This is a genomic window from Cellulomonas fimi (assembly GCF_028527925.1).
In the GTDB taxonomy this organism is placed as follows: domain Bacteria; phylum Actinomycetota; class Actinomycetes; order Actinomycetales; family Cellulomonadaceae; genus Cellulomonas; species Cellulomonas fimi_C.
Window position 1 is genome coordinate 1 of record NZ_JAPESW010000026.1, and the last position, 51,839, is coordinate 51,839.

The window sequence follows — 51,839 nt, forward strand, 5'->3', positions numbered from 1 at the left end:
CACGCGCCGGGCGGCGGCGAGAACCCGCTGGCAGCCAGCGCGCGCCACCGTCCTGCGACGCCGGAGTAGGGGACGCGGGGAAGAGTTGGGTGGTGCGGGCTGACGACGGCGGCGCGATGTGGCGGGCTCCGGGGTGAGCGGTGGGGGAGGGCAGCGGCATGATCGGGGCATGACGCAGCGGACGGTCGTGGTCGTGGGAGGGACGGGGCTCGCGGGCCGGGCCGTCGTCGAGGAGGCGCTGCGGAGGGGTCACCGCGTGCGGTCCGTGTCGCGCCACGTCCCGCCGGCGTCCCGTCAGGTCGTGGGGGCCGAGTACGCCGCCGCCGACGCCGTCGCCGCCGACGCGCCCGAGCGCCTCGGCGCCGCGTTCGACGGGGCCGACGTCGTCGTGGACACCGTCAACGGCGAGACGCCCTCCGCCGCGAAGGTCCTGACGGCCGGCGCCGCGTCGATCGCGCTCGCGGCCCGGGACGCAGGCGTCGGCCTGGCCGTGGTCCTCTCGATCGTCAACGTCGACCGCGGCACGGCCATCGGGTACTACCGCACCAAGCTGGCCCAGGAGCGCGTCTACCAGGCGAGCGCGGTCCCGACGACGCTCCTGCGCGCCGCGCAGTTCCACGACTTCTTCGACCGGTTCTTCGGCCGCCCGACGCTCGCCGGCGCGCTCAGCCGCGCGGGGACGGTCCCGTACCTGCGCGGCGCGCGGCTCCAGCCGATCGACGTCGCCGACGTCGCGCGGGCGGTCGTCGACGTGTCCGCGGGCCTCGACGCGCCGCTCGACGGGGAGGCGCGCGACGAGGGCGAGCCGGGTCGCCGCACGGTCACCGTCGCAGGCCCGGAGGAGCTCGACGGCGCCGACCTCGCCCGCCGCTGGGCCGCGGCGCACCACACCCGGCGCGTGCCCGTCGGGGTCCCCCTGCCTGGCTGGGGCGCGTTCTTCGCGTCCGGCGACGCGACCGCACCCGACGGACGCTACGGGCGCGTGACGTACGACGAGTGGCTCGCCCGGACGGCCCGGGCATGAGCCGCGGCCCGCGCGACCCTCTCCACGACGCGCCCCTCGGCGACGGACGCGCCCCGGCCGCGCAGGGCGCCTCCGCTCGCGGCGATGACCCCGTCGCACCGCACGGCGCGGTCCCGGGCGACGGGCGCGACACCGTCGCGCTCCGCGACGCCGTCCCCGACGACGCGGTGCGGCTGGCGCAGATCTGGTCGACGGGGTGGCACGACGCCCACGACGGGCACGTGCCCGACGAGCTGACCCGGCACCGCACCCCGCAGTCGTTCGTCGACCGCGCGCCCGGTCTCGTGCCCGACACCCGGGTCGCTGTCCTGCGCGGGGACGTCGTGGGGTTCGCCACGACGGTCGGCGACCAGGTCGACCAGGTCTACGTCGACGCGAGCGCGCGGGGGACCGGCGTCGCCGCGGCGCTCCTCGCCGACGCCGCCCGCGTCGCGGCCGAGGCGGGTCACGCGCACCCCTGGCTCGCGGTCGCGCCCGGCAACGCCCGCGCCCGCCGCTTCTACGAGCGCCACGGCTGGTCCGACGAGGGGCCCTTCGACCACCGCGTCGAGGTGGCGCCCGGCGTGACCGTCGACGTGCCGTGCCGCCGGTACCGCCTGACCGGCGACGGCACGGTCGACGCGTGACGCCCGGTGACGAGCCGACCGGCGAGCGCGGCGCGGACGCACCCGCCGACGTCGGCGTCGGGCCCTGGCCCGGTGGTCCGGACGCGTGGCCGCGCGACCCGGCGACGGGCGGGCTCGACCCCCGCTACGACCCTGACCTGCTCGCGCACGGCGACCGGCGCAACGTCGTCGACCGGTACCGCTACTGGACGGTGGAGGCCGTCGTCGCGGACCTCGACACCCGGCGCCACCCGTTCCACGTGGCGATCGAGAACTGGCAGCACGACCTCAACATCGGCTCGGTGGTCCGCACCGCGAACGCGTTCCTCGCGGCCGAGGTGCACGTCGTCGGCCGACGCCGCTGGAACCGTCGCGGCGCGATGGTGACCGACCGCTACCAGCACGTCCGGCACCACCCGACGGTCGACGACCTGCTCGCCTGGGCCGCGACCGCGGGGACGGGCGGCAGCCCGCTGCCCGTGCTCGGCGTCGACAACCTCCCCGGTTCCGTCCCGCTCGAGGGCTACCCGCTGCCGCGCGCCTGCGTGCTGCTGTTCGGGCAGGAGTCCGTCGGCCTGTCCGGCGCCGCGCGTGCGGCCGCGCAGGACGTCCTGCACATCGCCCAGTTCGGCTCGACCCGCTCGATCAACGCGGGCGCCGCGGCCGCGATCGCGATGCACGCCTGGGTCGCGCAGCACGCGGGACCGCCCCCGGCGGCGTAGCCAGGGCCGTCGCTACCGGCCGCCGCGCGGGTGTCCGTGGGCAGGACGTCCCGACCGGCCCTTTGCCGAACGGTGGCAAACTGTGGGCGACACCGTCCTACGAACGCAGGAGTGCTGCAGATGGCCATCGCCACCCCCGAGGTCTACGCCGAGATGATCGACCGGGCGAAGGCGGGCAAGTTCGCCTACCCGGCCGTGAACGTCACGTCGTCCCAGACCGTCACCGCCGCGCTGCAGGGCTTCGCGGAGGCCGAGTCGGACGGCATCCTCCAGGTCTCCGTCGGCGGCGCGGAGTACGCGTCCGGCTCGACCGTGAAGGACCGCGTCGCCGGCTCGATCGCGCTCGCCGCGTACGCGACCGAGGTCGCCAAGGGCTACGGCATCACCGTCGCCCTCCACACCGACCACTGCGTCAAGAAGAACCTCGACTCGTGGGTCCGCCCGCTGATCGCCCTGGAGGCCGAGCAGGTCAAGCGCGGCGAGAACCCGACGTTCCAGTCGCACATGTTCGACGGCTCGGACATCCCGCTCGACGAGAACCTCGTCATCGCGGCGGAGCTCCTCGAGCTCTCGCAGGCGGCCCGCACGATCCTCGAGATCGAGGTCGGCGTCGTCGGCGGCGAGGAGGACGGCCACGAGGCCGAGATCAACGAGAAGCTCTACACGACGGCGGAGGACGGTCTCGCGACGGTCCGCGCGCTCGGCGTCGGCGAGAAGGGTCGCTACCTGACGGCCCTCACGTTCGGCAACGTGCACGGCGTCTACAAGCCGGGTGCGGTCAAGCTGCGCCCGTCGATCCTCGCGGACATCCAGAAGGCCGTCGGCGCCGAGGTCGGCAAGGACTCGCCCTTCGACCTGGTGTTCCACGGTGGCTCGGGCTCGACGGCCGAGGAGATCGCCGAGGCGGTCGACAACGGCGTCATCAAGATGAACATCGACACGGACACGCAGTACGCGTTCAGCCGTCCGGTCGCCGACCACTTCTTCAAGAACTACGACGGCGTCCTGAAGGTCGACGGCGAGGTCGGCAACAAGAAGGCGTACGACCCCCGCGCGTGGGGCAAGCTCGCCGAGGCGGGCATGGCGCAGCGCATCGTCGAGGCGGCGCAGCAGCTCCGCTCGGCCGGTCACAAGCTCTGACGCACTGACGACGACGGGCCCCGACCACCAGGTGGTCGGGGCCCGTCGTCACGTCCGAGGCGTCGTCGGCGGTCGCTGCCGATGACGTGCCGGAGGGGCGTCAGGGGGTCGTCGGACCGTTCGTCGCCGGGGCGTCGCCGACCGGCTGGAACGCCGCGTCGTCCGCGTCCTCGACGACGTCGAGGAGCTCACCGATCCGCGTGACCTCGAGCAGGAACCGCACGGTCGGCGGGACGCGCAGGAGGCGCACGCGGTGCTGGCTGCGGATCGACAGGCGCGCGAGGAACGCGACGCCCGACGAGTCCATGAACGTCACGTGGTGGGCGTCGACCTCGATCGGCAGACCGACCTGCTCGGCCTCGGCGGTCGCCTCCTGCAGCTCGGGACCGAGGTCGGCGTCGACCTCGCCCGAGAGCACGATGCGCGTGCGGTCGGTGCCGACGATCACATGGACCGCACCGGGTTCACCCACGACGCGACCGGCCACGTCGTCGGCGGTCGCCGACTCGTCCGGGTTGCTGCTGTTACCGTCGCGCACAGTGCTCCTTCTGGTGCCGGCCTCGAAGGCGTACGTCGACTTCCTCGACGGTTCGCCCAGTTCGGCACGCTAGACGATCGGAGGTGGTGGTGGTCAACTCCCACGCGGATCCGATGTCGGGTGGTCTGCCCGCCCCGACGTCGTCCGTGGCCCTCGACCTGCACGCGCGCGCTCTCGCGGCGACGGCCGTGCCGATGGGGCTGTTCGAGGCGCGGGACGCGGTGCTGACCGCCGTCTGGGTCAACGACGCGTTCGAGCGGGCCGTCGGGTACGGGTTGGACGGTGCGCACGAGCGCGAGCCCGCGATCCGCGCCGAGCTCGCGCGCGACACGGTCCGGGCGACGCAGCTGGCGCAGGCCTTGCTCGCGCGCCAGCCGTTCTCGCCCACGTTCGAGCTCGACCGCGGCGACGGCACGCGCTTCGTGTGCCAGGTGCACCTCGCGCCCGTGCCGACCGCGCTCGACGAGCCGGAGTACTGGGTCGCCGCGTTCCAGGACATGACCGAGCGCCTGTCGCACGACGCCGAGCAGGCGGCGCTGGTCGAGGCCGAGCGTCGCGAGCGCCGCAGCCTCGGCCTCATCGCGCAGGTGTCGGACCTCCTGATGGACGTCGACGACCCGCACGCGCTGCGCGAGATCGCGATGGTCCTGCGGCACGCGGTCGTCGGCTGGGCGGGCTTCTTCCTCAACGACCGCGGGCTGCGCGCCGCGGACGGCATCGACGGCGGCCCCGGCCGCGGGCACCGCGGGGACGCCTTCCGCACGCCGTCGCGCGGCCCGCGTCCCGACGCGCCCGACGTGGTGCAGATGCTGCTCGACGGCGAGCGTGACCGGCCCGTCGACCTCGCGCTCGACGCCGTCTACGCGTGCGGCAGCGCGTCGGAGTGGCTCGCGCAGCACGTGCGGACGGAGGTGCTGCACCCGACCGACGGGCGACCGGCGGCCGCGGGTGGTCGCGCCGTCGTGTTCCCCGTGCCGGGCCGCCGGCGCGTGCTCGGGCTCATGGCGGTCGTCCCGCGTGACGACGGCGGGCTGCGGGCGATCGAGACGTCGGCGATGACGATCCTCGAGCTGACCGCGCGCCGCGTCGGGCTGGTGCTCGACAACGCGCGCCTGTACGACCGCGAGCACCGCCTCGCCGAGACCCTGCAGCGCGCGATGCTGCCGGAGCAGGCCGAGGTCGACGGGCTCGACGTGTGGACGTACTACGCGCCGAACTCGGAGAACGTCCAGGTCGGCGGCGACTGGTACGACGTCCTGCAGATCGCGCCCGACGTCGCGGGCGTCGTCATCGGGGACGTCGTCGGGCACGACGTCGAGGCGGCCGCCGCGATGGGCCAGCTCCGCTCGATCGTGCGCTCCTACACGTTCGACATCACGACGCCGGGACCGGTGCTCGAGCGCGTCGACCAGCTCGTCACCGGCATGCGGATCCCGCGCTCCGCGGGTCTGGTCCTGTCGACGCTCACGCGCCGTGACGAGGGCTGGCGGCTGGAGTGGTCGCGCGCCGGACACCTGCCCGTGCTGCACGTGCGGGACGGGGTCGCGACCGAGCTGCGCGACGCGGGCGGTGCGCTCATCGGCTTCGGCGACGGCGTCCGGACGACGAGCAGCCTCGACCTCGTCGAGGGCGACGTGCTCGTCTACTACACCGACGGGCTCATCGAGCGGCGCGACCGCGGGCTGCGCGAGGGCCTCGCCGCGCTCGCGGGCGTGGCGTCGAGGATCACGGCCCGGGACGCGGCGGGCATCGGCGAGGAGCTGCTGTCGCGGCTCGCGGACCACCCCGAGGACGACGTGGCCGTCGTCGTCGTGCGCGTCCCTGACCCGCGCGACCACCTCGAACGTGCGCGCAGCCCGCGCCGGCGGCGCTGGTCGCTCCCCAACGAGCCCGCGTCGATCGGCCGTGCCCGGCACGCGGTCGTCCGCACCTGCCAGGCGTGGGAGATCCCCGACGCCGCCAACGCCGAGCTGGTCGTGTCCGAGCTCGTCGCGAACGCCGTGCTGCACGGGTTCGGCCACGTGTCGCTGCAGCTCTACGACACGGGCGACGGGCTGCGCATCGAGGTCGAGGACGGCAACCCCGCACCGCCCGTGTCCACCGACGGCCACCCCGGGCGCGTCGGCGGGTTCGGCATGCAGATCGTCGAGCGGCTCGCGGACTGGGGCTGGCGGCAGTCGCGCGGCGGCAAGCTCGTGTGGGCGAAGGTCCGCCCGGGGGCGCTGCCGCCGACGGGTCGCTGACGCGTCAGAGCGCGGGGGCCCCGTCCGGCTGCACGACGTCCTGCTCGGTGCCGTGCGCGCACCGGTGGTCGGCGTCGATGCGGAACAGCTCCGTCGCGCCGCAGATCTCGATGACGAACAGGTCGCGCGAGTCCGCGCCGCGCAGGACCGTCGCCCCGCCGCGCTTGCGGCTGGCGTCGGCGAGCGAGATGAGGAACGCGGCCCCCGTCGAGTCCATGAAGGTGACGCCGCACATGTCGATCACGAGCAGCTGACGACGCAGCCCGACGACGCGGGCCGCCGCCTCGGGGAACTGGTCGCGTTCCGCGAGGTCGAGGTCGCCGGTGATGACGAGCGTGGTCGTCGTCGACGACGTGGAGATCTCGATCATGGACATCCACCGGGTTCGAGGGGCCACCCAGCTCCTGCGGGGCGCCGGGAGGGGCTCCGGCGGATCGACTGTAGTTGCGCTCCCACACCTGCGCATCCGGTGCACCTGGACACGCACCCGGATCGCCCCGTCGCGACCCCGAAGTCCCCCGGACGGAGCACGTCCGGCGCGCCGTGGGGACAGACTGGGCCCATGAGCCACGAGAACCTCCTCGACGGACCCGCCCCGACCCGTCTGCCCGCCGACGGGCCCGACGCCGACGCGCGCGCGGCGCTCGCCGCCGGCTCGTCGCCGCGCGACGTCGTCGTGATCGCGCCGTCGTCGTCGCTCGTGTGGGCGCTGCTCGCGGAGCGTGCTCTCGCCGACGAGGGCGACCCCGTCGCCGCCTACGCGTACGCCCGCACCGGCTACCACCGTGGCCTCGACGGGCTGCGCCGCGCCGGCTGGCGCGGACGCGGGCCGGTCCCCGTCGACCACGCGCCCAACCAGGGCTTCCTGCGGGCCTTGCTGGCGCTCGCGGAGGCCGCGGAGGCGATCGGCGAGACCGACGAGTCGCAGCGGTGCGAGCAGTTCCTCGTCGACTCGGGGACGTCGGCCGAGGAGGTCGCCGGGCTGCGCTGACGCGCGTCGCCGGACCCGCCCGACGGCGCGCGCGCCGCGTCCGCGGGCGGGACCGGCCATGACCGTTCCTTGACCGTCCGGTAGCCTCTCGGAGGTACCGGGTCACTGCCGCCCGTGCCCGGGTCCACGTGCAAGCGCCGCCCTCGTCGGTCGGTCTCCGCCGTGCGTCCCCGCATCGCAGGCAGGTAGGAGTGGTGACAGATGCCTGCAGTGGTGGTGCTCGGCGCCCAGTGGGGCGACGAGGGCAAGGGCAAGGCGACCGACCAGCTCGGCTCGCGCATCGACTACGTGGTGAAGTTCAACGGTGGCAACAACGCCGGCCACACGGTCGTCGTCGGTGGCGAGAAGTACGCGCTGCACCTGCTGCCCTCCGGCATCCTGTCGCCCGGCGTCGTCCCCGTCATCGGCAACGGCGTCGTCATCGACCTCGAGGTCCTGTTCCAGGAGATCGAGGCCCTCGAGGCCCGCGGCGTCGACACCTCGCGACTGCTCGTCTCGTCGGCCGCGCACGTCATCGCGCCGTACAACCGCACGCTCGACAAGGTCACCGAGCGCTTCCTCGGCTCGCGCCGCATCGGCACCACCGGCCGCGGCATCGGCCCGACGTACGCGGACAAGATCAACCGCGTCGGCGTCCGCGTGCAGGACCTGTTCGACGAGAAGATCCTCCGGCAGAAGGTCGAGGGCGCCCTCGACCAGAAGAACCACCTGCTCGTGAAGGTCTACAACCGCCGCGCGATCACCGTCGACGAGACCGTCGAGGACCTGCTGCGCTTCGCCGACCGCGTGCGCCCGTTCGTCGCTGACACGCCGCTCGTGCTCAACCAGGCGCTCGACGCCGGCAAGACGCTCGTGTTCGAGGCCGGCCAGGCCACGATGCTCGACATCGACCACGGCACCTACCCGTTCGTGACGTCGTCCTCGGCGACCGCGGGCGGCGCGTGCACCGGCTCGGGCGTCGGCCCGACCCGCATCGACCGCGTCGTCGCCGTCGCGAAGGCCTACACGACGCGCGTCGGCGAGGGCCCCTTCCCGACCGAGCTGCTCGACGACGACGGCGAGTGGCTGCGCCGGACCGGCGGCGAGTTCGGCACCACGACGGGCCGCCCGCGGCGCACCGGCTGGTACGACGCGGTCGTCGTCCGGTACGCGGCGCGCGTCAACGGGCTCACCGACCTGGTGCTCACCAAGCTCGACGTGCTCACCGGCAAGGACCGCATCCCCGTCGCCGTCGCGTACGACGTGGACGGCACCCGCCACGACGAGATGCCCGCCGACCAGTCGGACTTCCACCACGCGAAGCCCGTCTACGAGTACCTCGACGGCTGGACCGAGGACATCACCGGCGCGCGCGAGTTCGACGACCTGCCAGTCGCGGCGCAGCGTTACGTCGAGCGGCTGGAGGAGATCAGCGGCACCCGCATCTCGTCCATCGGCGTCGGCCCGGGCCGCGAGGCGACGATCATCCGCCACGACCTCCTCGCCTGAGCTGCGCGGCGGCCGTGCTCGTGCCCGCGACGCCGGTGCGGGCTCACGAGCGCGTCGGTGATCGTCCGTGAGCGCGCCATGACCGCACCCGAGGGCGAGGCCGCTCTCGAGATCCGGCACGGCCGGCGCAACCGTCGGTCGGGCACCTCCCGGGTGGCGGGACGGCTGACCGTCACCGACGGCGTCCTCCGGTACGAGGACGTGGACGACGGTCGCCGGTCGTTCGCCGTGCCGATCGGCGACGGCCCGCGCGACGCGGATGCGCTCGTGCACGTGCACTCCGCGCTCCTGCTGTCGACGGGGTCAGCGCCCGACCCCGAGTGGGAGTGCCTGCTCGTGCTCGACCACGCGAGCGCGGTCGTCGGGCAGGTCGGGGGATGGTCGACGCGCACCGCGAGCCCGCTCGAGGTCGACCTGGCGGCCCTTCGTCGCCTGACGGAGGTCGCAGGGCTGGAGCTCCGGTACGACCGCGACCCGGCCGCGGTGCTGCGGGCGCGTTACCCCGGTGCCCGGTTCGGCGGACTGCGTCCGCTGGAGGCGTTCGCGACGGCCGTCGGCCTCCTCGTCGTCGCCGCGGGCGCCGTGCTCGTGACCGTGGCTGCGCAGGAGCCGTCGTGGTTCGGCCTCGTTCTCGCTGCCGTCGGCGTCGTCTCGGCCGGGTGCGGTGTCGTGGTCGTGCCGGCGGTGCAGCGGACAGCCCAGCGGCTGCGCGGACGTCGTCCAGGGCGTCGTGCCCGCGGTTCTCGCGTCGGCTGACGCCCGGGTGCGCACGCCGACGGCACCCGCCCCTTCCCGTGGCCGGGTGCCGTCGGTGCCCTCGCCGGTCAGGCGGTGGCCTCCGCGAGGGAGCGCGTGACGGGCCGGACGTCCGTGGGGGCGGGCTCGTCCGTCGTGCGCACCGGGGTGACGGTCTCGTCGTGCGCGGCGGTGGGTCGACCGTCGGCGGCCGTCGTCGCGTGGCTGTCGACGTCGGACGGGGCGTCGACGTCGTCATCGGACGGGGTGTCGTCGTGCCGGTCGTCCTCGGTGCGGGGCGCGGCCGCGAGGACGGCGGCCTCGGCCTCGTCGACCAGGCGCTGGCGGACGACGGCCATCGAGCCGAGCGTCGCGAGGACGGCGAGCGCGGTGCCGCCGACGAACACGGCCTCGAGACCCCAGGTCTCGGCGACGATCCCGGCGAGCAGCGCGCCGACCGGCATGAGGCCGTACCCGAGGGTGCGTCCGGCGCCGCCGACGCGGCCGAGCATCGTGGCGGGGACGATCCGCTGGCGCATCGACATCGAGATGACGTTGCCGATCGTGTTGGTGAAGCCGAGCAGGAACAGGGTGACGGCGACGGCCCCGACGCTGCGCACGAGGACGGGCACGATCAGCAGCAGGCTGTTCACGAGCCAGCACCCGAGCATGAGGCGCACCTCGCCGACGCGCCGCGTGAGGGCCTCGGCGACGAACGAACCCCCCACGGCGCCGACGGCGAGCGTCGCGGCGAGGAGCGTGTAGTGCTCGGCGCGCATCCCGAGCTGCGACCCCGGCCCGACCGCCCAGAGGACGAAGACCGCGAAGTAGCCGGTGCTGGCCATGTTCATGAGCGAGCCGGAGAGCAGGAGCGGGCCGAGGACGCGGTGCTTCGCGAGGAACGTGACGCCCTCGACGACCTCGCGACCCGCGTGCTTCCGCTCGGTGGGTGCGTGACGGTAGCGGCCGGGGATGCCGCGCCACAGCAGCACGGCGGAGGCGACGGCGAGGGCGGCGGGGACGCCGAAGACCCAGCCGGTGCCGAGCGTGAGGACGGCGCCGGCGATCGGGGCACCGACGAACGAGTTGGTGACGGTCTGGACGGCGAGCGTGCGGCCGTTGGCGGCGCCGAGCCGCGAGCGCGGCACGAGGTCGGGCACGAGTGCCCCGGCGGCGAGGTCGGCGAACACCTCGGTGGCGCCGTAGATGAGGGCGATCACGACGAGCGCCGTCATGGTGAGGCGGTCGGTGGCGATGAGGGCGACGGCGCTGGCGAGCACCGCAGCGCGGACGGTCATGGCGACGATCTGCACGACGCGACGGTCCTGCCGGTCGACGAGCACGCCCGCGACGAGCCCGAGCAGCAGCCAGGGCAGCCACGCGGCCGCGGTGATGAGGGCGATCTGCCCGGGCGAGCGGGTCAGCGTGAGGGCGACGAGCGGGACGCCCATGCCGAGGACGCCGTCGGCGAGGTTGGCAGCGCCCGTGGCGCCGAGGGCGGCGGTGAACCGGCGACCCAACGGCTCGACCGGCGGCTCGACGGGTGCGGCTGCGGCGGGGGAGTGCTGCGTGCTCATCGTGCGCCCCTAGGATTGAAGAGGAAGCTCTGCAAAGGGTTCTTTGCAGAGAAGACTTTGCAAAGGTATCTCTGCACATGGCCGAGCGCAAGACCCCCGACGACGCCGCGCGCACGCCTGCGCCCGCCGCCGACCCTGCAGCGACCGCGTCGCCCGCAGCCGCGTCGCCCGCCCCCGCCGGTGACGCCTCCGACCGGCTCACGCTCTTCGCCGAGCGACCGATCTCGCCCGAGGCGCTCAAGGCGCTCGCGCACCCTCTGCGCATCGCGATGTACAACCTGCTCGGCGAGATCGGCCCGTCGACCGCGAGCCGGCTCGGCCGGCTGCTGGGGGAGAGCAGCGGCCAGACGAGCTACCACCTGCGCCAGCTCGAGCGGTTCGGCTTCGTCGAGGACGACCCCGAGCACACCGGCGGCCGCGAGCGGTGGTGGAAGCCCGTCGGCTTCAGCATCGACGGGCACGCGATGCTCGAGGACCCGGCCACCGCACCGGCCGCGCGCATGATGCTGCAGGCCGTCGTCGCCGACCGTGCCGACGTCCTGACCCGCTGGATGTCCTCCCCGCACGAGCCGGAGTGGGACGACGCGCAGATCAACGACCGCATCACCACCGACTTCACGCCCGCCGAGGCGCACGACGTCATCGCCGCCGTGCAGCGCGTGCTCGAGCAGCACATCGACGCCGCGAAGGCACGCAAGGAGGCGGGCCAGACCGAGGGGCGTCGCCGCTACCGCATCTACCTCGACGGCCTCCCGCTCCCCGCCGACGACCCCGCCCAGCCGACGACCTGACCCGCACCCCCGCCGTCACCGCCCGGCCCGCCGGGCCAGCCGGCTCGCCCCGGTCCAGCGGCCCGTGTTCATACCGACATGGCTGCCGTTCCGGGCGTGCGAACGGCACCCATGTCGGTATCGACCCCGCAGCGCAGTGCAGGAGACGGGGCGGGCGAGACGGGCGTCCAGCCGGGTGGCGCGGGGGCGGCGACCGGTCGTCGGACGGGCGGTCGGGTCGCGGTCGCGGCTCGGTAGGCTCGGCGCCCGTGAAGATCCTCGTCGTCGGCACCGGTGCCCGTGAGCACGCCCTCGTCCGTGCGCTGTCCCTCGACCCGGCCGTCACGGCGCTGCACGCCGCGCCCGGCAACCCGGGCATCGGGACCCTCGCCACGCTGCACGCGGTCGACCAGCTCGACGGGACCGCGGTCGCCGCGCTCGCCACGGAGCTGGGCGCAGACCTCGTCGTCGTCGGCCCGGAGGCCCCGCTCGTCGCGGGCGTCGCCGACGCCGTCCGCGCGGCCGGCATCCCCGTGTTCGGGCCGTCCGCCGAGGCCGCGCGCCTGGAGGGGTCGAAGGCCTTCGCGAAGGACGTCATGGCCGCCGCGGGCGTGCCGACCGCCGAGCCGCGCGTCGCGTCGACGGTCGAGGAGGTCGCCGCGGCGCTCGACGCGTTCGGTGCGCCGTACGTCGTCAAGGAGGACGGGCTCGCCGCCGGCAAGGGCGTCGTCGTCACCGACGACCGCGCGGTCGCGCTCGAGCACGGGCGCGCGTGCGTCGAGAAGGAGGGCGGCCGGGTCGTCGTCGAGGAGTACCTCGACGGGCCCGAGGTGTCGCTGTTCGTGCTGTCCGACGGTGCGACGGTCGTCCCGCTGGTCCCCGCGCAGGACTTCAAGCGCGCGCTCGACGGCGACGCCGGTCCCAACACGGGCGGCATGGGCGCGTACTCGCCGCTGCCGTGGGCGCCCGACGGCCTGGTCGACGAGGTCCTCGACCTCGTCGCGCGCCCCACGGTCGACGAGATGGCCCGCCGCGGTACCCCGTTCGTCGGCGTCCTCTACTGCGGCCTCGCGCTCACGTCGAAGGGCACGCGGGTCGTCGAGTTCAACGCGCGGTTCGGCGACCCGGAGACGCAGGTCGTCCTGCCCCGCCTCGCGACGCCGCTCGCCGGCGTGCTGCTCGCGGCCGCGACGGGCACGCTCGCGGACCTGCCCCCGCTGGAGTGGCGCGACGAGGCCGCCGTGACGGTCGTCGTCGCGTCGCACGGCTACCCGGGCACGGTCCGCGGCGGCGACCCGATCACCGGGATCGAGGACGCCGAGGCGCTCCCGGGCGTGCACGTCCTGCACGCGGGCACCGCGCTGCGCCAGAACGCCGCGGGCGACGACGACGCCCAGGTCGACGGCGCCCACCTCGTGTCGAACGGCGGCCGCGTGCTGTCCGTCGTCGGCGTCGGCGCCGACCTGGCCGCCGCGCGTGCGGCCGCCTACGCGGGCGTCGCGCAGATCGAGCTCGCCGGCTCGCACCACCGCACGGACATCGCCGAGGCCGCAGCCGCGCTCTGACGGCGAGCGCCGACGCGCTCGCCGGTGCTCGTGCCGTACGTCGAGCAGCGCGGCTGCGTGGATCCTGCCGGACCCGCCGGCGTCGACGGCCGACGCGTCCTCGCGCAGTCGACGGCCGGCGGTCAGAACGCGGAGGCCTCCTCCAGGGGCGGGTCGCCCGCGCCGAGCAGCGAGCGCGTGACCCGCTCGGAGTCCTGCAGCATCTCGTCGACGGCCGCGTCGAGGTCCTCGTCGCCGACCGGACGCCCGGCCTCGGCCGCGAGCAGCACGGCCCGTCGGGCGGCCTCCTTGACGAACGATGCGGTCACGCCGGACGTCCGCGCGGTCGCGCGGTCGAGGACGTCGTCGCCGAAGGGCAGCCCGCGCGTGTAGAGCGCGAACAGGCGGCGGCGCGCGTCGTCGTCGGGCAGCGGGATCTCGACGGCCAGGTCGACGCGGCCCGGTCGCTGCGAGAGCGCGCGCTCCAGCAGGTCCGCCCGGTTCGTCGTGAGCAGGAACGTCACGTCGGCGTCCGACGCGAGCCCGTCGAGCGCGTCGAGGACCTCGAACAGCAGCGGTTGCGGTCCGTGGCTGAAGGACCGGTCCTCGGCGACGAGGTCGCAGTCCTCGAGCACCACGATCGCCGGCTGCAGCGCGCGGGCGGTCTCGGCGGCGAGCGACACGAGCGCGAGCGACGGCCCGGCCAGCAGGATCACCGTCGTGCCTTCGGCGGCGCCGACGAGGTGCCGGACGGTGTGGGTCTTGCCGGTGCCGGGCGGGCCGTAGAGCAGGACGCCACGCTTGAGGTGCTGGCCCGCGTCGCGGAGGGTGTCGCGGTGCCGGGCGACCGCGAGGACCTGGCGCTCGACACGGTCGAGGGTCCCGTCCGGCAGGACGACGTCGGCCCGCGGCACGGTTTCCCGCCGCACGAACGTCACGCCGCCCGCACCCGGCTGGTAGGGCGAGCCCTGGAACGTGACGACCTGCCCACGCAGCACCGACCGCTCGGTCATCGCGGTGCGGATCTCGGCGAGCAGCGCGCCCGCGAGGTCGTCGTCGGCGCACAGGACCTCGATCGTGCCCTGGCCCTCGTGCCGTGGGCTGTTGAGGCGCTGGGCGAGGACGACCGGCTCGTCGTCGACCCGGAGCAGGGTGAGCCCGAACGCCACGACGCGCCGCTCGCTGTCCGGGCCGGTCGCGGTGCGCTCGTAGTCGACCGCGCCGACGGGGAAGTGCGCGGCCCACTGGCCGGCGGTGTTGAGGATCTCCGAGAGCGACGAGTGCATGCGCTGCTCGCCGCCGCCGATGCCGATCAGGCGCCCGCCCCCGTGCGCCTCGACGACCGCCGCGACGGCGACGTCCGCGTCGACCCGGCGCAGGAAGGGGACGACCTCCGTCAGCACCGGCAGCCCCCGCGGGTCACGACCGAGGTGCTGGCGCAGGACCGGCACGAGCGGCGTGATCTCGTCCGTCCGCTGCGCCTGCGCGGCCTGGGCGGCGTCCGCGAGGGTGCGGAACGCGCGGAGGAACTCGTCCAGGTGAGCGTCGGGCATCGCGCGGACCTCCTGCCGGGGGGCGGCCATCACGGTGGCCTCGTCTGGTGGACTCGTGCACGGCGCCTGTGCCGCGCACGTCACACTAGGCCGGTGACCACCGCCGTCGTGCCCGAACCGTCCGTCGCGCTCCCCGGCTGGGCGCACACGTACTCCGGCAAGGTGCGAGACCTGTACGTCCCCGACGACTCCGCCGCGGGTGCGGCGATCACCGCGGAGCACGGTGACGTCGTCCTGGTCGTCGCGAGCGACCGGGTCTCGGCCTACGACCACGTGCTGTCCCCGGGGATCCCGGGCAAGGGCGTCGTGCTCACGCAGCTCAGCCTGTGGTGGTTCGAGCAGCTCGCCGACCTCGTGCCCAACCACGTCGTCTCGACGGACGTGCCGGAGGCCGTCGCGGGGCGCGCGATGGTGTGCCGCCGTCTGACGATGTTCCCCGTCGAGTGCGTCGCGCGCGGCTACCTGACGGGCTCGGGGCTGGTCGAGTACCGCGCCTCGGGCGAGGTCACGGGCATCCCGCTGCCGGCCGGGCTCGTCGACGGGTCGCGTCTTCCCGAGCCGATCTTCACGCCCGCGACGAAGGCGGAGCTCGGCGACCACGACGAGAACGTGCCGTTCTCGGCGGTCGTCGCGCAGGTCGGCGAGAAGACCGCGACGACGCTGCGCGACCTCACGCTCGCCGTGTACGCGCGCGCCGAGGCGGTCGCGCGCGAGCGGGGCGTGATCCTCGCGGACACCAAGCTCGAGTTCGGCACCGACCCGACGACGGGTGCGGTGACGCTGGGCGACGAGGTGCTCACGCCGGACTCGTCGCGGTTCTGGCCCGCGGACGCGTGGGAGCCCGGCCGGGCGCAGCCGAGCTTCGACAAGCAGTTCGTCCGGGACTGGCTGACGTCGGCCGCGTCGGGCTGGGACCGCGGGTCGGACGTGCCGCCGCCGAGCCTGCCCGCGGACGTCGTCGAGCGCACGCGCGACCGGTACCTCGAGGCGTTCGAGCGACTGACAGGGGCGCCCCTGCCGCTCTGAGGCGGCGCGCACGCGGGTCCGCCCGCTCCGGGTGCCGCGGCGCAGCCGGTGCGCGGGTGTGAGCAGGACGACATCCGGGTCTCGTCGGAGGCCTTCGAGGCGAGGTTAGGCTTGCCTCATCCGCCGGCCGTCACGGGATGACCGCGTCGGCCCGCCCTCACCGATGGGAGTACCCCCGTGCGCCACCTGCGCCGCTCCGCCGTCGCCGTCGTCGCGACCGCGCTGACCCTCGCGCTCGCCGCGTGCGCCGGCTCGTCCGACGACGACGCCGCCACCCCCGGGCCCGGCAGCACCGAGAGCGACGGCACGACGTTCCCCGTGACCATCGAGTCGGCGCTCGGCGAGGCCGTCATCGAGCGGAAGCCCGAGCGCGTCGTGACGCTCGGCTGGGGTGCGGACGACATCGCGCTCTCGCTCGGCACGGTGCCCGTCGGCATCGAGGCCGACACGTGGGGCGGCGACGCGGACGGCTTCCACCCGTGGTTCCGCGAGGCGGTCGAGGAGCGCGACGCCGACCTGCCCGAGGCGATCGCCGCGTACCCGCTCGACGTCGACGCGATCGTCGCGCTCGAGCCCGACCTGGTCCTCGCGCCGCAGTCCGGCCTGGAGCAGGACGTCTTCGACCAGCTCTCCGAGGTCGTGCCCGTCGTCGCGTACCCGGAGGAGCCGTGGCAGACGACGATCGAGGAGCAGGTCGAGATCATCGCGACCGCGCTCGGCGTCCCCGAGCAGGCCGAGCCGCTGCTGAAGACGCGTCAGGACGCGATCGACGAGGCCGCGCTCGAGAACCCCGAGCTCGCCGGGGTCTCGTTCGCGTACGTCTACGCCGGCACGCCCGGCAGCCTCGACGTGTACCTGCCCGGCGACCCGCGCGTCGACCTGCTCACGGACCTGGGCCTCGAGCTCGCGCCGTCCGTCGCGGACCTCAAGCCGTCGCCCGGCACGTTCACGTCGAGCCTGGGCCTCGAGAACGCGGACCAGCTCGCCGACGTCCAGCTGCTGTTCACGTGGTTCGGGGACGAGGCGGAGAAGGCCGCGACCGAGGCGCAGCCGCTGTTCGCGCAGATCCCGTCCTTCGCGAAGGGCGCGTACGTGCCGATGCTCGACCGCTCGCTCGGCATGGCCGTCACGACCGCCACGCCGCTGTCGCTGCCGTGGGCGCTCGACGCGTACCTGCCGCTCATCGCAGCAGGCGCCGAGAAGGTCTGACCGGAACTGCCCGGCCGGTCGCCACGCGCATCCGGCCGGGCGGATGCGGGCCCTGCCCCGGCGACGCACCGCCGTCGCGCGGGCGACCCGTTCCGTACCGTGCACCCATGAGCACCGTCGCCGCTCCCCGAGCCCCGCACGCGCAGCCGCTGCGCGCGCGGGGCTCGCGCGCGCTCGTGCTCACCGCCGGTCTCGTCGGCGCGCTCGCGCTCCTCGCGCTCGCCGTCGGGCTCAGCCTGGCCGTGGGCGCCAAGTCCGTCCCGCTCGGTGACGTCTGGTCCGCGCTGCTGCACCCCGACGACTCGTACACGTCGAGCGTCGTCGCGTCGCGCGTCGACCGCACGCAGCTCGGCGTGCTCGTCGGCGCGTCGCTCGCGGTCGCGGGCGTCGTCATCCAGGGGCTGACGCGCAACCCCCTCGGTGACCCCGGGCTGCTCGGCGTCAACGCGGGCGCGTCGGCGTCCGTCGTCCTCGGCATCCTCGTGCTCGGCCCCGTGGCCGGACAGTCCGTGTGGACCGCGATCCCCGGCGCTCTGGTCGCGGCGGTCGCCGTCTACCTCATCGGGTCCGGCGGTCGACGCGCGACCCCCGTGCGGCTCGTCCTCGCCGGGGCTGCGGTGTCGGCCGTGCTCGTCGCGCTCGTCGAGGCCGTGTCGCTCACGCAGCCGCTCGTGTTCGACTCCTACCGCGTGTGGGTCGTCGGGTCGCTCGCCGGGCGGCCGCCCGGGCTCGCCGGGCAGGTTCTGCCGTTCGTCGTCGTCGGGCTGGTGCTGTGCGCGCTGCTCGCCCGGCCGCTCAACGCGCTCGCACTCGGCGACGAGTCGGCGACGTCGCTCGGGCTGCACGCCGGACGCACACGCCTGCTCGGCGGGGCCGCCGCGACGCTGCTGTGCGCCGCGGCCGTCGCCGCGGTCGGGCCCATCGCGTTCGTCGGGCTCGCGGTGCCGCACGTCGTCCGCTCGTTCACGGGCTCCGACCACCGCTGGCTGCTGCCGTACTGCGCGCTGCTCGGGCCGGTGCTCCTGCTCGTGTCCGACGTCGTCGGACGGGTCGTGGCGCGGCCGGGCGAGCTCATGGTCGGCGCGGTCACGGCGTTCGTCGGGGCGCCGTTCCTCGTCGCCGCCGTGCGGCGCGGCCGGATGGGGCTGTGATGCTCCAGAGTCGTCCGCCGCGGGTGCTGCGCCTCGGGTCCGGCGAGCGGGGCGTCTCGCTGCGCTGGCGCGTCCGGCCGGTCGTCGTGGGCGTCGCCGCGCTGGTCGCGGCCGTCGTCGGCGCACTCGTGACGGTGAGCGCCGGCAGGCTCGGGATCCCGCTCGCCGAGCTGCCCACGGTGCTCGCGGGCAACGGCTCGCGGATCCAGGAGTGGGCGCTGTTCACCAAGGCGCTCCCGCGGCTCGCCGTCGCCGCGGCCGCCGGTGCCGCGTTCGCCGTCGCCGGTGCGCTGTTCCAGTCCGTCACCCGCAACCCGCTCGGCAGCCCCGACGTCATCGGCCTCGGGTCCGGTGCCGCCGCGGGTGCGGTCGCCGCCGCCCTGGTCTGGCCCGGCGTCGTGCCCGTGCCCGTCGGTGCCGTGCTCGGGGCGGTGGTCGCGGTCGTCGCCGTGTGGCTCGGCACCGGACGCGGGTTCGCCGCACCGCACCGCATGGTCGTCACCGGGATCGCCGTCGGCGCGATGGCGCTCGCGTTCGTGCAGCTCGCGCTCGCGCGCGGCAACCGCGAGGACGCGCAGGAGGTCGCGATCTGGATCAACGGGTCGCTGCTCGCGCGGACCTGGACCGACGCGGCCGTCGTGGGCGGTGCGCTGCTCGTCCTGCTCCCGCTCGCGCTCGTGCTCAGCCGACCGCTGCAGGTCGTCGAGATGGGCGACGAGGCCGCGACCGCGGTCGGCGTCCGGCCGTCGACCGTCCGCACCGCGGCCGTCGTCGTCGGCGTCCTCGCGACCGGTGCCGCCGTCAGCGTGTGCGGGCCCATCGCGTTCGTCGCGCTCACCGCCCCGCAGATCACCCGCCGGCTCACGCGGTCGACCGGGCCCGGGATCGCCGCCGCGGCGTGCACCGGTGCGGCCGTGCTCGTCGTCGCCGACCTGATCGCGCAGTACGCCGTCCCGGGCCAGCAGTTCCCGGTCGGTGTCGTCACCGCCGCCCTCGGCGGCGTCTACCTCGCGTTCCTGCTGGTGCGCGAGTGGAGGAGGAGCGCCGCATGAGCACCGCCCACGCCGCACCGGGATCGCCCGGCGACGGGACCGGCCCGGCCGCCGCGTCCCCGCTGGAAGCGCGCGACCTCACGCTCGCCTACGACCAGCTCGTCGTCGCCCGGGACCTGTCCGTCGCGATCCCGCGCGCGTCGTTCACCGTCATCATCGGCCCCAACGGCTGCGGGAAGTCGACGCTGCTGCGCGCGCTCGCCCGCACCCTCAAGCCGCGCGCGGGCGAGGTGCTGCTCGAGGGGCGGCCCGTCGAGAAGATGCGCGGCAAGGACGTCGCCCGACGGCTCGCGCTGCTCCCGCAGAGCCCCGTCGCGCCCGAGGCGATCACGGTCGGCGACCTCGTCGCGCGCGGCCGCTACCCGCACCAGGGGATCCTGCGGCAGTGGTCGCCCGCCGACGCCCGTGCCGTCGCCGACGCCCTCGACGCGACCGAGGTCGCCGACCTGCGCGACCGCTACGTGTCCGACCTGTCCGGCGGCCAGCGCCAGCGGGTGTGGCTCGCGATGGCCCTCGCGCAGGAGACCGACCTGCTGCTGCTCGACGAGCCGACGACCTACCTCGACATCGCGCACCAGGTCGAGGTCATGGACCTGTGCGCGCGGCTGCACGAGGAGGGCCGCACCCTCGTCGCCGTCCTGCACGACCTCAACCAGGCCGCGCGGTACGCGACGCACCTCGTCGCGATGCGCGACGGGCGCGTCGTCGCGGAGGGACCGCCCGCGGAGGTCGTGACCGCCGAGCGCGTGCGCGAGGTGTTCGGGCTCGCGTGTCGCGTCGTGCCGGACCCCGAGACCGGGACGCCCATGGTCGTGCCGTTGCGCGGGGCCGCCGCGCGCGCCTGAGGACCGGCGCCGGCGCCGGGTCCCGCGTCAGACGACGATGTCCGACGGCTCCGTCAGCGAGACCCACGCCTTCTCGCCGAGCGCGCGCGTCGGCGGCAGCACGTCCGCCTCCACGGCCGGGCCCAGGTCGAGCCCGGTGAGCTTCTCGATCGTCGACACCGGCACCTGGAACGTGCGGAAGGGGCCGAGCGGCGGGGGAGCGTCGACGTCCCGCGCCGCGCGCTGCGCCTCGTCGAGCTCGAGCCCGGCGAGCAGCGGCGACTGGTCCACGAGGAACCCGGCGGACGCGAGCCTGAGCTTCGGCGCCCTGTCGTCGGGGACGCCCGCGGACGGTGCGTCGGGGTCGGGCGTCGCCCACACGGCCACCTTCCAGAAGTGCCGCGGCACGCCGACGCCCCGGTAGACGGGGTCGTCGTCGCGCAGCACGGGACCGGTGAAGACGCTGATCCGCTGCCGCCACGTCTCCGCGTACTCGAGCACGTGGTCCTCGAGGCCGACCCACAGCTGCTTGCCCTGGTTGAAGTCGTCGACCTGCGGCGCGGCGTTCGTGTAGCGGAACGTGTCGACGTTGGCCTGCTGCGCGACGTCCGGCGCGCCCCAGACGGGGTCGGCGCGGCGGACCAGGTGCCCGCGGTCGAGGCGGTTGTTCCGGTAGACGTCGGGTCCCGCCTGCCGGTCGGCCGGCACGCGCGGGTCGAGCTCCCACCTGTCGTTGCGCGGCAGGTCGAGCAGCTGGCCGCCGTCGATGTTGACCGCGGTCGCCGCGGCGAGCTTGTGCTGCGGGTCGAACTGCACGGTGAAGTGCGTCGACGGGAGGTCCTCCGTGGGCCGCGGCGTGACCGGCAGCGGCAACGGAGGGCCGAGGAAGAACGGGTCGTACCCTGCGTGATCCATGCCGCCCCCTACGGTGCTCACATGACGACGGTAGCGGCGGGCTCGGCGCGCAGCACATGACAATCGCGACAAATCACCCTCTGCTGCTGCGTGCCGCGCGGCGTGTCGGGCACGCAGGCCCGGTCGACGTCCTGCTGCGCGACGGGCGCGTCGCCGCGCTCGGTCCGGACCTCCGCGACGCCGCCGGGCCGCGGGTCGAGGTCGTCGAGCTCGACGGTCGCCACGTGCTGCCCGGTCTGTGGGACGCGCACGTGCACCTGACCCAGTGGGCGCTCGCGCGGCAGCGGCTCGACGTGTCGCGCGCGGCGTCGGCGGCGGAGGCGGTCGCGCTCGTGCGGGCGCGGCTCGACGTGGCACCACCCGCACCTGGGTCGCCGCTCGTCGGCTTCGGCTTCCGTGACGGCCTCTGGCCCGACGAGCCCACCACCGTCCTGCTCGACGCCGCCGTCGGTGAGGTGCCCGTCGTCCTCGTCTCCGGCGACCTGCACTGCGCGTGGCTGTCGACGGCCGGGCTGCGGATGCTCGGCGTCGGCGCGCACGACGGCGGTCTGCTGCGCGAGGGCGACTGGATGCCGCTGCAGGGTGCGGTCGACCACGTGACCGACGACGTCGCCGACGCGGCGGTCCACGACGCCGCGCTGGCCGCCGCCGCGCGCGGGGTCGTCGGCGTCGTCGACCTGGAGATCGCCGACAACCTCGACGTGTGGCGCCGCCGGTCGGCCGCCCGGCCCGACGTCCTGCGGGTGCGCGCCGGCGTCTGGGAGGAGTACCTCGACCGCGTCGTGCGCGACGACCTGCACACCGGCGACCGCGTCTCCGGGCTCGTCGAGCAGGGGCCGCTCAAGGTCATCACCGACGGCTCGCTCAACACCAGGACGGCCTACTGCCACGACCCCTACCCCGGCACGTCCGACCGTGGCGTCCTGTCCGTCCCGCCCGAGCACCTCGTGCCGCTCATGGCGTACGCGCGGTCGCACGGCCTGCGGTGCGCGATCCACGCGATCGGCGACGCCGCCAACGCGCTCGCCCTCGACGCGTTCGCCGCCTCGGGTGCGGCCGGGTCCGTCGAGCATGCCCAGCTCCTCGACGACGACGACGTGCGACGGTTCGCCGCGCTCGGCGTCGTCGCGAGCGTCCAACCCGAGCACGCGATGGACGACCGCGACGTCGCGGACCACCACTGGGCCGGTCGCACGCGTCGCGCCTTCCCGCTCGCGGCGCTGCACGCCGCCGGGGTGACGCTGACGCTCGGGTCCGACGCGCCCGTCGCGCCGCTCGACCCGTGGGTCGCGGTCGACGCCGCCGTCTGGCGGGCGCGCGACGGCCGCGACGCGTGGCACCCGGAGCAGCGGCTCGACCTGCTGACGGCGCTCGCGGCCTCGGTCGACGGACGCCCGCTCGGCCTCCAGGTCGGGGACCCGGCCGACCTCGTCCTGCTCGACGACGACCCGGTCGCCCGGGGCGGGACGGCGGGCGCCCTGCGCGACATGCCCGTCGCCGGCACGCTCGTCGCGGGCGGGTGGACCCACCGGATGCTGTGACGGCTCCGGCTGGCGGACACCGGGCCGGGGGGACGCGGGCGGTCGGTAGACTCGCCGCGACCCCCACCGCCGCGAACTCAGGGAGCACCCCCGTGGGACGAGTCGTCGTCGACGTCATGCCGAAGCCCGAGATCCTCGACCCGCAGGGCAAGGCCGTCGCGGGCGCGCTGCCGCGCCTCGGCTTCGCGCAGTTCTCGTCGGTCCGTCAGGGCAAGCGGTTCGAGCTCGAGGTCGACGGGCCGGTGACGGACGAGGTCCTCGCCGCCGCTCGCGCCGCGGGTGAGCAGGTGCTGTCGAACCCGGTGATCGAGGACGTCGTCGCGGTGTACGAGGACACGGACGCCGAGGTCGCGGCCCGATGAGCCGCATCGGCGTCGTCACCTTCCCCGGCACGCTCGACGACCGCGACGCGGCGCGCGCGGTCCGGCTGGCCGGCGGCGAGCCCGTCGCGCTGTGGCACGCCGACGCCGACCTGCACGGGGTCGACGCGGTCGTGCTGCCGGGCGGCTTCTCCTACGGCGACTACCTGCGCGCGGGTGCGATCAGCCGCTTCGCGCCGGTCATGGGTGAGATCGTCGACGCCGCCCACAAGGGGCTGCCGGTCCTGGGCATCTGCAACGGCTTCCAGGTCCTCACCGAGGCGCACCTGCTGCCGGGCTCGATGATCAAGAACGACCACCTGCACTTCGTCTGCCGCGAGCAGGTGCTGTCCGTCGAGCGCACGGACACCGCGTGGACCAGCGACTACGCCCACGGCGAGCACATCACGATCCCGCTCAAGAACCAGGACGGCCAGTACGTCGCGGACGAGCGCACGCTCGACGAGCTCGAGGGTGAGGGCCGGGTCGTCTTCCGGTACGAGGGCTGGAACCCGAACGGGTCGCGCCGCGGGATCGCGGGGATCAGCAACGCGGCGGGCAACGTCGTCGGGCTCATGCCGCACCCGGAGCACGCGGTCGAGGCGGGCTTCGGCCCGGACGGTGCCCAGGGTCCGCGCACGGGCACGGACGGCCTGCGGTTCTTCACGTCGGTGCTCAAGGCGCTCGTCGGCTGATGACGGCGGACGCCCCGGCCGTCACGGTCGACGTCGTCGCCTGGGACCACCCGGACGTGGTGCGGCTGCGCGACGCGCAGCAGGCCGAGCTGCGCGAGCGGTACGGCGAGGACGACATCGGCCACGAGATGTCGGGCGAGGACATCGTCGGCGTCGTGCTGCTGCACGCCGACGGCGCGCCGGTCGCGATCGGCGCGCTGCGCGACGTCGACGCGGTGTACGACGACCTCGAGCCGCAGACCGCCGAGGTCAAGCGCATGTACGTCGTGCCGGAGCACCGCGGCCGCGGCTACTCGCGCCTGATCCTCACGGAGCTCGAGCGGCTCGCGTCGGCGCAGGGCGTGCGGTGCCTGGTCCTGGAGACGGGCCCGCTGCAGCCCGAGGCGATCGGCCTCTACCTGCGGGCCGGCTTCTTCCCGATCGAGAACTACGGCGAGTACGTCGGCGTCGTGGACTCGCGCTGCTTCGCGAAGTACCTCGTCCCGGTGCCGCAGGCCGAGCGCGGTCCGCGCTACGAGGGTCGCGTCACGATCGAGCGGACCGGGTGGGACGACCCGCGCGCGCTCGCGCTGCGGCGGGCGATGCACCGGTTCAACGGCTGGCGCTACCCCGAGCTGCAGCCGATGTGGGACGCCGCGGGCGGCTTCGACGGCGACGACGCGGCGCAGGGCGTCGGCGTCCTCGTCGTGCTGCTCGCGCTGCTCGACGGCGAGCCCGCCGGCCACGTCGCGCTGCGCGGTCCGCGCGACGGCTACCCGGAGGGCTCGGGCGAGGTGAAGAAGCTCTTCGTCGACGACGACGCCCGCGGCGCCGGCCTCGCGCGGACGCTCATGCGCGCGCTCGAGGCCGAGGCCCGCGCGGCCGGCATGACGTCGCTGCTCCTGCAGACCGGCGTCCGCCAGCCCGAGGCGGTCCGCCTCTACGTCGACGAGGGCTACCGGCCGATCGCTCCGTACGGGCCGTACGTCGGCGACCTGCTGTCGCTCTGCTTCGCGAAGACGCTCTGACGGCGTCGCGGGGGCACCGTGACGATCCGCGTCGGGACGTCCGGGTGGTCGTACGACCACTGGGAGGGCGTGCTCTACCCGCCCGGGATGCCGCCGCACGACCGGCTCGCGCGGTACGTGCAGGAGTTCGGCACCGTCGAGCTCAACGCGTCGTTCTACCGCTGGCCGCGCGACGCGACGTTCGCGTCCTGGAACCGCCGCCTCCCCGAGGGCTTCACGATGTCCGTCAAGGCGTCGCGCGGGCTCACGCACGCGAAGCGGCTGTACGCGCCCGAGGTGTGGGCCGACCGGATCGCCCGCTCGTGGCATGCGCTGCGCGACCGGCGCGAGGTGCTGCTCGTGCAGCTGCCGCCCGACCAGCAGCGCGACGACGCGCGCCTCGACTGGTTCCTCGGGTCGCTGCCGTGGTGGGTGCGTGTCGCCGTCGAGCTGCGGCACCCGTCGTGGCAGCACGACGACGTGTTCGCGATCCTCGAGCGGCACGGTGCCGCGTCGTGCGTCATGAGCGGGGCCGGGCTGCCGTGCGTGCTGCGCGCGACCGCACCGTTCGTGTACGTGCGGATGCACGGGCCCGACCACCAGTGGCTCTACGGCGGCTCGTACTCCGACGACGACCTGCGCTGGTGGGCGGACCGCGTCCGCGAGTGGGACGCGCAGGGGCGTGACGTGCTCGTCTACTTCAACAACGACGGCGACGGCAACGCGGTGCGCAACGCCCGGACGCTCCGCTGGGTGCTCGGCGTCTGACCCGACGCGACGGTGGCCTTCTCGCCATGTGAGCGGGTTCCGGACAGGGCTGGTGCGTCGCGACGGGCTGCGGTTAGCCTGCCCGCATGTCCTGGTCCCGGGTGTGTTGTCGCTGAGCTGACGACCTCGCGCGCCCGCGGCCCGACGGCCCTCGCCGCGCACCCCGCACGACCCGAGGACCTCCTCCCGTGACCCAGCTCCTCGCGCGCACCCGCGCGCCGCACCTCCCGACCCCTGTCCGCCACCACCGCGCCGCGGACGCCGTCGCCCCCGTGGACCGCGTCGTCGTCGACCGGTCGGGCCGCGCGACCGCCGAGCGCTCGGCCGTGATCGCGCGTCCGCGCGGCGTCGAGGTCGTCGTCGCGGGTGCCGCGCTCGACGACGTCGCCCTCCTCCGGTCGGCGTCCGCCGCCGACACGGTCCGCGTCCGCTACTCGCCGACGCTGACGACGACCACCGCCGTCGACGCGCTCGTCGCCGTCCTCGAAGGGCACCTGCTCGCCGCCGGTCGCCGCCGCTCCGACGTCCGCGTCGTGCTGGAGGTCGAGACGGTCGTGGCCGACGACGAGGCCGACGCCGCCCGCCGACGCGCGAACCTGTCGTACGCCGAGGCGTTCTCCGGGCTGGCGTGGCGACCGTCGTCGACGTGGCTCGTCGGCACGGCCGAGCGGGTCCGTGCGGACGCCGCCGCGCTCGTCGCAGCGACCGGCGTCGACGAGGTCGTGCTCGTGCTCGTCGGGCGCTCCCACGAGCACGCGCACCGCCTCGGTGTCGGGGTGCCCGACGCCGCCTGACGCCCCTGCCGGGCGGCGCCGGCGGCGACGGTCAGGCGAGCGGCGGCGAGTGCTCCTCCGTGGGCCCCGTCGGTCGGTGCTGGTCGAGCTCGCGCAGCGGTTGCGTGCGGTCGCCGCCCGCGTCCCCCGTGTTGACCGTCCCGACGCGCTCGACCAGGACGGCGCGGACCTCACCGTGGGCGAGCGGGCAGTGCTCCACGCCGCGCCGGACGACGAACACGTCGTCGGGGCCGAGCTCGACGTCGCCGTCGCGGAGCTGGATCGTCAGGCGTCCGGACAGCACGAGGAACAGCTCGTCGGTGTCGGGGTGGGTGTGCCAGACGAACTCGCCGTCGAGCGTCACGACCTTGACGTCGTGGTCGTTGAGCGTGGCGAGGCGGTGCGGCTGGTACGGCGCCGGGAGGGCGTCGAGCGCGGTGCGGACGTTGCGGACCCCGTCGTGCGTCATGGCACGACGCTAGGGCCGGACGGGCGGCGGCCGCGACGCCGCCGGTCGGGTGAGTGCCCGGGTGCGCTCGGACGGGGCGCGACGGCGACGTTCGGGACGTCGGCGGACGACTCGGACGGGGCTGTGGAGCGGCGCCCGGAGAGGCTCGGCGAGCGTGGCATCCTGGCGCGCGTGCCACGCCAGACCGCTCTGCCGTCCCTGCCCGTCCGGGTGCTCGGGACCGGCGCCCACCGTCCCGCGCGCGTCGTCGACTCGTCCGAGCTGGACGCCGCGCACGGGCGCCCCGCGGGCGCGTCGGAGGCGCGGTCCGGGGTCCGCTCGCGATGCTGGGCGGGGCCCGACGAGACGTCGTCGCTCATGGCGGCGGCCGCCGTGCAGCAGGCGCTCGACGCGGCCGGCCTGGACGCGGGCGACCTCGACGCCGTCGTCGTCTCGGCCGTCGCACCCGAGCAGCCGATGCCCACGACCGCGGTCCTGACGACGGCGCACCTGGGCGTCCCGGGCGGGCGGGTCGCGGCGCTCGACGTGAACGCGTCGTGCGTCGGGTTCCTCTCGGCGCTCGACCTCGCGTCGGCGGCCGTCGCCGTCGGGCGGTGGGAACGCGTCGCGGTCGTGGCGACCGAGATCGCGTCGAAGGGGCTCGACCACCGGGAGGTCGAGGGGTCGGCGCTGTTCGGGGACGGGGCCGCGGCGGTCGTGGTGGGTCCGTCCGGGGCGGCCGACGGGTCCGCGGTGCTCGCCAGCGCGTCGCGCGTGTGGCCGGAGGCCCGGTCCGCCTGCCGGATCGACGCCGGCGGGACGCGGTTCAACGTCACGACGCCCCCGGACGACCCGTCGGCCTACCTCTTCCGGATGGACGGCGCGGCCCTGCTGCGACAGGTCGCCCGTCACCTGCCCGGCTTCCTGCGCGACCTTGAGGAGCGGGCGGGCGTGGGCGTCGACGAGGTGGACGTCGTCGTGCCGCACCAGGCGAGCGCGGTCGGGCTGCGCTACCTGCGTGAGCGCGTCGGGGTGCAGCCGGACGCCGTCGTCGACATCCTCGCCGACCACGGCAACCAGGTGTCTGCGTCGGTGCCCACCGCCCTGCACCACGCCGTGACGTCAGGCCGGCTGCGACGCGGCGGGACGGCCCTGCTGCTCGGCACCGGCGCGGGGCTTGCCCTGTCCGCCACGATGCTGCGGTACTGACGCCATGACCGTCGAGCTCACGCTGCTGGAGGCCGGGCACACCACGCACAGCGCGGGCGTCGCGCGACGCGGAGCGGGCCGTGCACCCGTCCGGTTCCCCGCGCTCGTCGGGGTCGTGCGGCACGCCGACGGCGTCGTGCTCGTCGACACGGGCTATGCGCCGCGCGTCGTCGAGGCGCTGTCGCACGGGATCGACCGCGTCTACGGGGGTCTGCTGCCCGTGCACGTCGGGCCGGACGAGTCGGCGGTCGCGCAGCTCGCCGCGCAGGGGATCGACGCGACCGCGGTGACGCACGTCGTCCTCACCCACCTGCACGCCGACCACGTCGGCGGGCTGCGCGACTTCCCGTCCGCACGCGTCGTCGTGGCCCGGCGTGCCGTCGACGAGATCGCGCGCGTCCGGGGGTTCGGCCGCCTCCGCCGCGGACTGGCCCCGGTGCTGCTCCCCGACGACCTGGCCGACCGCCTGCTCGACCCGATGACGCTCCCGCGCGCGGACGGCGCGGACCTCGAGCCGCTGGGCGGCGCGCGGGACCTGCTCGGTGACGGGACGGTCCTTGTCGTGCCGCTGCCCGGGCACGCCACCGGTCACCTCGGTGTCCTCGTGCGGACGCCCACGCGTGACGTGCTACTGATCGGCGACGCCGCGTGGGACCGCCGCGCCGTGACGCACCGCGAGCTGCCCGCGCCCGTCGTCCGGCTGCTGTCCGCCGACTGGCCCCGGTACACGCGGACCATCGACGCGCTGCACCGCCTCACGGAGGGCCGCCCCGACCTGGTCGTCGTGCCCGCGCACGACGCGGTCGCGATCGACGAGGCCCGCGCGGTGCTGTCGTCGTGAGCGCGGCACGCCTGCCGTGGTCCGTCGGCCGTGCGTGGCGGGGGACGTCCGCCCACGGGCGCGTCCTGGTGGTGCAGCCGTGAGCCGGGCGCGCGTCGTCTGGCACTACGCGCGGGCGCGGCGGCGGACGTTCGCCCACCGGGCCGCGCTCGAGGCGTGGCAGGACCGGCACCTGCGGCGGGTGCTGCGGCTCGCGCCGCGCCGGTACGCGTTCTACGCGGGGACGACGCCGCGCACCCTCACCGACCTGCCGGTCGTCGACAAGGCCGACGTGCTCGCGCGGTTCGCCGACCTCAACGTGCGCGGCGTGGGGCTCGACGAGTGCCTCGCGGCGGCACGCTCCGCCGAGCGGGGCCGCGACTTCGGCACGACCCTGCGCGGGCTCTCCGTCGGCCTGTCGTCGGGGACGACCGGGCGGCAGACCGCGTTCCTCACGTCCGCCGCCGAGCGCGACCGGTGGGCGGGGGAGGTGCTGGCCCGCACGCTCCCGGAGGGGCTGCTCGCGGGTGCCCGTGTCACGCTCGTCCTGCGCGCGGGCGGGCCGCTGTACGAGAGCGTCGACGGCGGGCGCGTGAGCTTCCGGTTCGTCGACCTCGCGCTCGACGAGGGCCGTCTGCTCGACGAGATCCGGGCCGCCGACCCGACCGTGCTCGTCGCTCCGCCGTCCGTGCTCGTCGCCGTCGCGCGTGCGGATCTCGGGCTGCGGCCGCAACGTGTGCTGTCGGTCGCCGAGGTGCTCGACCCGCACGACGCGGCCGTCGTCGAGGACGGGCTCGGCGTGCGGGTCGACCAGGTCTACCAGGCGGCCGAGGGGTTCCTCGGGGCGAGCTGCCGGCACGGGCGGCTGCACCTCGCGGAGGACCTCGTCGTCGTCGAGCGGGAGGACGTCGGCGGCGGACGGTTCGTGCCCGTCGTGACCGACCTGTTCCGCAGCAGCCAGGCCGTGCTGCGCCGCAGGGTCGGCGACGTGCTGGTGCCCGACGAGGACCCCTGCCCGTGCGGCTCCCCGATGCTCGCGGTCCGCGAGATCGTCGGCCGGTCCGACGACGTGCTCTGGCTCGCGCGTGCGGGCGCGGCGGGTGCGGTCCCCGGGTCGTTCCACCCCGACTTCGTGCGGGCCGCGGTGCTCGCGGTGCCCGAGGTCGACGACTTCCGCGTCGACCAGACGGCGACCGACGTCCTGCGCCTCGCCGTCGAGCCCGCGACCGCCTTCGACGCCGCCCGCCGCTCGCTCGAGCGCGCGCTCGCCGACTCCGGGCTCACCGTGCCGTCGATCGTGCCGGGGGTCGTCGAGCCGCGGGACCCGCTCGTCAAGCGTCGACGTGTCCGCCGCGACCCGGCCGTCCCCGCAGGGACGCGCTGACCCGAGAGGTGCGGCTCGACCAGCCGTCCCCCGAGACGGTCAGGGAGTGCCTGCGGGTCGGCGGCCGTTCAGCGCGTCGTCGATCGCGTCGGCGACCCCGGCGACCGGGTCGTAGGTGGTGGCCGCGGTGGCGAGCGCGTCGAGCCGTGCCCGGTCGGCGTCGAGCACCGCGCGCACGGCCTCGGCGGCGCGGCGGCCGTCGAGGCGCCGCACGCGCACCCCCGCACCGGCCGCGACGATGCGCGCGGCGAAGTCGAACTGGTCGTAGTCCTGCGGGCAGACGACCGCGGGGACGGCGGCGCGGATCGCGCTGTACGTGATGCCGGCGCCGCCGTGGTGCACGACCGCCGCGCAGCCGGGGAGGACGTCGTCGTAGGGGAGGTGGGCGTAGACGTGCACGCGCCCGTCGACGACGAGCGGGTCGGGGGAGCGCCGGTCCGCGTCTCCCAGGCTCACGACGACCGCGTGCCCGGGCAGACCGTCGGCCAGCGCCCGGGCCCGCTCGACGAGTCGGTCCTTGGCCCACGGGAGGTGCGTGCCGAGCGTGACGAGCACGCGCGGGCCGCGGGGGAGCCGCGGCGCGGGTCCCGCCTCCGGGGTGCCCGTGACCGGGCCGACCATGCGGAACGCCGCGGGCCAGTCGCGGTCGAGCTCGAGCTCGGTCATCCCGAGCCCGAGGATGTGCGTCGGCGAGTACGCGGCCTCCGACCCGTCGGCCCGGTAGACGCCCGTCCCGGCGGCGCGGAACGCGGGCGCGAGGACGCCCTGCATCGCCCGCTTGGTCACGCGGGTCGCCGCCCGGCCGGCGGCGTCGCGGACGCGGTGGCCGGCGTGCCGGGCCGGCCCCCAGCCCCCGCAGTACGACGGCGTGCCCGTCCGCGTCTCCAGCGCGAACGGCGTCGGCATGGTCGTGAGCCACGGCAGGCCGTGGTCGAGCGCGACCATGCCTGCGACCGGTGCCGTGAAGTCGGCGAGCACGGCGTCGGGGCGGTCGCGTCGGACCAGCGCGTCGATCTCGGTCCGGACGCGCGGGAGGAGCCGCAGGTTCGCGGCGAGCTGGCGCGTGAGCAGCAGCGGGTTCGACCGGACCGGGCCGTTCGTGTCGGCGATGCGGTCGAAGACGTGCGGGTCGTCCGGCAGGAGCGCGTCGGCGGCGAACCCGTGCTCGCGCAGCAGGCCGACCTTCGTCGCGCCCGTCGCGAACCGGACGTCGAACCCGCGGTCGCGCAGGCCGCGACCGAGCGCGACGAGCGGGTTGAGGTGCCCGGCGAACGGCGGCGCGACCAGCAGCAGCCGGCCGGTCACGACGCGCTCCGTCGACGGGCGTCGCTCTGGCCAGGCGCGGGGGGGCTCAAGGCGACCGGGATCGCCGACGGCGCAGGTCACGGCGGCGTGCGGGATCGCCCGGTGGACCCCAGGGGTTCCGACGAGGCGCCTCACGGCGGCGGCCGCTGCGGGCGACGTGGGCGCCGCGAGGTGGCCGCCCGGCACGACCGCGTCGACGCGGCCGCGGTAGCCCCACCGGCTGAGCAGGTCGCCGGAGCCGCGCACGGCGTGCACGGTCCACGGCCCGCCCGACGGCGGCAGGGTCCCGACCGGCCCCAGGCCGACGACGTGCACGCGCAGCCCGTCGGGCACGACGACCAGCGGTGCGGCGGCGGCGGCCATCCGGGCACCCGTGCTCCCGCAGAGCAGCAGCAGGTCCCGACGTGTCCCGTCGAGCAGCGACTGCAGGTGCCGCGCGGTCTCGCGCGTGAACCCGGTGCCCGCCCGGGCGGCGACCCACTGGGCGGCGTTCCGGGCCGACGCGAGGGCGAGCGGCTCTGCGCGGTACGGCGCGACGGCGCGGTCGGTCCACGGGAAGCCGACGCGCACGGGAGTCCAGCCGTCGGCGGCGAGCGCGTCGAGGACCGCGTCCTGCGCGGGCGACAGGGCGGAGTGCGTCCACGCGCTCTGCCCGGTGAGCCACGCGACGCGGGCGTCGACGACGTCGCCGACGGGGCGGGCCGACGCGTGCGCGTCCAGCCACCTCACGGCGCCGACCCGATCCCGACGCGCACGCTCCGCCCGCGCCACGTCACCGTGCGGGGACCGACCTGCGCGGCGGCGGCCTGGACCGGCGCGAGCACGGCGGCGACCGGCTCGAGCAGCACGCCGAGCCACCCCGCCCCCACGGTGCGCGCCGAGGACGTCGGCGAGGCCGCAGCGTCGTGTGTGCGGTCCGCGGCCTTGGCCTCCCGGGCTGCCGCACCGGTGGGGTCGTCGAGCGCAGGCCGGGTGCGAGCGGGCGGCACCGCGGGGATCGTCGCGTGGACCAGCGACGTCGCGTCGGGCGGCGGCGGGGCGGTCACGCGTCGGCGCAGCGCGCGCGTGACGAGCGCGGAGGCGGCGAGCGCCACGACCAGCGCGGCGACGACGGCGAGGCGGCCGGAGGCGGCCGCGAGCGCGACCGCGACGAGCGGGAGGGCGGTGGGCAGCAGGACGAGCAGCAGGAGCCGCACCGAGAGGTCGCGGCGGACGACCTCGCCGGCGAACAGGAGCCAGCGCCGCACGATCCGCAGGTACGCGGATGCGCTGGGGACGGTCGTCGCGACGATCGCGGGCTGCGCGGTCTGGACGATCCGCAGGCCGTGCGCGCGGAACAGCCTCGCGAGCGCGTAGTCGTCGCACGTCGCGGTCGCGAGCGCGGCGAACCCGCCGACCGCCTCCAGCCGGTCGCGCCGGAGCGCCACCACCATGCCGTTGATGCTGACGGGAGGCCCGACGCGCGCGAGCGGCAGGTAGGTGACGAGCGCCGAGCCGTTGACGAATGCGGCGAGCAGCCGCGACCAGAGTCCGCCCTGCTCGCGGTAGACCGGCACGCCCGTCGCGAGGTCGGCGTCGGCGAGCGCTCCGACGAGCCGCGCGAGCCCGCCCGCGGGGAGCGCGGTGTCGTCGTCGAGCAGCACGACGGTGCCGGTCCGGACGTCGGCCAGCGCGAGCTTGTGGACCTTGGGGTTGACGCCGGGCGCCGGCGGCGGGCACACGGCCACCTCGACGTGCGCGTGATCCGCGGTGGTCATGGCCTGTCCGGCCGCGGCCGTCGCGGCGGCACGTCCGGCCGCGTCGTCGTCGTCGACCAGCAGCACGACCCGCGCGGGCGCGAGCGTCCGGACCGAGGACGCGAGGACGTCGGGCAGCAGCGGGTCGCCCGAACGGACCGCGACGAGGACGGTGACGTCCGCGAGGTCGTCCGGCGACGCGACGGCGGCGGGCGCGGCGATCGCCGCCGCAGCCATCGACCCGCGCACGGCCGCGGTGACGACGAGCAGGGCCGCGACGACGAGCGCGGCCTCAGCCATGCGCGCGCACGAGCCGGTCGACGCTCTCGTCGACCGACACGGCGGGGGCGCCCAGGTCGCGCAGCGTGCGCGTCATGTCGAACGTCTTGGAACGCGACAGCACGGACACGCCGAACCGGGTGATCGGCGGCTCCCGCCAGCCGAGCAGCGTCGCCGACACCTGCTCGCCGGCGCCCGCGAGCCCACGCACAACCGACGGCGGGACGCGGACGGTCCGCGGCCGGGCGCCGAGCCGCGCGAGGATGCCGAGCAGGAACGGGTAGAGGTCGACGGGTTCGGCGTTCGTCAGGTGGTACAGCCCGGTGGCGCCGCGCGCCACGGCCTCGTTGACGTAGTGCGCGGCGGTGTGGACGTCGGTGAGGTCGGTGCGCACGGGCGGCCCGTCGCGACGCTCGAGCACGGGCAGCACGCCGCCCTGCGCGAGCCGCAGGATCCGGGGGAGCAGGACGGTGTCGCCGACGCCGAACACGGCGCGCGGCCGCACGACGACGTGCGGGCCGGGGTAGCTGGCGACGACGCGCTCGGAGATCCGCTTGGTGCGGGCGTACGCGTTGAGCAGCTCGTCGTCGGGCGGGACGGGGCTGTCCTCGGTGAGGTCGTACTGGTCCTCGTCGCGGTAGAGCACGGACGACGACGAGACGTGCACGAGCGGCGGTGCCCCGTGGTCGGCCGCCCACCGTGCGACGTGGCGCGTCGCGTCGACGTTCGCCGCGACGAACGCGCGCGGCGGCGCCCACGGAGACGCCAGCGCGGCGCAGTGCACGACCGCGTCGACGGGCCCCGGCACGGCGTCGTCCGGCAGCGGGAGCGCGAGGTCGTGCCGGACGTAGCCGTCGACGTCGTTGGTCGCGGTCGCCGACCGCCCGAGGCCGACGACCTCCCAGCCGCGCGCGTGCGCGTCGGCGACGATCCGCGTCCCCAGGAAGCCGTTCGAACCGGTGAGCAGGAGACGCATGCCGTGGAGGATACGGCGGGCGTCGCGCCGCCCGGTGCGTCCTCCACAGGCGTGTTCCGCGCAGCCCGGGTGCGCGCGACCCGCCCGCGCGCGGCAGCGCCGCCCCGCCGGCCGGACGCGTCACGTCGACGCGCCCACCGGCGGGACGGCCCCGGTCACCGCCCGAGACGCGTCCAGCGACGCACGGACAGCACGCCGAACACGGTCACCAGCACGACGGGCCAGAGGACCGCGAGCAGCAGCGCGTGCTCCGACGCCCAGCCCGTGCCCGCGACCGTCGGGTTGCCGAACAGGTCGCGCGTCGCGGCGATCGTGGCGGTGATGGGGTTCCACGCCGACAGCGCCTCGATCCACCCCGGCATCGTCGAGATCGGCACGAACGCGTTCGACAGGAACGCGAACGGCCAGACGAGGATCTGCACGGCGGTCACGCCGCCCTGGCCGCGGAACAGCAGCCCGAGCCAGATGCCGAGCCACAGGAACGCGAATCGCAGCAGGAGCAGCAGCCCGACCGCGAGGAGCGCGCTGCCGGGGCCCTCGTGCCACCGCCACCCGACGGCCAGCCCGCCGAGGAGCAGGACGAGCAGCCCGACGAGCGACGAGAGCATGTCGGCGATCGCGCGGCCGAGCAGCACCGCGGACCGGGACATCGGCAGGGACCGGAACCGGTCGGTCACGCCGCGCTGCACGTCGGTGGAGACGGCCGTCATGGTCGACTCCAGGCCGAAGGCCATGGTCACGGCGAGCATGCCGGGGAACAGGAACTCGATGTACCCGCCCGGGACGTCGATCGCGCCGCCGAGCAGGTAGCCGAACATCAGCAGCAGGAGCAGCGGGAACGCGAGGCCGATCATCAGGTCCCACGGCTGGCGACGCCAGTGGCCGAGGTCGCGCAGGGTGACGGTCCAGGCGTCCCGCAGGGCCCACGACGGGCCGCCCGACGGGACGGCCGTCGCGACGGGAGCGGGCACGGTGGTCGTGGTCATCGGGAGACCTCCTCGGCGGTCGCGCTGGCGGTGGGGTCGGTGGCGGAGCCGTCGGCGGTCGCGGCCGGAGCCCCGGTGAGGTGCAGGAACGCCTCGTCGAGGGTCGGTCGTCGCAGGGCGACGTCGTCGACGGGGACGCGTGCGTCGTCGAGCGTGCGGACCACGTGCGTGAGTGCCGCGACCCGGTCGGTGACCGTGGCGGTGACGCGCCGGGTGGCGACGTCGGTCTCGACGTCGGTGCCGACGGCGTCGAGCGCCGCACGCGCAGCGGGCAGGTCGGTCTCGGCGCGGACGACGACGTCGAGCCGGTCCTGGCCGATGGACGCCTTGAGCTCGTCGGGCGTCCCGCGGGCGACGAGCCGGCCGCGGGCGAGCACGCTCACCTGCGACGCGAGCTGGTCGACCTCCTCGAGGTACTGCGTGGTGAGCAGCACCGCGGTCCCGCCGGCGACGAGCTCGCGCACGGACTGCCAGACCTCGCGCCGCCCGCCCGGGTCGAGTCCCGTCGTCGGCTCGTCGAGCAGCAGCACCTCCGGGTCGAGCACGAGCCCGGCGGCCAGGTCGAGCCGTCGGCGCATGCCGCCGGAGTAGGTGCCGACGGGCCGGTCGGCGGCGTCGAGGAGGGCGAACCGGTCGAGCAGCTCGTCGGCGCGGCGCCGGGCGTCGCGCGTGCCGAGGTGCGAGAGGCGGCCGAACATCACGAGGTTGTCGCGTCCGCCGAGGATCTCGTCGACCGCGGCGTGCTGGCCGACGAGACCGAGGCGGCGGCGCGCCTGCGCGGCGTCGCGGACGACGTCGTACCCGGCGACGTGCGCGGTGCCGCCGTGCGGGTCGAGCAGCGTGGAGACGATCCGGACGGTGGTCGTCTTGCCCGCGCCGTTCGGACCGAGCAGGGCGTGGACGGTGCCGTGCTCGACGTCGAGGTCGAGCCCGTCGAGCACGGTCGTGCCGCCGTAGCGGCGGGTGAGGCCGCGGACCCGGACGGCGGGCGCGGCGGTCGCCGCGGTCGCGGTGCCGGCCGCGCGGGTGGTCGGGGATCCGGTGGACGTGGGCATGGGTGGACCTCCTCGGACGGGAGCGCTTATCGTACAGCGTACGACAAGAACGCGCGGACGCCTCCACCTGTTCCCGGCGGGGAGGATGAGGTCATGACCGAGCACACCGGGACCGGCGACCCCGCCCGCAGCATGGCCCTGCTCTGGCGCACGGCCGAGCCCGCCGCCCCGCGCGGCCGCGGCGCCGCCGCCGGGCTGTCCGTGGACCGCGTCGTCGCGACGGCCGTGGCGCTCGCGGACGCCGAGGGGCTCGCCGCGCTCTCGATGCGCCGCGTGGCGACCGAGCTCGGCGTCGGCGCCATGACCCTCTACACGTGGGTCCCCGGGAAGGGTGAGCTCGTCGACCTCATGGTCGACGCGGTGCTGGGCGAGGTCGTCGACGCCCTCGGCGGCCTGGCCGACGAGGCCCCCGCCGAGCCGGCCGCGCACCCGGCGACGGACTGGCGCGACCGCCTGGAGGCCGTCGCCCGCGCCAACTGGGCCGTCTTCGCGCGCCACCCCTGGCTCCTCCAGGTCGCCACGATGGGCCGCCCGCCGCTCGGCCCGAACGTCATGGCGAAGTACGAGGTCGAGCTCCGCGCGGTCGACGGCACGGGCCTCGACGAGGTCACGATGGACGCGGTCGTGACGCTCGTGAACGGGTTCGTCGGCGGGGCCGCGCGCGGCGTGCTCGACCGTGCGCAGGCCGAGCAGGCGACCGGCATCAGCGAGGAGCAGTGGTGGGAGGCGACCGCCCCCTACGTCGACCAGGTCTTCGACGCCGACGCCTACCCGACGGTCGCCCGCGTCGGACCCGTCGCCGGCGAGGCGAACCAGGCCGCGTACGACCCGCACCGGGCGTTCGAGTTCGGCCTCGCGCGGCTGCTCGACGGCATCGCGGTCCTCGTCGACGCCGCCCGCTGACGTCGGACCGGGCCGCCGCCGTCGGGGAGGATGGGCGCATGAGTGCGACCCTGCAGGCCCGCGCCGTGTCGGCCGCGTTCGGCGACCGCGAGCTGTTCTCCGGCCTGGACCTCGTCGTCGCGCCCGGCGACGTCGTCGGGCTCGTCGGGCCCAACGGCGCGGGCAAGACGACGCTGCTGCGCATCCTCGCGGGCAGCCGCGCGCCCGAGACGGGGACGGTCAGCCTGTCGCCGCCGACCGCGCAGGTCGGCTACCTGGTGCAGGAGGTCGAGCGCAAGGACGACGAGACGGTCCGCACGTTCCTCGAGCGGCGCACCGGCGTCGCCGACGCGCAGACCGAGATGGACGACGCGTCGCACGCGCTCGCGGCGGAGGAGCCCGGCGCCGACGACCGGTTCACCGAGGCGCTCGAGCGGTGGATGTCCCTCGGCGGCGCGGACCTCGACGCGCGGCTCGGCGTCGTCGCCGACGACCTCGGCCTGACCGTCGACCTCGACCTGCCCATGACCGCGCTGTCGGGCGGGCAGGCGGCGCGCGTCGGGCTCGCGGCGCTGCTGCTGTCCCGGTTCGACCTGTACCTGCTCGACGAGCCGACGAACGACCTCGACACCGACGGCCTGCACCGGTTGGAGGAGTTCGTCGACCGCGTCCAGGCGCCGGTCGTCGTCGTGAGCCACGACCGCGAGTTCCTCGCACGGACCGTGACGCGCGTCGTCGAGATCGACCGCAGCCTCCAGCGCGTCGCGACCTACGGCGGGTCGTACGACGCGTACCTCGACGAGCGCTCGACGGCCCGCCGCCAGGCGCGCGAGGCGTTCGAGGACTACGCCGCGCGCCGCGACGCCCTCCAGGCGCGGGCGCGCACGCAGCGCGCGTGGATGGAGAAGGGCGTCCGCAACGCCCGCCGCAAGGCCACCGACAACGACAAGAACGTCAAGCACCACCGCGGCGAGACGACCGAGAAGCAGGCGGCGAAGGCCCGCCAGACGGACCGGATGATCGAGCGCCTGGAGGTCGTCGAGGAGCCGCGCAAGGAGTGGCAGCTCCGCATGAGCATCGCCGCGGCACCCCGGTCGGGTGCGGTCGTGGCGACGGCGCGCGCGGCGGTCGTGCGACGCGGCGACTTCACGCTCGGGCCGGTCGACGTGCAGCTCGACTGGCAGGACCGCGTCGCCGTGACCGGCCCCAACGGTTCCGGCAAGTCGACGCTGCTGGCGCTGCTCCTGGGGCGCGTCGCGCCCGACGAGGGGAGCGCGGCGCTCGGTCCGGGCGTGCTCGTCGGCGAGGTCGACCAGGCGCGCGCCGCGTTCGAGGGCGACGCGCCCGTGGGCGACGCGTTCGCGCGCGAGGTCCCCGACTGGACGACCGCCGACGTGCGGACGCTGCTCGCCAAGTTCGGCCTCGCAGGCCACCAGGTCGGCCGCCCGGCCGCGTCGCTGTCCCCCGGCGAGCGCACCCGGGCCGCGCTCGCGCTGCTCCAGGCCCGCGGCGTCAACCTGCTCGTCCTCGACGAGCCGACCAACCACCTCGACCTGCCCGCGATCGAGCAGCTCGAGCAGGCGATGGAGTCCTTCGACGGCACGGTCCTGCTGGTCACGCACGACCGCCGGATGCTCGACACCGTCCGCCTCACGCGCCGCTGGCACGTCGAGGACGGCCGCGTCACCGAGGTGTCGCCCGACTGAGCACGGCGTCCGCCGGGCCGGCCTGGCCCGTCAGGCGCTCGACCCCGCCCTCACCACGCGCTGAGCGAGACCGAGGCGCCCGTCACGACGGACGCGCTGTCCTCGTCGCGGTCGACCGTCGGGTCGACGAACGCGAACACCCCGTGGCCGCGCTCGAGACGCAGGAACACGTGGCACGTGGCGGACTCGAGGTCGGGCGCCACGAGGGTCGGTGAGCAGTCGTGCTCGAGCGTGCCGCTGTCGGTGGCGCCCAGCCGGGCGGCGAGGTCGGCGGCGACGTCCGTGACGGCCCGGTCGACGCCCCAGCAGGCGATGAGGTCGTCGGCGTGGCAGCCGGTCAGCTCGACGGCCCCGTCAGGCGCGGGGAGCGCGGTCGCACGGTCGACGGCCTCCGCCCGGAGGTGCTCGTCGACGACCCGCAGGACCCCGGGCACGGTCACGGCCGCGACCGCGCCGGCGGCGACGACGGCGAGCGGGACGACGAACACCGGCCGCGGAGCGCGCATGCGCAGGTCATCGGCAGTGCGGGCCCCGTCCTTGATCGACGGCCGCTCGGCGGGCTCATCGCCAGTTCGTCAGCTCGCGCCGAGTTCGTCAGATCGCGCCGACGAACTCGACGCGGAGCGACGAACTCGGCGGCACGGGAGAGGGTGGGCGCTGGGGCGGGACCGACGGTCAGCCGGCCGCGACGTCCAGGGCCTGGGTGAGGTCGTCGCGGAGGTCCTCGACGTCCTCGAGCCCGACGGACAGGCGGACGGTCGACTCCGCGATGCCGACGGCGGCGCGGCCCTCGGGGCCGAGCTTGCGGTGCGTCGTCGTCGCGGGGTGCGTGACGATCGACTTGGCGTCGCCGAGGTTGTTCGACAGGTCGATGACCCGCAGCGCGTCGAGGAACGCGAACGTCGTCTTCTTCGCGACGTCGGGCGTCGCGCCCTCGGGGACGCGGAGGTTGAGCGTGACGACCGTGCCGCCGCCGGTCTGCTGGGCGCGCGCGAGGTCGTGCTGCGGGTGCGACGGCAGGAACGGGTAGCGGACGGACTCGATCGCGGGGTGCTGCTCGAGCCACCCGGCGAGCGTCAGGGCGGACGCGGCCTGGTGACGCACGCGCAGGGACATCGTCTCCAGCCCCTTGAGCAGCACCCACGCGTTGAACGGGGACAGCGACGGGCCGGTGTTGCGGATCAGCGTCTGGACGGGCCCGCGCACGTACTCGGTCGAGCCGAGGATCGCGCCGCCGAGCACGCGGCCCTGGCCGTCGATGTGCTTGGTCGCGGAGTACACGACGACGTCGGCGCCGAGGTCGAGCGGCCGGGACAGGACGGGCGTCGCGAACACGTTGTCGACGATCACGGTCGCGCCGGCGGCGTGCGCGAGGCGGGACACGGCGGCGATGTCGACGAGGTCCTGCATGGGGTTGGACGGCGTCTCGAAGAACACGACGTCGGCCGGCGTCGAGAGCGCCTCCTCCCACTGCGACAGGACGTGCCCGTCGACGTAGTCCGTGCGCACGCCCCACTTGGCGAGGATCTCGTCGAAGATCACCACGCTCGACCCGAACAGCGCGCGCGCGGACACGATGCGCGAGCCCTGCTGCACGAGCGCCGCGAGGGCCGTGAACACGGCCGACATCCCGGTCGCGGTCGCGTAGGCGGCCTCGGCGCCGTCGAGCAGGCGCAGCCGCTCCTCGAACGTCGACACCGTCGGGTTGGAGTAGCGCGAGTAGAGGAACCGGTCGACGTCACCGGCGAACGCGGACTCGGCCTGCGCGGCGGAGTCGTACACGTAGCCCTGCGTGAGGAACAGGCCCTCGGACATCTCCTGGAACTCGGACCGGACGAGCCCGCCGCGCACGGCGAGCGTGTCGGGCCGCAGCGTGGAGCGGTCGACGGACCGGTCGTCCCAGTCGCCCGGGCCGGGCACGCGGCCCGGCACGCGGTCGGCGGTCACAGCGTCGTCCAGGGCAGACCCTCGGCGCGCCACCCGACGTGCCCGCGCTGACCGTCGGGGCCGACGTCGCCCTCGAACCCGCGCAGCACGTTGTAGGCGGGGCCGAAGCCCGCGGCGGTCGCGGCCTGCGCGGCGGCGACCGAGCGGACGCCCGAGCGGCACAGGAAGACGACGGGCCGCTCGTCGCCGGGCTCGAGGCCGGCCTCGGCGAGCTCGTCGACGAACCGCGGGTTGAGGCCCTGCGGGGTCGTCCACTCGACGAGCGCCGCGCGGCCGCCGATCTCGGTCGCGTCGGGGATGCCGATCTGCCGCCACTCGGCGTCGGTGCGCACGTCGACGAGCAGGGCGCGCTCGTCGGACGTGAGCAGGTCCCACGCCTGCTGCGGGGTCAGGTCACCGGCGTACGGCATCGCGTTCCTCCATCGGTCCTGGCGGTAGCACCCTCGCCCGGCGGACCGGGGGGTTGCTGCGGCGTCGTCGAGCCAGATCTCTCGGCCGCTCTGGATGGTTGCGGTGATGCTACGCGCGACGACCGCCGCCGCGCCAAGGAGTGGACATCGCGTCCCGTCATCCGAGACGGCTGCCGTGTCCCGTTGACACATCCCCGGCGCCGACGGAACCCTCGTCGTCAGGTCATGAGCGCCAGCGCGAAGCCCCGGCTCGCTGGCCGGCAACCCTCCTCCGCGGTGGGGTGCCCCGGGTGACGACCAGGCCGACCGCCGCCCGGCGGACGGCAAGCGCGGGGGCCGGCGGTGCCGGGTCCCACGGACCCGTGAGGAGCACCATGTCCGTCATCGCCGAGACCACGTCCTGTGCCGAGGTCGACGCCTCGGTGTCGACCCGCGAGCCCGTCGCCGCCCTGCTCCCCGTCGTCGGCGGTGACACCACCGTCCCGCTCGTCGACGGCACCCAGCGTGTCTACGCGAACCTCGACTACGCCGCGAGCGCGCCCGCGCTCGCGTCCGTCGCCGCACGCGTGACCGAGGTGCTGCCGCTCTACGCGTCCGTGCACCGCGGCGCCGGGTACCTGTCGCAGGTCTCGACGGCGCTCTACGAGTCGTCGCGGCAGAGCATCGCGCGGTTCGTCGACGCCCGCCCGGACGACGTCGCGATCATCACGCGCAACACGACCGACTCGCTCAACCTGCTCGCGGGCGTCGTCCCCGCGGGTGGCAAGGTCCTCGTCCTCGACGTCGAGCACCACGCCAACCTGCTGCCGTGGGTGCAGTCGTCGCAGCGGCACGGCAACACCACGACGATCCTGCCGATCGGCCGGACCGTCGCCGACACGCTCGACGCGCTGCGCGCCGAGCTCGCGACCCAGCCGTACGCGCTGCTCACGATCACCGGCGCGTCCAACGTCACGGGCGAGGCGCTGCCGATCGACGAGGTCGTCGCGCTCGCGCACGCCGAGGGCACGCGCGTCGCGGTCGACGGCGCGCAGCTCGTCCCGCACCGCGGGTTCTCGCTCGCCCGCACCGGTGCCGACTACGTCGCGTTCTCCGGCCACAAGACGTACGCGCCGTTCGGCGCGGGCGCGCTCGTCGGCCGCCGCGACTGGCTCGACACGGGCACGCCGTACCTCGCAGGGGGAGGTGCGGTGCGCGACGTGCGCGCCGACCGGACCGTCTGGCAGCCCGCGCCCGCGCGGCACGAGGCCGGGTCGCCCAACGTCATCGGCGCGATCGCGCTCGCGGAGGCCTGCGACCGGCTCGCCGCGCTGCCGGCCGGTGCGCTGCTGGCCCACGAGGAGGCCCTGCGGGCGCGCCTCGTCGACGGCCTGAGCACCATCGCGGGCGTCGAGATCGCGCGCATCTGGTCCGACTCCGCCGACCCGGTCGGGGTCCTCACGTTTACCGTCCCCGGCCACGACCCGGGCCTGGTCGCCGCGTACCTGTCCGCCGAGCACGGCATCGGCGTCCGCGACGGCCGGTTCTGCGCGCACCCGCTCCTCGCGCACCTCGGCTCGTCGGGTGGCGCGATCCGCGCGTCGGTCGGCGTCGGCACGACGAGCGAGGCCGTCGACCGCCTCGTCGACGCGCTGCGCCGCTACCTCGCCGACGGCCCGGCCGCCCGGTACGACGTCGTCGACGCGTGCTGGACGGTCGTCGACGACACCCGCCCGCTCGTGCAGGTCCACGGCCTCGACGCCCTCGCCGCGACCGCGGCCGCCGCGTGCGGCCCGGCCCTCGACGACTGACGCCGCCCCGACGCGCGACGGCTCGGGCGCCCGACGCCTGACGGCCCGGTCCGGCGTGCGGCCCCGTCAGCCGACGACGATGCCCAGGTGGTCGGCGACGAGCGGGGCGAGGTCGAGGAGCTGCTCCTGCGTGATGCGGGCGCCCCGCAGGCCGTCGAGGCCGTCGATGCGTTCGAGCCCGACGACGCCGCGCAGGTCGACGTCCTCGAGGCGCGCGCCGGACACGTCGAGCCGGCGCACGCGGCAGTCGTCGAGCACGACCTTGCGTGCCGTCACGCGTGCCAGGTCCAGCTCGTCGACGACCACCCCGACCAGGCGCACGTCGGCGAGCCGCGCCTCGCGGAGGTTGAGGTAGTCGACCTTGCCGCCGTGCAGCTCGACGCGGGTCCACTCCGACCCGTGCGCCTCCACGGCGCCGAGCCGCGACGCCTCCCAGCGGCAGTCCAGCCACGTCGCCGACACCGCGGACAGCGACCCGGCCCGCACCCGTGTCCACGTCGTGTCGGACGCGCGCGTCCCGTCGAGGCGCACGCCGTCGAGCGAGCAGTCCGTGAAGGTGCACTCGAGGATCCGGGAGTGGGACCCGTCCTGGCCGTCGAGGTCCGCGCCGACCAGGTCGAGCGCGTCGAGGTCGCCGTCGCGTTCCAGCGTGCGGGATTCCATGCGGGCCACCCTGCCACGGCGTGCCAGGCTGCGGGCGTGCTGCACGACGTCACGCTCGCAGGTCATGGTGTCCGGCTGGTCCCGCTCGACGAGTCCCACGCGGAAGGGCTCGCGGCGTTCGTCGACGACCGGGTCTGGGCAGGCATGTCGTCCCCGCTGCCGGTCGGCGTCGACGGCTGGCGCGAGGAGGTCCGGCGCGCGCAGGCGGCGCCCGGACGCCTGGCGCTGGCCGTCCTCGACGCGGCGACCGGCGAGGTGCGGGGCAGCACGTCGTTCTACGACCACGACCCGCACGTCCTGCGCGTCGAGATCGGGCACACCTACTACGCGCCGCGCTGGTGGGGGACGTCGAACAACCCCGCCTGCAAGCTGCTGATGCTCACGCACGCGTTCGAGACGTGGGGCATGGCGCGTGTGGCGTTCCGCGCCGACACGCGCAACACCCGGTCCGTCGCGGCGATCCGGCGGCTCGGCGCGGTGCCGGAGGGCGTGCTGCGCAGCCACCGCCTCGCGCCCGACGGGACGCGCGGCGACTCGGCGTACTTCTCGATCCTGCCCGACGAGTGGCCCGCGGTCCGCGACGGCCTGCTGGCCCGGCTGGCGACCGCACCGTCCGACGCCTGACCCCACCGGCCGTCGGGCCACCGGTCGCCGCGCGCTGTCTCACCCGGCGCGGAGGGTGCGCCGACCGGCGGCCCCGGCAGACTGGGCGCATGCCGGGCAGCGTGCTCCTCCCGCGGGTCGACCGTTCCGCGCTCGACGAGCAGCGCCGTCGCGTCCACGTCCGCGTGCTCGCGTCGCGCACCGTGTGGCTGCTCGCGGTCCTCGGGCTCGTGTCGAGCCTCCTGCGCGGCGTCTGGCGCGACCTCGCGCTCTTCGACGACATCGTCCCGGACGCGGGCACGACGTCGGCCCGCCCCGCGCTCATCACGGTGTCGATCGTCCTGCTGTTCACCGCGCGCGGTCTTCGGCGGGGTCACCGGCTGTCGTGGATCCTCACGCTCGGACTCCTCGTCGCGTCGGCCCTGCTGCACCTCGTGCGCGGGCTCGACGTGCTGTTCGCGGCGGCGGTCGTCGTGGGCGCCGTCTGGCTCGCGACGCAGCGCACGAGCTTCCCCGTGCTGCCGAACCGGCGCGACGTGCGCCGCGCCGTGCTGCTCGTCGTGTTCGCCGTGGTCTTCGTCGTCGTCACCACGGTCGGGCTGGTCGTGTGGGTGCTGGTCAGGGACCCGGGCACCGACGAGGTCGAGCGGCTCGCGCGGGTCCTCAGCCCGGTCGAGTTCGTGCTCGAGCTCGCGTTCCTGCTGACGCTGCTGTGGACGCTCACGTCACCCCGCCGCCCGCGTCGCCTGAACGCGGCGGACCACCGGGAGGAGCGCGAGCGAGCCCGGGCGGTCGTCCAGCGTTGGGGGACCGGGACCCTCGACTACTTCGCGCTGCGCGACGACAAGGACTGGTTCTTCGTCGGCCGGTCCGTCGTGGCGCACTCCGTGCGCGGCGGTGTGGCGCTCGTGTCGCCCGACCCGGTCGGCCCGCCCGAGGAGCGCGAGCAGACGTGGGCCGAGTTCCTCGACTACACCGAGGACTACGGCTGGTCCGTCGCGGTCATCGGCGCCGGGCAGGACTGGCTCGGCGTCTACGAGGCCGCGGGCCTGCGCGTCGTCTACCTGGGCGACGAGGCGATCGTCGACTGCACGACGTTCACGACCGCCGGCGGGTCGCACAAGTCGCTGCGGCAGGCCGTCGGACGTGTCGAGCGCGCCGGCTACACGACGACGTTCCACGACCCGGCGACGATCGACCCGCACCTGCGCGCGCAGATCGAGGCGATGAGCGAGGAGTCCCGTCGCGGCGAGACCGAGCGTGGCTTCTCGATGACCCTGTCCCGCCTGTTCGACCCCGCGGACACGGGCCTGCTCATGTCCGTCACGCAGACGCCGGCCGGACGCGTCGACGCGTTCTGCCAGTGGGTGCCCGCGCCCGCGATCGGCGGCTGGTCGCTCGACGTCATGCGTCGCCGCCTCGACGTCGAGGGCCTGCCCAACGGCATCATCGACACGAACATCGTGCACACGATCGCCGAGCTCAAGGCGCGAGGGCACACGGGCCTCGGCCTCAACTTCGCGGTGCTGCGCGAGGTCCTGGAGAACGAGGACGGCGGCGGGTCGCGCCTCGACCAGCTCACCCGGCCGGTCCTGCAACGGCTCTCGCAGGGCACCCAGATGGCGACGCTCGGGCAGTTCAACGAGAAGTTCGACCCGAGCTGGGTGCCGCGCTACACGATCCTCGACTCGGTCGAGTACGTCGCGACGCAGGCCGTCGTCATGGCCGGTGCCGAGGGGGTCACGGAGATCCCGGTGATCGGGCGCTTCCTCGGGAACGTCGGGCAGCCGACGTGACCTGCGGGCGCACGTCCGGCCCGGCCGCGGGGCGGCCGGCGTGATCGGCTCGCTGCTCGCCGCGGTCGCGTCGTCGGTCGGGTACGGCGTCAGCACGATCGTGCAGGCGGTCGGCGCCCGCCGGGCGCGCGGGCTGGGCGCCGTTCTGCAGCCGCTCGTCGTCGCCGCGTTCGTCCTCGACGGCGTCGCCTGGCTGCTCTCCCTGGCGGCCCTCGACCACCTGCCGCTGTTCGTCGTGCAGGCCGTGATCGCGGCGTCGCTCGTGGTCGTCGTGCTGCTCGCCCGGGTCGTCCTGCACGCGACCGTGCGCCCCCTCGACGTCGCGGCCGTCGTCGCGGTCGTCGCCGCGCTCGTCGTGGTCGCCGCGGCCGGGGGCGAGCAGCCCGCCGTCCACCCGCCCGCGGGCTTCGACGGCACGACGATCGCCGCCGCCGTCGTCGTCGCCGTCGCGACCGTCGCCGCCTACCGGTCCGGACCTCCGGTCCTGCTCGCCGTCCTCGGCGGGCTCGGCTACTCGATCGCCGCGATCGCGGCACGCGCCGCGCACGCCGACGGCGACCTGCTCGACACGGTCCTCCAGCCCCTCGCGATCCCGATCGTCGTCGGCGGCGGCGCTGGTGCCCTCGCGTACCTCCGGGCGCTCGAACGCGGGTCGGTCGGCACGGCGGCCGCGATCGTCTCGGTCATCGAGGTCGTCGTGCCCGGGGTCGTCGGCCTGACGGTCCTCGGCGACTTCGTGCGCGACGGGTGGGCCGTCCCTGCCGCCGCGGCGACCGCCGTCGCGCTCGCGGGGTGCGTGACGCTCGCGACGAGCCCCGCCAACGCGGCCGCCGAGTCCGGCGACGCCCCGGGCGACGACGGCGTGCGCGCCGAGACGCCCACGGGCTAGCGGACCGCGGCGGGGAGACCGTGCGGCCCGTCCCCCGGGACGGGCTGTGCTTGGGTGAGCGCATGAGCCCAGCGCACGAGCCCGGCGAGGCGACGCTGTCGGGCGACACGTCGCTCGTCCTGCCCGAGTTCGACGACCCGCCGCGCGAGCCGATGCCGCTGGTGCGCGCGTGGTTCGACTCCGCACGGGAGCGGGGTCTGCGCGAGCCGTTCGCCGCGACCCTCGCCACCGTCGACGAGCACGGCGACCCGCGCACCCGCACCGTCCTGCTCAAGACCGTCGACGAGCACGGACTCGTGTTCGGCAGCTCGACGACGAGCCGCAAGGGCCGCCACCTCGCGGCCCGCCCGCGCGCCGCCCTCACGGTCTACTGGCGCGAGACGCTCCAGCAGGTCAACGTCACCGGCGCGGTCGAGGTGCTGCCCGACGACGTCGCCGACACGCTGTTCGCCCGCCGGACGCGCGACGCGCAGGCCGCGACGGCCGCCTCTCGGCAGAGCCGTCCGCTGACCTCCGAGCCGGACCTGCGCGCCGAGGCCGCCCGGCTGGCCGCCGCCGAGGGACCCGTCGTGCGGCCGGCCGACTGGGTCGCCTACCGCGTCGTCCCCGACGCCGTCGAGCTCTGGTACGGCAGCCCCGACCGCCTCCACCGCCGCCTCCAGTACGTCCGCATGGGCGCGACGTGGGAGGCCACCCGCCTCCAGCCCTGATCGCACGGCGAGCAGTCGTCGCCGGGAGCGGGGAGCGGACGCGCGTCGACGACGCAGACCGTGGAGCGCCGGCCTGCCATGGGCCCACGGTCCCGGCTCCGCACGTGCGGCTCGGGCAGACTGGCCGTCCAGGCTCGGGACACGCGGCCGGTGGAGCACGACGGTGTGGGGTACCCGTGGCGCAGTCGTCTCGCGAGTTCGGTGTGCTGTACCTGGCGGCGTCGACGACGCGCGCCTCGGACGCCCACGTCGCCGGGCCGTTCGCGACCGCGGCCGAGGCGCACGTCGCGGGCGTCTCGCGATGCCAGCGCGACGGCGGCGACTACATGCTGATGGTGCGCGCCGAGCCCGACGGTCCGTGGCGCTCGACCCGCGGGGAGACGCCCCGGGAGGTGCTGCGTCGTCGGCGACGCGAGGCCGTCGTCCGGTCGGAGCGGACGTGGACGTCGAGCGGGCGTGGCGTGGCCTGGGACTGGTGGCGTCGACGGGCTGACGGGCCGCAGTAGCGTCCCCCACCCGGGCGACTCACCCGCGCGACACCTTGAACCGGTGGCCGCGCGCGCCGATGGGTCAGGCATGAACCGCGACCCGCACCTGAGCCTGCGAGGTGAGCTCTCCCTGCGCCGCGACCGGCACTGGATGGTCGGCTACGCCGCGCTCGTCATGTGCCTGCCGGCGGTGATGGCGCTCGTGCGCGTCCCGTCGGTGACGGGGAAGGGGGCCGTCGTCACCGTTGCGATGGCGCTCGCGTTCGTCGGGCTGGTGCGGCTGCGGTGCGCGCGTCAGCTGGAGCGGATCCTCGACGAGTCGACGCCGCTGCGCACGGACCTCGGCGAGGACGTCGACCACTGACGGAGCGGGCGACGCACGATGGTTCGCCCGGCCCGGCAGCGGACGGGGTCAGCGCCGGACGACCGTGCCCGTGAGGTAGGGCTTGCCCGTGCGGGCGTCCCAGCCGGCGAACGTCGTGGTGCCGTCGCCGTCGGGGGCGACGCGGACGGTCACCGTGCCGGGCAGCAGCGCGGGCTTCGCGAACTCGACGGACCATGTGAACGCGTCGCCGCGCGTCGCCCCGACGTCGGCCAGCGCGCGGGCGGCGGTGTACATGCCGTGCGCGATGGCGCGCGGGAACCCGAGGGCCTTCGCGGAGACCGCGGACAGGTGGATCGGGTTGTGGTCGCCGGACACGGCCGCGTAGCGGCGACCGGTGTCGCCCGCGAGCTTCCACCGCCCGGTCGGCTGCGGTGCGACGAACTCGGACCGCTCGTCGTCGTCGGTGGGCCGGCCCGCGAGCCGGACGCCCTTCGCGAGGTACGTCGAGACGCCCCGCCAGACGAGCGCGTCGCCGACGCGGACCTCCGCGACCAGGTCGACGGTCGTGCCCGCCCGGTGCGGACGCAGCCCCTCGGCCCACGCGCGGACGTCGAGCACGTCGCCCAGGGTCACGGGCGCGTGCTGCACCACGTGGTTCGCGACGTGCACGAGCCCGAGCAGGGGCAGCGGGAAGTCGGGCCGCACCATGACGGCGAACGCGACGGGGAACGCGAGCACGTGCACGAACCCGGCGGGCAGCCGGTCCGACGCGGACTCCCCGACGAGGTGCTGGTACGCCGTCAGGTGGTCGGCGTGGGCGCGCACGCCTCGCACCTCGTGCACGACGTCGGGCAGGTTCGTCGGCGCCCGGCCGACGCGGCGGGCGACGGCCAGCCGACCCGTCGCCGCCGCGCCGCGCGCGTAGAGCCCGCCGAGCGAGGGGACGGCGGGCAGGACGACCGTCGTCACCGGCCCACCAGGTTCTGCCCGCAGACGCGCAGCGTCTCGCCCACGACGCCACCCGCGGCGGGGGACGCGAGGAATGCGACCGCCTCGGCGACGTCGACGGGCAGGCCGCCCTGCTGGAGCGAGTTGAGCCGCCGCGCGACCTGCCGCGTGACGGCGGGGATGCGCGCGGTCATCTCGGTCTCGATGAAGCCCGGCGCGACCGCGTTGGCGGTGCCGCCGAACGGGACGAGGAGCGGCGCGGTCGCGCGGACCATGCCGATGACGCCGCCCTTCGACGCCGCGTAGTTGGTCTGGCCGCGGTTGCCCGCGATGCCCGACGTCGACGCGAGCGAGACGATGCGCGGCGCGTCGGTGAAGTCGCCCGACGTGAGCAGCGCCTCGTTGATCCGCAGCTGGCTCGCGATGTTGACCGCCAGCACGGACTCCCACTTGTCGGGGGTCATGTTGGCGAGCAGCTTGTCGCGCGTGATGCCGGCGTTGTGCACGACGACGTCGAGCCGCCCGTGCCGCTGGAGGGCGTGCGCGAGGATGCGCGCGCCTGCGTCGTCGGCCGTGACGTCGAGCTGGAGCGCGGTGCCGTGGATCTCGTTGGCGACGGCGGCGAGCTGCTCACCGGCCGCGGGCACGTCGACCGCGACGACGGTCGCACCGTCGCGGGCCAGCGTCTGCGCGATCGCCTTGCCGATGCCGCGCGCGGCTCCGGTCACGACCGCGACGCGCCCGTCGAGCGGCAAGTCCCACGACGCCGGCAGCGCGCCCGCGTCCGACGCGACGGTCAGCAGCTGCCCGTCGACGAACGCGGACCGCGCGGACAGGAAGAACCGCAGGGCGCCGAGCACGGACGGCGCGGTCACGGGCACGCTCTCGCGCAGCACGACCCCGTTGCCGGTCGCCCCGCCGCGCAGCTCCTTGGCGAGCGACCGCAGCAGCCCGTCGACGCCCTGCCGGGCCGCGGCGAGCGCGGGGGCGTCGTCGACGCCCGCCTCGCGCGAGACGGTGACGACGCGGCCGCCGCGCGCGAGCCCCTTGAGCGTCCCGGCTGCCGCGAGGACGGGTTCCGCGAGCTGGTCGGGGTGCGTCACGCCGGTGAGCACGAGCACGACGGCCGCGTACCGGGTGTCCGGGTTCGCGTGCCGGTGCACCTCGAGGTCCCAGCCGTCGAGGACCGTCGCGCCGGGCGCGCCGCCGGCCGGGCCGGACAGCACCGCGGCGAGCGCGTCGGCGTCGTCGTCGCGACCCAGCACCAGGACGGGCCCGTCGACCAGCGGGGAGCCGGGACGGTGGCGGCGCAGCGGCGTCGGCTGGGGGAGCCCGAGCTGCTTGGCGATCTTCTTCGTGACGCCGCTGTTGACGAGGTTGAGGTAGGTGTCGGTCATGGTCACGCCGCCTCGAGGATCGCGGTGAGGCCCAGCCCGCCGGCCGCGCACACGGACACCAGCGCCCGCACGGGGCGCCCTTCGGCCTGCTTGCGCCGGTGCAGCTCCTTGCTGATGGTGGCGACGATCCGCCCGCCCGTGGCCGCGAACGGGTGGCCCGCGGCGAGCGAGGACCCGTGCACGTTGAGCCGCGCCCGGTCGACGGACCCGAAAGCCCCGTCGAGCCCGAGCCGCTCCTTGCCGAACTGCTCCGACTCCCACGCGGCGAGCGTCGTGAGGACGGTCGACGCGAACGCCTCGTGGATCTCGACGTAGTCGAGGTCGTCGAGCGTCAGGCCGTTGCGCGCCAGCAGGCGCGGGACCGCGAAGACCGGGGCCATGAGCAGCCCGTCGACGCCGTGCACGAAGTCGACCGCCGCGGCCTCGGCGTCGACCACGACGGCGAGCGGCGTGAGGTCGTGCGCGGCGGCCCACTCGTCCGAGCCGAGCAGGACGGTCGACGCGCCGTCGGTGAGCGGCGTCGAGTTGCCGGCGGTCATCGTCGCTGGCGTGTCGAGCCCGAGCCCGAACACGGGCTTGAGCTTGGCGAGCTTCTCGAGCGAGGTGTCGGGGCGCAGGTTGCCGTCGGTCGTCTGGCCGCGGAACGGCGTGACGAGGTCGTCGAAGAACCCGTCGGCCCACGCGGCGGCGAGGCGCTGGTGCGACGCGAACGCGATCTCGTCCTGCGCCTCACGCGTGATGCCCCACTGCGCGGTGGTCAGCGCCTGGTGCTCGCCCATGGACAGGCCGGTGCGCGGCTCGTCGGTGCGCGGCGCGGCGGGCGCGAGGTCCTTGGGGCGGAGACGCGACGCGACGGCG

General features: G+C 75.4%; 51 protein-coding genes and 2 riboswitches. Of the genes, 33 read left to right on the forward strand and 18 right to left on the reverse strand.

The window, feature by feature from the left end:
* Positions 1 to 169: 169 nt before the first annotated feature.
* The 4 genes from OMK64_RS12895 (at position 170) to fbaA (ending at position 3,491) form a co-directional block, all read left to right on the forward strand.
* Positions 170 to 1,024, forward strand: coding sequence for an SDR family oxidoreductase (locus OMK64_RS12895; protein WP_272728781.1), 855 nt, complete (start codon positions 170 to 172; stop codon positions 1,022 to 1,024).
* Positions 1,021 to 1,650, forward strand: coding sequence for a GNAT family N-acetyltransferase (locus tag OMK64_RS12900; RefSeq protein WP_272728782.1), 630 nt, complete (start codon positions 1,021 to 1,023; stop codon positions 1,648 to 1,650). The genes OMK64_RS12895 and OMK64_RS12900 overlap by 4 nt, the downstream gene beginning before the upstream one ends.
* Positions 1,647 to 2,351 (forward strand): TrmH family RNA methyltransferase, encoded by a 705-nt coding sequence (locus OMK64_RS12905; RefSeq protein WP_272728783.1) that lies wholly within the window; start codon positions 1,647 to 1,649, stop codon positions 2,349 to 2,351. The genes OMK64_RS12900 and OMK64_RS12905 overlap by 4 nt, the downstream gene beginning before the upstream one ends.
* A 120-nt stretch (positions 2,352 to 2,471) precedes the next feature.
* The gene (gene fbaA, locus OMK64_RS12910; protein ID WP_272728784.1) at positions 2,472 to 3,491 is read left to right on the forward strand and encodes a class II fructose-bisphosphate aldolase; all 1,020 of its coding nucleotides are present in this window, start codon (positions 2,472 to 2,474) and stop codon (positions 3,489 to 3,491) included.
* 100 nt (positions 3,492 to 3,591) lie between these two features.
* Here the strand turns inward: fbaA and OMK64_RS12915 are convergent, their stop codons facing one another.
* Positions 3,592 to 4,029 carry an STAS domain-containing protein gene (locus tag OMK64_RS12915; protein ID WP_272728785.1) on the reverse strand — a complete coding sequence of 146 codons (438 nt, stop codon included), beginning with the start codon at positions 4,027 to 4,029 and terminating at the stop codon, positions 3,592 to 3,594.
* A 113-nt stretch (positions 4,030 to 4,142) separates the two neighbouring features.
* On the opposite strand from OMK64_RS12915, the gene OMK64_RS12920 reads away from it, so the two are divergent.
* Positions 4,143 to 6,272 (forward strand): ATP-binding SpoIIE family protein phosphatase, encoded by a 2,130-nt coding sequence (locus tag OMK64_RS12920; RefSeq protein WP_276595992.1) that lies wholly within the window; start codon positions 4,143 to 4,145, stop codon positions 6,270 to 6,272.
* A gap of 4 nt (positions 6,273 to 6,276) precedes the next feature.
* Here the strand turns inward: OMK64_RS12920 and OMK64_RS12925 are convergent, their stop codons facing one another.
* Entirely contained in the window at positions 6,277 to 6,642 is a 366-nt protein-coding gene (locus OMK64_RS12925) for an STAS domain-containing protein (RefSeq protein ID WP_272728786.1), read from the reverse strand.
* A 192-nt stretch (positions 6,643 to 6,834) separates the two neighbouring features.
* On the opposite strand from OMK64_RS12925, the gene OMK64_RS12930 reads away from it, so the two are divergent.
* From OMK64_RS12930 to OMK64_RS12940, 3 genes are all read left to right on the forward strand, one after another.
* Entirely contained in the window at positions 6,835 to 7,263 is a 429-nt protein-coding gene (locus tag OMK64_RS12930; protein WP_272728787.1) for a DUF3151 domain-containing protein, read from the forward strand.
* Between the two features lie 201 nt (positions 7,264 to 7,464).
* Positions 7,465 to 8,751: an adenylosuccinate synthase gene (locus tag OMK64_RS12935; RefSeq protein ID WP_272728788.1), complete on the forward strand. Its 1,287-nt coding sequence runs from the start codon at positions 7,465 to 7,467 to the stop codon at positions 8,749 to 8,751.
* A 78-nt stretch (positions 8,752 to 8,829) separates the two neighbouring features.
* Positions 8,830 to 9,507, forward strand: a complete 678-nt coding sequence (locus tag OMK64_RS12940; protein WP_272728789.1) for a hypothetical protein — start codon at positions 8,830 to 8,832, stop codon at positions 9,505 to 9,507.
* A 68-nt stretch (positions 9,508 to 9,575) separates the two neighbouring features.
* Here OMK64_RS12940 and OMK64_RS12945 read toward each other — a convergent pair whose 3' ends face one another.
* Positions 9,576 to 11,063, reverse strand: coding sequence for an MFS transporter (locus OMK64_RS12945; protein ID WP_272728790.1), 1,488 nt, complete (start codon positions 11,061 to 11,063; stop codon positions 9,576 to 9,578).
* Between the two features lie 77 nt (positions 11,064 to 11,140).
* On the opposite strand from OMK64_RS12945, the gene OMK64_RS12950 reads away from it, so the two are divergent.
* Positions 11,141 to 11,854, forward strand: a complete 714-nt coding sequence (locus OMK64_RS12950) for a winged helix-turn-helix domain-containing protein (protein ID WP_272728791.1) — start codon at positions 11,141 to 11,143, stop codon at positions 11,852 to 11,854.
* A 248-nt stretch (positions 11,855 to 12,102) separates the two neighbouring features.
* A complete protein-coding gene (purD, locus tag OMK64_RS12955; RefSeq protein ID WP_272728792.1) occupies positions 12,103 to 13,398 on the forward strand; it encodes a phosphoribosylamine--glycine ligase in 1,296 nt (431 codons plus the stop codon).
* A gap of 122 nt (positions 13,399 to 13,520) precedes the next feature.
* Here the strand turns inward: purD and OMK64_RS12960 are convergent, their stop codons facing one another.
* Positions 13,521 to 14,930 carry an AAA family ATPase gene (locus OMK64_RS12960; RefSeq protein WP_272728793.1) on the reverse strand — a complete coding sequence of 470 codons (1,410 nt, stop codon included), beginning with the start codon at positions 14,928 to 14,930 and terminating at the stop codon, positions 13,521 to 13,523.
* Positions 14,931 to 15,023: 93 nt separating this feature from the next.
* On the opposite strand from OMK64_RS12960, the gene OMK64_RS12965 reads away from it, so the two are divergent.
* From OMK64_RS12965 to OMK64_RS12985, 5 genes are all read left to right on the forward strand, one after another.
* Positions 15,024 to 15,956, forward strand: coding sequence for a phosphoribosylaminoimidazolesuccinocarboxamide synthase (locus OMK64_RS12965; protein WP_272728794.1), 933 nt, complete (start codon positions 15,024 to 15,026; stop codon positions 15,954 to 15,956).
* A 177-nt stretch (positions 15,957 to 16,133) separates the two neighbouring features.
* On the forward strand, positions 16,134 to 17,165 hold the full coding sequence (locus OMK64_RS12970; protein ID WP_272728795.1) for an ABC transporter substrate-binding protein: 1,032 nt from the start codon (positions 16,134 to 16,136) through the stop codon (positions 17,163 to 17,165).
* A 107-nt stretch (positions 17,166 to 17,272) separates the two neighbouring features.
* Positions 17,273 to 18,316 (forward strand): FecCD family ABC transporter permease, encoded by a 1,044-nt coding sequence (locus OMK64_RS12975; RefSeq protein ID WP_272728796.1) that lies wholly within the window; start codon positions 17,273 to 17,275, stop codon positions 18,314 to 18,316.
* Complete coding sequence (locus OMK64_RS12980) at positions 18,316 to 19,368, forward strand: FecCD family ABC transporter permease (protein ID WP_272728797.1); 1,053 nt, start codon at positions 18,316 to 18,318, stop codon at positions 19,366 to 19,368. Before OMK64_RS12975 ends, OMK64_RS12980 begins: the two co-directional genes overlap by 1 nt.
* Positions 19,365 to 20,213, forward strand: coding sequence for an ABC transporter ATP-binding protein (locus tag OMK64_RS12985; RefSeq protein WP_272728798.1), 849 nt, complete (start codon positions 19,365 to 19,367; stop codon positions 20,211 to 20,213). The genes OMK64_RS12980 and OMK64_RS12985 overlap by 4 nt, the downstream gene beginning before the upstream one ends.
* Positions 20,214 to 20,240: 27 nt before the next feature.
* On the opposite strand, the gene OMK64_RS12990 is transcribed toward OMK64_RS12985, so the two are convergent.
* Positions 20,241 to 21,128 carry a DNA/RNA non-specific endonuclease gene (locus tag OMK64_RS12990; RefSeq protein WP_308201787.1) on the reverse strand — a complete coding sequence of 296 codons (888 nt, stop codon included), beginning with the start codon at positions 21,126 to 21,128 and terminating at the stop codon, positions 20,241 to 20,243.
* A 35-nt stretch (positions 21,129 to 21,163) separates the two neighbouring features.
* On the opposite strand from OMK64_RS12990, the gene OMK64_RS12995 reads away from it, so the two are divergent.
* The 6 genes from OMK64_RS12995 (at position 21,164) to OMK64_RS13020 (ending at position 26,250) form a co-directional block, all read left to right on the forward strand.
* The gene (locus tag OMK64_RS12995) at positions 21,164 to 22,648 is read left to right on the forward strand and encodes an amidohydrolase (RefSeq protein ID WP_272728799.1); all 1,485 of its coding nucleotides are present in this window, start codon (positions 21,164 to 21,166) and stop codon (positions 22,646 to 22,648) included.
* 92 nt (positions 22,649 to 22,740) lie between these two features.
* Entirely contained in the window at positions 22,741 to 23,010 is a 270-nt protein-coding gene (gene purS, locus OMK64_RS13000) for a phosphoribosylformylglycinamidine synthase subunit PurS (RefSeq protein WP_168678611.1), read from the forward strand.
* The gene (gene purQ, locus OMK64_RS13005) at positions 23,007 to 23,702 is read left to right on the forward strand and encodes a phosphoribosylformylglycinamidine synthase subunit PurQ (RefSeq protein ID WP_272728800.1); all 696 of its coding nucleotides are present in this window, start codon (positions 23,007 to 23,009) and stop codon (positions 23,700 to 23,702) included. The genes purS and purQ overlap by 4 nt, the downstream gene beginning before the upstream one ends.
* Positions 23,702 to 24,709: a GNAT family N-acetyltransferase gene (locus OMK64_RS13010; RefSeq protein WP_272728801.1), complete on the forward strand. Its 1,008-nt coding sequence runs from the start codon at positions 23,702 to 23,704 to the stop codon at positions 24,707 to 24,709. Before purQ ends, OMK64_RS13010 begins: the two co-directional genes overlap by 1 nt.
* An 18-nt stretch (positions 24,710 to 24,727) precedes the next feature.
* On the forward strand, positions 24,728 to 25,456 hold the full coding sequence (locus OMK64_RS13015) for a DUF72 domain-containing protein (protein ID WP_272728802.1): 729 nt from the start codon (positions 24,728 to 24,730) through the stop codon (positions 25,454 to 25,456).
* A 188-nt stretch (positions 25,457 to 25,644) separates the two neighbouring features.
* On the forward strand, positions 25,645 to 26,250 hold the full coding sequence (locus OMK64_RS13020) for a hypothetical protein (protein WP_272728803.1): 606 nt from the start codon (positions 25,645 to 25,647) through the stop codon (positions 26,248 to 26,250).
* A 31-nt stretch (positions 26,251 to 26,281) separates the two neighbouring features.
* Here the strand turns inward: OMK64_RS13020 and OMK64_RS13025 are convergent, their stop codons facing one another.
* Complete coding sequence (locus OMK64_RS13025) at positions 26,282 to 26,698, reverse strand: cupin domain-containing protein (RefSeq protein ID WP_272728804.1); 417 nt, start codon at positions 26,696 to 26,698, stop codon at positions 26,282 to 26,284.
* A gap of 171 nt (positions 26,699 to 26,869) precedes the next feature.
* Between OMK64_RS13025 and OMK64_RS13030 the strand changes: the two genes are divergently transcribed.
* The 3 genes from OMK64_RS13030 to OMK64_RS13040 all read left to right on the forward strand — a co-directional run bounded on the left by OMK64_RS13030 (position 26,870) and on the right by OMK64_RS13040 (position 30,090).
* Complete coding sequence (locus tag OMK64_RS13030) at positions 26,870 to 27,886, forward strand: 3-oxoacyl-[acyl-carrier-protein] synthase III C-terminal domain-containing protein (protein WP_272728805.1); 1,017 nt, start codon at positions 26,870 to 26,872, stop codon at positions 27,884 to 27,886.
* A 4-nt stretch (positions 27,887 to 27,890) separates the two neighbouring features.
* A complete protein-coding gene (locus OMK64_RS13035; RefSeq protein WP_272728806.1) occupies positions 27,891 to 28,727 on the forward strand; it encodes an MBL fold metallo-hydrolase in 837 nt (278 codons plus the stop codon).
* A 79-nt stretch (positions 28,728 to 28,806) separates the two neighbouring features.
* A complete protein-coding gene (locus tag OMK64_RS13040; protein WP_272728807.1) occupies positions 28,807 to 30,090 on the forward strand; it encodes a F390 synthetase-related protein in 1,284 nt (427 codons plus the stop codon).
* 39 nt (positions 30,091 to 30,129) lie between these two features.
* On the opposite strand, the gene OMK64_RS13045 is transcribed toward OMK64_RS13040, so the two are convergent.
* The 5 genes from OMK64_RS13045 to OMK64_RS13065 all read right to left on the reverse strand — a co-directional run bounded on the left by OMK64_RS13045 (position 30,130) and on the right by OMK64_RS13065 (position 36,427).
* On the reverse strand, positions 30,130 to 32,124 hold the full coding sequence (locus OMK64_RS13045) for a glycosyltransferase (protein ID WP_272728808.1): 1,995 nt from the start codon (positions 32,122 to 32,124) through the stop codon (positions 30,130 to 30,132).
* Positions 32,121 to 33,431 carry a glycosyltransferase family 21 protein gene (locus OMK64_RS13050; protein ID WP_272728809.1) on the reverse strand — a complete coding sequence of 437 codons (1,311 nt, stop codon included), beginning with the start codon at positions 33,429 to 33,431 and terminating at the stop codon, positions 32,121 to 32,123. The genes OMK64_RS13045 and OMK64_RS13050 overlap by 4 nt, the downstream gene beginning before the upstream one ends.
* On the reverse strand, positions 33,424 to 34,386 hold the full coding sequence (locus tag OMK64_RS13055) for an NAD-dependent epimerase/dehydratase family protein (protein ID WP_272728810.1): 963 nt from the start codon (positions 34,384 to 34,386) through the stop codon (positions 33,424 to 33,426). Before OMK64_RS13055 ends, OMK64_RS13050 begins: the two co-directional genes overlap by 8 nt.
* Positions 34,387 to 34,541: 155 nt before the next feature.
* Positions 34,542 to 35,372, reverse strand: coding sequence for an ABC transporter permease (locus tag OMK64_RS13060; RefSeq protein WP_272728811.1), 831 nt, complete (start codon positions 35,370 to 35,372; stop codon positions 34,542 to 34,544).
* A complete protein-coding gene (locus OMK64_RS13065) occupies positions 35,369 to 36,427 on the reverse strand; it encodes an efflux ABC transporter ATPase subunit, DrrA-related (protein ID WP_272728812.1) in 1,059 nt (352 codons plus the stop codon). Before OMK64_RS13065 ends, OMK64_RS13060 begins: the two co-directional genes overlap by 4 nt.
* A 93-nt stretch (positions 36,428 to 36,520) precedes the next feature.
* On the opposite strand from OMK64_RS13065, the gene OMK64_RS13070 reads away from it, so the two are divergent.
* Together OMK64_RS13070 and OMK64_RS13075 are read left to right on the forward strand one after the other, a co-directional pair.
* The gene (locus OMK64_RS13070; protein ID WP_272728813.1) at positions 36,521 to 37,330 is read left to right on the forward strand and encodes a TetR/AcrR family transcriptional regulator; all 810 of its coding nucleotides are present in this window, start codon (positions 36,521 to 36,523) and stop codon (positions 37,328 to 37,330) included.
* 38 nt (positions 37,331 to 37,368) lie between these two features.
* The gene (locus tag OMK64_RS13075; protein ID WP_272728814.1) at positions 37,369 to 39,015 is read left to right on the forward strand and encodes an ABC-F family ATP-binding cassette domain-containing protein; all 1,647 of its coding nucleotides are present in this window, start codon (positions 37,369 to 37,371) and stop codon (positions 39,013 to 39,015) included.
* 50 nt (positions 39,016 to 39,065) lie between these two features.
* Here the strand turns inward: OMK64_RS13075 and OMK64_RS13080 are convergent, their stop codons facing one another.
* The 3 genes from OMK64_RS13080 to OMK64_RS13090 form a co-directional block, all read right to left on the reverse strand.
* Positions 39,066 to 39,521, reverse strand: a complete 456-nt coding sequence (locus OMK64_RS13080) for a hypothetical protein (protein WP_272728815.1) — start codon at positions 39,519 to 39,521, stop codon at positions 39,066 to 39,068.
* 169 nt (positions 39,522 to 39,690) lie between these two features.
* Positions 39,691 to 40,935 (reverse strand): O-succinylhomoserine sulfhydrylase, encoded by a 1,245-nt coding sequence (locus tag OMK64_RS13085; protein ID WP_374694097.1) that lies wholly within the window; start codon positions 40,933 to 40,935, stop codon positions 39,691 to 39,693.
* Positions 40,936 to 40,958: 23 nt separating this feature from the next.
* Complete coding sequence (locus tag OMK64_RS13090; RefSeq protein ID WP_272728816.1) at positions 40,959 to 41,372, reverse strand: rhodanese-like domain-containing protein; 414 nt, start codon at positions 41,370 to 41,372, stop codon at positions 40,959 to 40,961.
* 6 nt (positions 41,373 to 41,378) lie between these two features.
* Positions 41,379 to 41,473: riboswitch (SAM riboswitch) on the reverse strand.
* A gap of 120 nt (positions 41,474 to 41,593) precedes the next feature.
* A riboswitch (SAM riboswitch) is annotated at positions 41,594 to 41,708 on the forward strand.
* A gap of 38 nt (positions 41,709 to 41,746) precedes the next feature.
* Here OMK64_RS13090 and OMK64_RS13095 point away from each other — a divergent pair.
* Positions 41,747 to 43,162: an aminotransferase class V-fold PLP-dependent enzyme gene (locus tag OMK64_RS13095; protein WP_272728817.1), complete on the forward strand. Its 1,416-nt coding sequence runs from the start codon at positions 41,747 to 41,749 to the stop codon at positions 43,160 to 43,162.
* A 66-nt stretch (positions 43,163 to 43,228) separates the two neighbouring features.
* Here OMK64_RS13095 and OMK64_RS13100 read toward each other — a convergent pair whose 3' ends face one another.
* Positions 43,229 to 43,825 (reverse strand): pentapeptide repeat-containing protein, encoded by a 597-nt coding sequence (locus OMK64_RS13100; protein WP_272728818.1) that lies wholly within the window; start codon positions 43,823 to 43,825, stop codon positions 43,229 to 43,231.
* 36 nt (positions 43,826 to 43,861) lie between these two features.
* Here OMK64_RS13100 and OMK64_RS13105 point away from each other — a divergent pair, with 36 nt between their 5' ends.
* The 6 genes from OMK64_RS13105 (at position 43,862) to OMK64_RS13130 (ending at position 48,675) form a co-directional block, all read left to right on the forward strand.
* Entirely contained in the window at positions 43,862 to 44,449 is a 588-nt protein-coding gene (locus OMK64_RS13105) for a GNAT family N-acetyltransferase (RefSeq protein WP_272728819.1), read from the forward strand.
* An 89-nt stretch (positions 44,450 to 44,538) separates the two neighbouring features.
* Entirely contained in the window at positions 44,539 to 46,224 is a 1,686-nt protein-coding gene (locus tag OMK64_RS13110) for an MprF family protein (RefSeq protein ID WP_272728820.1), read from the forward strand.
* Positions 46,225 to 46,264: 40 nt separating this feature from the next.
* The gene (locus OMK64_RS13115; protein WP_272728821.1) at positions 46,265 to 47,113 is read left to right on the forward strand and encodes a hypothetical protein; all 849 of its coding nucleotides are present in this window, start codon (positions 46,265 to 46,267) and stop codon (positions 47,111 to 47,113) included.
* A 62-nt stretch (positions 47,114 to 47,175) separates the two neighbouring features.
* Positions 47,176 to 47,823 carry a pyridoxal 5'-phosphate synthase gene (locus OMK64_RS13120; RefSeq protein ID WP_272728822.1) on the forward strand — a complete coding sequence of 216 codons (648 nt, stop codon included), beginning with the start codon at positions 47,176 to 47,178 and terminating at the stop codon, positions 47,821 to 47,823.
* A gap of 176 nt (positions 47,824 to 47,999) precedes the next feature.
* Positions 48,000 to 48,329, forward strand: a complete 330-nt coding sequence (locus OMK64_RS13125) for a hypothetical protein (RefSeq protein WP_272728823.1) — start codon at positions 48,000 to 48,002, stop codon at positions 48,327 to 48,329.
* A 70-nt stretch (positions 48,330 to 48,399) separates the two neighbouring features.
* On the forward strand, positions 48,400 to 48,675 hold the full coding sequence (locus OMK64_RS13130; protein ID WP_272728824.1) for a hypothetical protein: 276 nt from the start codon (positions 48,400 to 48,402) through the stop codon (positions 48,673 to 48,675).
* Between the two features lie 48 nt (positions 48,676 to 48,723).
* Here the strand turns inward: OMK64_RS13130 and OMK64_RS13135 are convergent, their stop codons facing one another.
* The 3 genes from OMK64_RS13135 to OMK64_RS13145 all read right to left on the reverse strand — a co-directional run.
* Positions 48,724 to 49,605 (reverse strand): MaoC/PaaZ C-terminal domain-containing protein, encoded by an 882-nt coding sequence (locus OMK64_RS13135; protein ID WP_272728825.1) that lies wholly within the window; start codon positions 49,603 to 49,605, stop codon positions 48,724 to 48,726.
* Positions 49,602 to 50,981, reverse strand: a complete 1,380-nt coding sequence (locus OMK64_RS13140; protein ID WP_272728826.1) for a 3-oxoacyl-ACP reductase — start codon at positions 50,979 to 50,981, stop codon at positions 49,602 to 49,604. The genes OMK64_RS13135 and OMK64_RS13140 overlap by 4 nt, the downstream gene beginning before the upstream one ends.
* A 2-nt stretch (positions 50,982 to 50,983) precedes the next feature.
* A partial coding sequence (locus OMK64_RS13145) for an acetyl-CoA C-acyltransferase (RefSeq protein WP_272728827.1) occupies positions 50,984 to 51,839 on the reverse strand: 856 nt, incomplete at its 5' end.

Excerpts from the sequence above, each read along its gene's own strand:
- OMK64_RS12895 (WP_272728781.1), top strand. The coding sequence starts at position 170 with ATGACGCAGCGGACGGTCGTGGTCGTGGGAGGGACGGGGCTCGCGGGC.
- OMK64_RS12900 (WP_272728782.1), top strand. The coding sequence starts at position 1,021 with ATGAGCCGCGGCCCGCGCGACCCTCTCCACGACGCGCCCCTCGGCGAC.
- fbaA (WP_272728784.1), top strand. The coding sequence starts at position 2,472 with ATGGCCATCGCCACCCCCGAGGTCTACGCCGAGATGATCGACCGGGCG.
- OMK64_RS12920 (WP_276595992.1), top strand. The coding sequence starts at position 4,143 with ATGTCGGGTGGTCTGCCCGCCCCGACGTCGTCCGTGGCCCTCGACCTG.
- OMK64_RS12925 (WP_272728786.1), bottom strand. The coding sequence starts at position 6,642 with ATGATCGAGATCTCCACGTCGTCGACGACGACCACGCTCGTCATCACC.
- OMK64_RS12930 (WP_272728787.1), top strand. The coding sequence starts at position 6,835 with ATGAGCCACGAGAACCTCCTCGACGGACCCGCCCCGACCCGTCTGCCC.
- OMK64_RS12935 (WP_272728788.1), top strand. The coding sequence starts at position 7,465 with ATGCCTGCAGTGGTGGTGCTCGGCGCCCAGTGGGGCGACGAGGGCAAG.
- OMK64_RS12940 (WP_272728789.1), top strand. The coding sequence starts at position 8,830 with ATGACCGCACCCGAGGGCGAGGCCGCTCTCGAGATCCGGCACGGCCGG.
- OMK64_RS12945 (WP_272728790.1), bottom strand. The coding sequence starts at position 11,063 with ATGAGCACGCAGCACTCCCCCGCCGCAGCCGCACCCGTCGAGCCGCCG.
- OMK64_RS12950 (WP_272728791.1), top strand. The coding sequence starts at position 11,141 with ATGGCCGAGCGCAAGACCCCCGACGACGCCGCGCGCACGCCTGCGCCC.
- OMK64_RS12960 (WP_272728793.1), bottom strand. The coding sequence starts at position 14,930 with ATGCCCGACGCTCACCTGGACGAGTTCCTCCGCGCGTTCCGCACCCTC.
- OMK64_RS12975 (WP_272728796.1), top strand. The coding sequence starts at position 17,273 with ATGAGCACCGTCGCCGCTCCCCGAGCCCCGCACGCGCAGCCGCTGCGC.
- OMK64_RS12980 (WP_272728797.1), top strand. The coding sequence starts at position 18,316 with ATGCTCCAGAGTCGTCCGCCGCGGGTGCTGCGCCTCGGGTCCGGCGAG.
- OMK64_RS12985 (WP_272728798.1), top strand. The coding sequence starts at position 19,365 with ATGAGCACCGCCCACGCCGCACCGGGATCGCCCGGCGACGGGACCGGC.
- OMK64_RS12995 (WP_272728799.1), top strand. The coding sequence starts at position 21,164 with ATGACAATCGCGACAAATCACCCTCTGCTGCTGCGTGCCGCGCGGCGT.
- purQ (WP_272728800.1), top strand. The coding sequence starts at position 23,007 with ATGAGCCGCATCGGCGTCGTCACCTTCCCCGGCACGCTCGACGACCGC.
- OMK64_RS13010 (WP_272728801.1), top strand. The coding sequence starts at position 23,702 with ATGACGGCGGACGCCCCGGCCGTCACGGTCGACGTCGTCGCCTGGGAC.
- OMK64_RS13025 (WP_272728804.1), bottom strand. The coding sequence starts at position 26,698 with ATGACGCACGACGGGGTCCGCAACGTCCGCACCGCGCTCGACGCCCTC.
- OMK64_RS13035 (WP_272728806.1), top strand. The coding sequence starts at position 27,891 with ATGACCGTCGAGCTCACGCTGCTGGAGGCCGGGCACACCACGCACAGC.
- OMK64_RS13050 (WP_272728809.1), bottom strand. The coding sequence starts at position 33,431 with ATGGCTGAGGCCGCGCTCGTCGTCGCGGCCCTGCTCGTCGTCACCGCG.
- OMK64_RS13055 (WP_272728810.1), bottom strand. The coding sequence starts at position 34,386 with ATGCGTCTCCTGCTCACCGGTTCGAACGGCTTCCTGGGGACGCGGATC.
- OMK64_RS13060 (WP_272728811.1), bottom strand. The coding sequence starts at position 35,372 with ATGACCACGACCACCGTGCCCGCTCCCGTCGCGACGGCCGTCCCGTCG.
- OMK64_RS13065 (WP_272728812.1), bottom strand. The coding sequence starts at position 36,427 with ATGCCCACGTCCACCGGATCCCCGACCACCCGCGCGGCCGGCACCGCG.
- OMK64_RS13070 (WP_272728813.1), top strand. The coding sequence starts at position 36,521 with ATGACCGAGCACACCGGGACCGGCGACCCCGCCCGCAGCATGGCCCTG.
- OMK64_RS13075 (WP_272728814.1), top strand. The coding sequence starts at position 37,369 with ATGAGTGCGACCCTGCAGGCCCGCGCCGTGTCGGCCGCGTTCGGCGAC.
- OMK64_RS13080 (WP_272728815.1), bottom strand. The coding sequence starts at position 39,521 with ATGCGCGCTCCGCGGCCGGTGTTCGTCGTCCCGCTCGCCGTCGTCGCC.
- OMK64_RS13090 (WP_272728816.1), bottom strand. The coding sequence starts at position 41,372 with ATGCCGTACGCCGGTGACCTGACCCCGCAGCAGGCGTGGGACCTGCTC.
- OMK64_RS13095 (WP_272728817.1), top strand. The coding sequence starts at position 41,747 with ATGTCCGTCATCGCCGAGACCACGTCCTGTGCCGAGGTCGACGCCTCG.
- OMK64_RS13100 (WP_272728818.1), bottom strand. The coding sequence starts at position 43,825 with ATGGAATCCCGCACGCTGGAACGCGACGGCGACCTCGACGCGCTCGAC.
- OMK64_RS13110 (WP_272728820.1), top strand. The coding sequence starts at position 44,539 with ATGCCGGGCAGCGTGCTCCTCCCGCGGGTCGACCGTTCCGCGCTCGAC.
- OMK64_RS13120 (WP_272728822.1), top strand. The coding sequence starts at position 47,176 with ATGAGCCCAGCGCACGAGCCCGGCGAGGCGACGCTGTCGGGCGACACG.
- OMK64_RS13130 (WP_272728824.1), top strand. The coding sequence starts at position 48,400 with ATGAACCGCGACCCGCACCTGAGCCTGCGAGGTGAGCTCTCCCTGCGC.
- OMK64_RS13140 (WP_272728826.1), bottom strand. The coding sequence starts at position 50,981 with ATGACCGACACCTACCTCAACCTCGTCAACAGCGGCGTCACGAAGAAG.